Origin of the sequence: Psychrobacter sp. ASPA161_6 (assembly GCF_051970285.1) — a bacterium.
GTDB classification, from domain to species: domain Bacteria; phylum Pseudomonadota; class Gammaproteobacteria; order Pseudomonadales; family Moraxellaceae; genus Psychrobacter; species Psychrobacter glaciei.
In genome coordinates this window covers 461,371-519,041 of the sequence record NZ_JBEFNJ010000002.1, presented here as the reverse complement: position 1 = coordinate 519,041, position 57,671 = coordinate 461,371, and the positions used below count along the sequence as shown (strand labels likewise).

Below are 57,671 nucleotides of genomic sequence, written 5' to 3'. Positions count from 1 at the left end.
TCTAAGCATCGAAGATCTGCTGCGCTTTACGGTCAAACATAAGGCATCAGATCTACATATTTCAGCCGGTATGCCAGCGATGATTCGGGTGGATGGTGAGATGACGCGTATCAATATGCCAACGATGACGCATCAAGTCGTGCATCAGCTGATTTATGACATCATGAATGATAAGCAGCGTGCTGACTTTGAAGAGTTTTATGAGACGGATTTTTCTTTCGAGATTCCCAACTTAGCGCGTTTTCGGGTCAACGCTTTCAACCAAAATCGCGGTGCAGGCGCTGTCTTTCGTACCATTCCTTCCAAAGTACTGACTATGGAAGACTTGGGTATGGGTGAGGTGTTCAAGCGTGTGTCAGATCTCAAACGTGGCGTCGTCCTAGTAACAGGTCCAACAGGCTCAGGAAAATCAACCACGCTCGCTGCTATGATTGATTATATCAATGAAACCCGTAAAGAGCATATTTTAACCATCGAAGACCCGATTGAATTTGTCCACGAATCTAAAAAAAGTCTGGTTAACCAACGTGAAGTACACCGTGATACCTTAGGTTTTGAGCCAGCGCTACGTTCAGCACTGCGTGAAGATCCTGATATTATCCTTGTTGGTGAGCTACGTGACCTTGAGACCATTCGTCTGGCCTTGACTGCTGCTGAGACCGGTCACTTAGTTTTTGGCACTCTACACACCAGCTCAGCGGCTAAGACCATTGACCGCGTGATCGATGTATTCCCTGCAGCGGAGAAAGACATGATTCGTGCCATGCTGTCGGAGTCGCTACAAGCGGTAATCTCACAAACCTTGTTACGTCGTCAAACTGGCGGACGAATTGCCGCGCATGAGATTATGCTGGGTACGCCAGCGATTCGTAACTTGATTCGTGAGAATAAAATCGCCCAAATGTACTCCGCTATCCAAACAGGTGCCGGCGATGGCATGATTACTCTAGATCAAACGCTTAAAAACCTTGTGACAAAAGGCACGATCAGTAAAGACGTTGCTCGTCCTTATGCCAAGCAGCCTGATGCATTTTTATAGCAGTGCTGATTTGATCAGAGCTACTAACTACTACTAATAGCCAGTGACTTTTTTATATACCTTTTTATACACCTTATTTATTTTTAATAGTCATGATTATTGATCTTTAAAAATGGACTTTAGACAATTTTTAATCGATTTACACCGAATGTAGGTAAGATATGGATATTGATAAACTGTTACAGTTAATGATCAATAAAAACGGCTCCGACCTTTTTATTACCGCTGATGTAGCGCCTTCCATGAAGATAAACGGGAAAATTCTACCCGTTGGTAAGACGCCCCTGAGCGCTGAGCAAACCATGCTATTGGTCAAAGGGGTAATGACGCCAAGTCAACAAAAAGAGTTTAAAGAGACAAATGAATGTCAATTTGCCATTACTGATGAAGCACAGCAAGCACGCTTTCGAGTCAGTGCCTTTGTACAGCGCGATATGGCGGGCATGATTTTACGGAAAATTGAGAATAAAATTCCAACCGTTGAAGAACTACGATTGCCGCCAGCATTGAAGGAGCTGGCCATGAAAAAACGCGGTATTATTCTATTGGTTGGCGCAACCGGCACCGGTAAATCAACCACTCTGGCTTCCATGATCGGTCATCGCAACCAAAACTCTCATGGTCATATTATTACCATCGAAGACCCGATTGAATTTGTTCATAAACACCGTGGCTGTATCATCACTCAACGCGAAGTCGGCATCGATACCCACTCTTTTGAGGCGGGTCTAAAAAACACCTTGCGCCAAGCACCAGACGTTATTTTGATTGGTGAAATTCGTAACCGCGAGGTCATGAGTTATGCGATCCAATATGCAGAGACTGGTCATTTAGTATTCGCCACCTTGCACGCCAACAATGCCAACCAAGCAATTGACCGTATTATTCACTTCTTTGAAACCAGTCGCCACAATCAATTATTTATGGATTTGTCGCTTAACTTACAGGCCATTATCGCGCAGCAATTGATTCCAACCCCAGACGGTAAAGGTCGGCGGGCAGCCATTGAAATTTTGTTAAACTCACAGCTGATCAGTGACTATATTCGTAAAGGCGAAGTCCACGAAATCAAAGATGTCATGACGCGCTCCCGTGATAGCGGTATGCAAACCTTTGACCAAGCGCTCTTTGATCTATACGAACAAGGCGAAATCACTTATAAAGAAGCCATTCTCCACGCTGACTCTCCTAATGACTTACGTCTCAAAATTAAACTGAGCAGCAAAAATGGTACGGCTAATTTAGACGAAGGTGCTGATAGCTTATCGTTGGATGTCAGCTAATCTGTAGCAAGTAAGAAAGTCACACAATAAAAACAGCCCTCATGATTGAGGGCTGTTTTTATTGTGATACCGCTGCTGTCTGCAAAAAAAAATGCTCTTAAGGCTATTATTTTGCGCTGTCGCGACATTCTTGATTGTTACAAATGCCGTATAACACTAGAGAATGACCCGATAGCTTAAAGCCATGCTCGGCGGCTACCTTGAGTTGTTGTTCTTCGATAATCTCGTTATGGAATTCGATAATCTTGCCGCAAACATCACAAACCAGATGATCATGATGCTCTGCCTGAGTGATCTCAAACACGGATAGATTATTTTCAAAGTTATGGCGCTCAACAATACCTGCTTGTTCAAACTGCGTCAGTACTCGGTAGACGGTCGCCAGTCCCACATCTTCACCTTGTTCAATCAGTGCTTTGTACACCTCTTCTGCACTCATATGATGAAGCTCTGCGCACTCAAGCAACTCTAAAATTTTGATACGCGGTAACGTTACCTTTAATCCTGCTTTACGTAAATCTTGATTGGTAAAAGAAGCCATAATATCCCTTCTGACTGTTAAGTCTTAGCAAATAAAAACTAAAAAATATGAGGTAAATAATCGCCAGTGATTATTATTAATTAAATACTAAAGATCCAAATCTCAGTAGCCCAGCTTATCTTGCATAAATTTTTAGCGTGGTTGAGGCAGATAGATCTCACCGCAAGTCTATGAATTTAAAATATAAATAATCCAATGCCTTAGGTAGTGTTTGGTAAATAATGTCGTAAGTGGTAGGCAATTGCAAGTAAATGACGTATCATTTGTCCAAGATTGTCGGCAAGACCAGCACCAACACCCCTTGACCGTACCTAATCCATTTTTTATGAGTCATCTTACCATGATAAAGACATTAAATTTTCGTCCGTTAAGCCGTGCAAGTACATTACGCAAGATTGTCATGACCGGTATGCTTAGTGCCTCGGTTGTGATGTCTGGCTGCTCATTACTGAGTGTTTATAAAATTGATTTGCCTCAAGGGACAGCCATTACCCAAGTGCAAGCTCAAAAATTGCAAGTGGGCATGAATCAAAACCAAGTCCTCTATATTTTGGGTAGCCCAGCTATTAAAGACACGCTGGAGCCTAAACGTTGGGACTATATTTATGATTACAAAGCAGGCACAGAAGGCAGCCGTAAAGGCATCGCTGATGTCAAAAATGCCAGCCAGCATTTGGTTATTTACTTTGATGACAACGGCTTAGTCAGTCGCATCGAAGGCATTGAAACCCTTCCTGCTCAATAAATCTGATTATAAGTTTATGCTTAATGATTGTTAGGGCGTGTCTTCATTTCAAAATAGCAGACTTAATAATGCTTAAGCTAAATGACAGTCCGGCTAAACCATTAACCTCGAGATTTACTTTTGCGCTGAGACATAGGATCAGCGCTTAAGCTGCGATAGACTTCTATTCGGTCGAACGGCTGCAATGGATAGCTGAGCGGCTGCTTTTGGGCATATATCCCTACATGCCAACGCTTAGCCGCTGGTGTTATCACTTGTTCCACTTCCTCACACCACCTTGCTAATGCTGGAAATTGCATCAACCAGCCTGCTTGCGCGAGTGCCTCGTACAAAGTAGTCCCTTCAGCGACTGATAACGTCAAATAATGCTGACGCTTTGCCTCTTCAGCATACGCCAGATAAACCGTCATTAGCTTATCCACTGTATCACCCAACCTATCAACGCCAACAGTAGCGCCACTGGTACAACCAGACGTATCGCTATCCGCCATAGATTATAGAACGCTTCATTGCCAAAGTTTAGAGACTTGCGCAAATGACTGATCTTCATCTGCCAACCGGCGAAGATGGACAACAGCAACACCGCGATACTACTGATAATAACCAGTATACCTACCAGCCATATAGTGGGTATGGCGATGACTAGTACCAGTGCTACCACAAAAGTGATCACCAAGCTGGCCAACAGCCCAAACTTATGCGCTAACTGCTGTACGCTATAATGTAGCAAATAGCTGGCCACAAACAACACCCCTAGCCAATATACCAGCTGTCCAATCGGTGGTAATGCCATACCACTGATAAATAGTGCCACAATCCCAACCAACAATTGCACTATCCAGATGGGCAATACCAATTTGCTCGCACGATATTCTTGATTGGCACGAGTGCGTGCTGGTTTTTGTGCATTAATATTATTCACATCTACCGCTGTGACGACTTGCTTGGTTGATAAGTGTTGACCGAACCAATATAGCCCTGTACCTGCCCCCACACTGACCAACGCTAAAGCAACCGCGCGCGCCCATTCACCTAAGCTGATACCAGTCATCGCAAAATTAATATTGGGCAAACCATTTGCAACGCCTAGCACCAAACCTACTAGCATTAAACCTAAACCAATCGGTAAAGGCGTAACACCGAGTAAGCTTAATAAGATAGCAATGACCATCAATCCCGCAGCGATCGCAAAGCTGGGGACGTCAGGTGCACTATTAAGGTCAGTAAGTGCCGATACAATACCAGTGCTAGCACCTGATATAACTAGCGCAGCAATAACAATCGAAACCAGCGCTGCCAACCAACCAAAGCTGCGCCATAATGGACTGGCATCAGCCTCACGAGTGAGTTTCTGCATACCTGCGAACGGCGCATCGACACTACGATAGGCGAGCGCAATCTCGGCATATACCACGGGCAGTGATACTAGGACCATCGCCAAGAGCCAAAGCAACCAAAAGTCGATTTCACCAATGGCTGCAGGTGCAAACCAGCGAAACAATAATAGTGGTAACAGCGCTGCGATAAAATAAGAAGCATAGCGGGTCATCATAATCTAAATCCAAACGATCTAAAGTGAATAACGATAATTAATAATTATACAGACCAAGCAAAAGCATCTGTAGGTAGGCTTATAATCGTCTATATAATATAAAGGTATGTACAATATAAGGGACTGGCAGTTATAAAAAAACCCCGAAATCGGGGTTTAATAACTAAATAATGACTGACACGTAATCAGCGGCTTAATGGCAGTGTGCTATAAAGCAAACGCTGAAAATGCTTGCACTTAGTGAACAGCACTCACATAATCTGCCAAAATACGGATATCGCGATCTGATAGCTTAGAGGCTACCGTCTGCATCATACCTTTTTCGCCTTCTTTTGCCGCATCATTGGCACGTTTTTGATCATCGCTATCGATGTCATCTTCACGTCCAGCTGCACGGAACAGTTTTAGCTGAGTGGCGATATATTGAGAGTGTTGTCCACCTAAACGTGGAAACGCTGCCCATGTATTACCGGCTGCATCTGGACCATGACAACCTGCACAGCCAATAATGCCACGAGATTTATCACCACCTAAAAACAGCTTGGTCGCTTCTTGGTTGGTTGCCGGATTACCGAAGCCAACTCCCCAAGGCGCTTGGCTAGCATAATAGCCTGCCACATTGGCCAAATCTTGCTGTGATAAGTTCGCCACTTGCGACTGCATAATACCGTTCTTACGGTAACCGGCTTTAAAGTTGACCAACTGTTTATAGAGATACTTAACATTTTGGCCGCCCAAATTAGGCTGAGCAGGAACCACACTGACACCATCAACACCATGACAAGCAGCACAGACTGTTTCTGCAATTTGCTTGCCAGCGTTAACGTCATATTCGGGAACAACAATAGCAGCTTGTACGCTGAAACTTGCAACGCATAAGCTGGCAGCAGCGATTAACTTTTTCATTGATACAAATCCTACTAACTCGGCGTAAGTATTATTTAGAGTGATTGCATCGACAAGCACATTGATATACGTCGCGCTACTATATAGCGAAGTCAGCATATATTTTATGGGTTGGTCACAAACAGTCTGAAAGTACTTACTAACATCAGGGTTTATTTTGGATTATTATAGCAAGACTTTATAGTATTTGCCTACTTAATCGTAGTAACCACTGGTTTTTCTATTGGCGCTACTATAGGATGCTGCTTGAAAAACAAAAAGCGCATGAAGTGAGTGCTTCAAGCGCTTTATTTCTTTCATCTAAGATTTTGATCCGGCAGCTGTTATTTACTCATGTAGTCAATCAGTTTACGGTAATCATCATTGCTACAGTTATCACAAAGTCCGCCAGCTGGCATCTGTGTCATACCACTTTTGACTGAGTTAATCAGGGCTGGCATGCCTTTTTGTTGTATTAGCTGCTGCCACTTAGCACTGTCGCCTTTTTTGATAGCATTCAACGCGCCACTATCGTGACAAGCTGCACATGAATTGTCATAGGTGGTGGCAATATCAGCAGCACTGGCGCTGGTTGTCATGGCTGTCGTTAGGACAAGCGCTGCACCACTGCCAATTAGTAGACGGCAAGTTTTGGTAAAAAGTGTGGTGATTGCAGACATAGGGCACCTCCTTAATTTTTTCGTACGCTTAATTAGATATCAACTTAATTAAATACTATAATAAACGTTTTTCATTAAACATTGTAACAATATATATCAATTTAGTATACATGAATCGAGTTTGACTTTAGTAACGCTTTTTTATGCGAGGAAAACTTTCGCTAAGCGCTACTACACTTTAATGGTATGCTGTCATTTATATAAGACTAATCACCGTAATTTCAATAAGTAAGACGGTTAATAGTATAGAATAGTCACTGGTTTAAAACAGCGATTGTTATCAGCAAGAGCCACTCGTATTCTATCTATTTAATGCGTCGCTTTGATGATTAGCCAACCACCAATTCTCACTACCGTATCCAATTTTTTGCAGATTAATGAGCCATTTATGAGTACCCCGTTTACAGATGTCGCCGCCGAACATGCGGTGTTTAATACCAAATCGCGCCAACGAATTCAGCAAACTGAGTTTATGACGTCAGCGCCTACTTTTCGCCTTTGTCCGCCTGATGTCGGGTTAGAGGTTGCTTTTGCAGGACGCTCAAACGCGGGTAAGTCCTCGGCCATTAATGCATTGACCAATCAGCGGCAGTTGGCACGCTCGTCCAAGACCCCTGGTCGTACGCAGATGATTAACTTTTTTAGTATTGGCGACAAGCACAGACGTCTGGTTGATTTGCCAGGCTATGGTTATGCTGCCGTGCCGCTGGAAATGAAAAAAGAATGGCAGGTCGAGTTGGAAGAATATTTGGTATCGCGCTCAAGCCTAGCAGGCTTAGTGCTGATGACAGATATTCGTCATCCGCTCAAATTCTTTGATGAGCAAATGCTATTTTGGGCCAAAGAAGGTGAGCTACCCGTTCATATTTTGCTGACTAAAGCAGATAAATTGAAGTATGGTGCTTCTAAAAATGCCTTACTTAATACCCGTAAAAGACTGAAAGAGTTAGGTCTTAAATGTACCATTCAGTTATTTTCAGCCTTGAGAAAAGAAGGTCTCGATGAATTGGCTGGTGTGATGGGCAATTGGTACGATTACCAGCTTAATGACAACAAAATCATTGAATCCTCTTTTAATCTGCTCGATGATGACCCGCTCGAAGAAGAAGAATTGCTCGAAGATAACGAACAGTCTGATAGTGATCAGCCTGCTAATGAACAACTTAATGATGAATCGCCAACTGATAGGTAAATAGCAAGCCCTTAGTTAGTAGCATTTTATGAAAATTGATAAAAAAAAGGGTTTATCGCTAATAGTGATAAACCCTTTTTTCTTGTCATTTATCTGTCTGCTCTGAGTCTAGCCACACAACAGCTCAGCTAACGCTTGCGGTGTGTCTACTTGATAAGTAGGTAACTGGGCAGCCAACTCAGCGCTGGATGCTGTCCCGTAGTTAACAGCAATACTAGTCATGCCAAGTTTATTTGCCATTTGAATATCATAAATACTATCACCGATAAATACGGCGTCAGATACTGACTGCTGTGTATAATTCAAGATATCCGTCAGCATCTGCGGATCAGGCTTTGAACCTGACTCATCGGCACAGCGGGTAATATCAAAATAATCATGACTTGCCGAAGCATCCAGTACGCGATCCAGTCCACGTCGCTTTTTGCCAGTTGCCACAGCAAGCTTACGACCCTGCTGTTGTAAAGTCTTTAGCATGGTTTCTGTAGGGGCAAAGAACGGTGTGCGGTGGCTGTTTGGAATATAATAGTCAGCGTAGCTTTGTTGAATGGCAAGCTTTTGCGCGTCACTGGCCTGCGGATACAAAATCTCAATACCATTCATCAGGCTAAGACCAATGATGTCTTTGACGGCTTGATCGGTGGTTTGAAAGCCATGTGCCTCTCCTGCCACATGCATGGACTCAACAATCAGACCGATTGAATCCATCAACGTACCATCCCAATCAAAAATAACTAGCGTCTTGTCGGCTAAGCGATGATCAGACTGTTTATTCATGAGTTTGCCTTATTAAATGGTGCGCATTTATTACAGATGCTAAAACGTCACGCCGACTTATTGGTAGAAATAAATAAGTGAGCATGACGTTTAGGATCAATACTTAATCCCAGATAAAATGTAACCTGAAACACGAGAGATTCAAGCTTATTCAGGCAATTTGGTTTGCTCTGGCAGCCAGTCAACCATCTCATCGGGCAATGGTGCCGTGATAGTTTTATAACCAGGAATGTCTAAGCGCCATGCATGCAAGCACAGACGATGCACGCCAGATTTGTCATGGACGTTATACTTACTGTCCCCTAGGATAGCATGACCAATATGAGCCAAATGCACACGAATTTGATGGGTACGACCCGTCAGCGGTTTAGCTTCTATCAAGCTGACTGGTTGACCGGCAATCATAAAACGTTCATGGACAATAATATCTGTCTGGCTTTCTTTGGATTGTGCGTCCTGAGCCTCTACTTTAACGCGGCGCTCACCGCTATCAAGTGTGTAGCGTAGCAATGGCGCATCGATACGTTGCTCATTCAGGGCGGGTTGTCCTTTGGCAATACATAGATAATGTTTTTGAATAGTCTTGTCGACCAAATACTGCTGCAATGTCTTTAGCGCTGAGCGTTTCTTAGAAATCATCAGCAGACCTGAGGTATCTTTGTCGATACGATGGATCAACTCTAGATATTTTTTACCAGTCACTTCACGCATGGCTTCGATGACGCCAAAATCAAGACCGCTGCCACCATGTACTGCAATGCCAGAAGGCTTATTAAGCACCAGCAGGCCATCATCTTCGTAGACCACACGTGCTAATAGGCTTTTAGCAAACTCGGTGCTGATGATGGGTTTTTCACGGGTAGCGAGTACCACCGGTGCGATACGTACCACGTCTTCACGCTGTACTCTATCATGGGCTTTACAGCGCTTATTATTGACTCGAATCTCATCTGAGCGAATCATTTTATAGATATGCGGTTTTGGCAAACCTTTTAGGCGGTTCAGCAAAAAGTTATCCAAGCGCTGGTCGTGCTGATGGCGAGTGACTTCAAGGTAGTTAACCTTTCCAAAGTTACTAATCTCATCGTCGGCGCTTTGCGGACGGGTTTTGCTATTAAAAATAGCAGGAGCTTCATGGGTAGTTGCGTCGTCAGTCATTTTGGAGTTTGTCATTTTTAGTTAGGTATTTACACAAAGATTTGTTATAGTTTAACATGTTGAGCGCCAATTAAGCAGAGGTTGCGGCAATAATCCTTATTGTCTCAAACGACCGGTCGTCATCTTTACTACTTGCTAGTAACGAGGCATGCCTTGTCCCTTAAGCTAATTTTGCACGCATCATCTAATTTTTAGGACTAAATGCCAAGTAATACACGGCGTAGCGTCCAATAAGCGGTATTTATACCAAACATAATTGCTTCGATAATAGTGACAAACAAGTCCGTTTATCGAGCGATAGCAGTACACAACTACTCATTTAACGCACGACCACGACTTGATTTTTAATCATATTAGGCAAGCGCAGTTGAGCAAGTGACGGTAGTCCGATATTAAGAGTTTAGAGCTGCCTGAATATTGGCGGTCAAACAGATAAAATAGATGCATTATAAAAGAGATATACCCAACCGAGCTAATGAGCCGGTTACCTATTCTGTTTGCCAAGTACGCCCCGCTGAGCAACAGCGCAGTGGCACTCTTAAAATCAGATACCAAAATATATAGATGTTATAAGTTAAAATAATAGATAAAACAATTGAATTGATTTGAGCTAATATTGAGAGGTTCGCTGAATTTAACGGTTTGAAGTATAAACAGTACAGCGAATAAATTGTAATCATGTGGCAAGCGCTTCGATAGACTCTTACAAAGTATATTAAACGCCCTTCACCACTTTACATGTTAATCATCTTGGTAAAATTTATGGTGGCAAGGATGTTAATAGCCAAGCCTCTAAATCGATACAAAACGATTGGCATTCGGTGTTAATACTTTAGCGGCAATCATTGCGAGCCATTAAAATATTAACAGTAGATAACCTTACAGCCTTACACCCTGTATTAGTAGCTACTTAGAACCATCTGTCTGGTACGCTCAAACGTAGTCAATTCATTGTGAGTTAACAGGTAAGTTTTTTATGAGCGCCTCTTAATGCTCCCTTTTATTTATCCAACTTTATCTGAGCACGACGCTCCTCTCACATCTGGTATTTTTAGCTGATATCAATATTAGCGTCACTTGATACTACTACCTTCTTGCTTTGGTTATTTTTATATTGATCGCTGTCCAATTGGCAGTCTGAATACATCGTGAATGTGGCTTGCTATAAAAGCCATTTAACGTAAAAGTTTATCATTCAGAGTTTTTCAATATAATAGCCCTTCTTGTCGTTGTCCTGTGTACTCATAGGATAATAGTATGAAACGTATTCTGATCAACGCCACTCAAAACGAAGAAATTCGTGTCGCCTTATGTAAAGGCAATCATCTTTACGATTTCGATTTAGAAAACCGTACCCGCGAACAAAAAAAATCTAACATTTATAAAGGCCACGTAACCCGTGTCGAGCCATCGCTTGAAGCCGTGTTTGTCGAATATGGCTCACAGCGCCAAGGGTTTTTGCCGATTCGTGAAATTTCTGCTGAATATCTAAGCGGCAATCCTCGTGACGAAAACATCAAAAAATTGATCAAAGAAGGCGATGAGCTGATCGTCCAAGTCGAGAAAGAGGAACGCGGTAATAAAGGCGCTGCCCTATCGACTTACGTATCATTGGCTGGACGCTATCTGGTATTGATGCCCAATAACCCTCGTGGTGGCGGTATCTCTCGTCAAATCTCTGGTAAATTACGCGAAGATATGAAGCGTATGCTGGGCAGTTTGGATTTGCCAAAAGGTATGAGCGTCATCATTCGTACTGCTGGTATCGGCAAAACCCAAGAAGACTTACAACATGATTTAAACCATCTGCTCAATATCTGGCAAGCCATCCAAGAACAAAACCAAAAATATCCATCACCGCGCTTAGTCCATCAAGAAGCGGGCGTCGTCACACGTGCTGTGCGTGATTATCTGCGTGATGATATTGCTGAGATTTGGATCGATAACGAAAATGCTTATATCGAAGCGGCAGGTTTTATCGATGCAGTCATGCCAAAACAAGCAGAAAAACTGCGTAAATACACCGATTATGAGCCGATGTTTTCGCGCTTTAATATCGAAAAACAAATTGAAACTGCTTATCAGCGCGAAGTGCGTCTGCCATCAGGTGGTTCGATCGTTATTGACCAAACTGAAGCATTGGTCTCTATCGATATCAACTCTGCCAAATCTACTAAAGGCTCAGATGTCGCCGAGACCGCTTACCATACCAATTTAGAAGCAGCAGACGAGATTGCCCGTCAACTGCGCTTGCGTGATATGGGCGGCTTGATTGTCATTGACTTCATCGACATGAACGATAATAAGCACCAAAAAGAAGTTGAAAAACGTCTGGTTGATGCCACCAAATATGACCGTGCCCGCGTTCAATTTGGCGATATTTCTAAGTTTGGTTTGATGGAAATGAGCCGTCAGCGTCTGCGTCCGTCATTAGAAGAGTCGACCGGTTATATCTGCCCACGCTGTCATGGCAATGGCATGATTCGTGACTTGCGCTCGTTGTCACTATCGATTATGCGTCAGATTGAACAAATCGCACTCAAAGAGCGTCAAGGTGAAGTGCAAGCAGAAGTACCGACAGATATCGCAGCATTTTTATTGAATGAAAAACGTGATGCCTTAGTATATCTTGAACAAGACAGTGGTACGCGTATCACTATCTTGCCACACGCACATTTAGAATCGCCAAACTTTAAACTACACTTCAACCGTGACGGTTTTGCCCCTTCAAGCTACGAGCGTATCACTGATACTGCCCAAGAACACAGTGATCTTGGCTATAATGTTGATTGGCAAACGGCTGAAAAGGAACGTCCCGAACAGCAGCCTACCCGCCAGCCTCGTCAAACAAGAGATAGCAGCGCTACGAACCAAGCAACTAGCCCTGTAACTACTGCACCACAAAATACTGCTGAGCAGCAGAGCAGCACCGTCAATCATAGCAATGACCGCCGTAATAATACGAGCACTAATAACGCTTCATCGACGCACGCGCCACAAGATAATAAAGCGGCGAACGTCGCTGTTGCAGCACCTGCCGCTGCTATAACGACTCCGTCTCCTAGCGTCGCAACGACTGCCCAACCACAAGCTGTTGCTTGGTTGTCCAATCTATTTGCGCAAGCCCCGCAGGCACAAACAACCAATAGTATCAGTAGTCGTGATGCGGCTGAAGCCATCGAAGCGCTGGTGAATAATGGTGCGCAAAGCTTAGGCTCTTTTGGACAAGTGGATAGCAGTGCGCTGACCGGCAATGCTCAGAATCCATCGCAAACGACTCAGCAAGACAATAGTCAAAAAAGCGACAATCAAGCGCCGAATAATAATACTAACCGTCAACAAGCACGTCGCAACACGGACGGTGATACTGACGACAACAGTGCTGAGGATAGAAGAAGACGTAAGCCACGCAAATCGAGATCTTCTAAGCCGCATCAAAGAAAAGAGCCGCGTGACGACACGAGCAGTGATAACGTAGCCAACAGTAGTGCCGATAGCAGCGCCGCCGGTAGCACTGATGACAAATCGGCTGACACCCAAGACAAACGTCAGCAGGATAATAGACGCACGAGTGATCGCAACCGTAATAATCGTCAAGATAACAGCCGTAATAGTAATAACAACGGGCATAGCGATAGCAACCGCGACGATGCTGAGCAAAAAGACAGCAACACGGCAGATGAGCAAACCCGCTCTAAGCGTAAGTCAAACACTCAGCGTAGTTCACGCGGCAAGCTTGAGCGCGGCGAGACGTTAACAGCTGATAATGCTAAACAAAATACTCAGAGAACGACTACCAGTGCTAACAAAAACCAAGCGAGCACACGCCGTAATCAAGATCCTAACGAAGTGGTGCTACAGGTCAATGAAGCAACCAATGAGCTTAAGAAACCAGAAGTGGTTCACTTATCTCTGGATGATAGTAAGACTGCACAGGTCACTCATCAGCCTGCTGAAAAACAAAGCTCGGCGCGTGACACTACGGAAGATGAAGCTACAAAAGAACGTAGAGAAGACAGTGCAACTCAGCAGAACGCTGCTAAAGAGAGTACTAACCAGCAAAACAGTGCAGTGGAAAGTACTGACAAGCATGGCACTAATGAGCACGGTAATAGCCAGAAAAGTACTCAGGTAAAAAGCTCTGAAGAAAAAATCACTGCAGAAAAAAGTACTGATATAAAAGATAACGCTCAACAGGACAATGAGCCTGTTAGTGATACGCAAAAAAGCAGTACACAAGCAAATACTGCCGAAAGCACTGATGCAGAAGTGAGCACTACGGCAGATCCGGCGCAACAGGCTGCACCTACAGACGACCGTAAAGTCGATGACAAAACAGCGTCGGTAGATGAGCAAGCAGCGTCTAAAGGCAGTAGTGACAGTCAAGCTGATAGTCAGAAGCCAGTAACTACTGAGGCAGCTAGCGTAGCAACAGCACCAAGCGCGCAAAAAACTGACGATGACAACGCGACTACGGCCGCGACGGAGACTAGCAGCCCTAGTAACTCAGCGCTTGAGCTGACACATGACGCATTGTTTGCCAAACGCTACGTGACAGCTAAGAAGTTCGGACAAGCGAGCAATGACCCGCGTGTCGTTCGTAGTCAGCAAGCGCAATCTGCTGAGCAGCCTCAAGCAACTGAGCAAGCAGTAGCAAGCGCACCGACCATTCGTGGTTCGGTTGGTGATTTTGTTCGTAAAGCATTAACGGATGCAGAAAGTCGTTTAAAAAGTGATGGTGTCATCAGCTGCTTTATTGCTGCTATTGAAGCGCATACGCAGAAAGCTCAAACGGCTGGCAATGGCACTAACGTTGAAGGCGATTCAAGCGAGAACAAAGGCGACGACAACGACTTTGCCACTCGTCGCTTTGACTTTAGCAACTACGGCTATCAACCTTTAGCAGCGGATTACCTTGCCCGCTTTGAAGCAATGACGCAAGCGGTCAGTCAGTTTGCAGCGGCACAAGGCAAAACAGCCGTTGAGCCACGCGCTATTGGCAAACGTGCCAGCAACGATCCACGCGGTCAACATCCTGATTATCAGGAACCAGCTGTACTCACTATCCCTGATGAGCAAGCAGCGGAACCAACCGTTTCTGCTAGCGAGCCAGTCACTGAGTCTGAGCAAATCAGTAATGACGTTGACGCGCACAAAGTAGAAGCGACAGCCTTAGCCAATCAAACGCAAGCAGATGATGTTAGCGCTGATAGCGAGCAACTGCTAGAGGCAGAACAAGCGTTAAAGGAAACAAGCGTTGAAAGTCCTGACACCAAAAGCAATGATGTTGAAGAGGTTGAGGTGAAAGGTACTGAGGTGAAAAGTAGTGCTGAGGTGAAAAGTGCTGAGGTTGAACTTGAGCAAACTGAGCAGCCTATAGTAGAGCAATCAACGAAAGAGGAAATTCAGGCGGCCAAGTCAAAAACGACGATAGCCAGTTATAAAAACATGATTGAGAATGTAGCAGAGCAACTACTGCCACAAACTGGCATGTTTAATTTAACCACGCCCAAAGTACCAAAAGCACGCAGTCGTAAGCCAAAGACTGACCATAAAAAGCCGACGCAAGCTGAAAAGCTAGAGTCTGATGAGTCAGACAGCGAAAGCTAATCGTAGAGCTTCAACGTAAAAGCCCCAAAGTTGTCAGCAACTTTGGGGCTTTTTTATGTTAGATACTGCTTGGAGCAAGCTATACATCAGTATGATCAGCGAGGTTGACGCTGTAGTGATTTTATAGTGGGCAAGCTATACCATATACCAATCATATTTAATGCAACACCTTTAATGCGCAGAAGATGCGTCTTTATCCTTACCGCGTATTTTGCCAATGATCGTAATAATGGCGACCATGACCACCCCTACTACTAAGCCAACTAGGCCATTTAACAGCGTCGTTGTCACACTTTCAAACATTCCAGTCAAATGCGCCAAGTTTTCGACGCCATGATGTAAAAAGTCGATACCGTGTACCAAAATACCACCACCGACCAAGAACATAGCCAACGTCCCAGCGATAGATAAAAATTTCATCAGCTTAGGTGCCGCCGATACTAAAAATGCGCCCACCTTCTGCTTAATATTGCCCGATTGCTTCATCAGATGCAGACCAACATCATCCATTCTGACAATCCCAGCCACCAAGCCATACACCCCAACGGTAATCGCTATCGCAATAATGGAGAGTACCAAGCTTTTTTCTAGCAAGCTTGCCCCTGCGGCTGAGCCTAACGCAATGACAATAATCTCAGCAGATAGGATAAAATCCGTGCGGATAGCACCTTTGATTTTTCCTTTCTCAAAAGCGACTAGATCGACGGTTTCATCTGCATTGGCTTGCCGACGCGCATTTTGCTCCTCGTCGTGCGGTAAAATATGCGGCCAAAACTTATGGATGACTTTTTCAGCACCTTCATAAGCCAAGAATAGTCCGCCGCACATGAGTAGAAACGTGACCAAAGGGGGATAGATAGTACTGATTAATAACGCTGCGGGTACTAAAATGAGCTTATTAATGAATGAGCCTTTGGCGACCGCCCAAACCACGGGGAGCTCGCGACTGGCTTTGACACCTGTTACTTGCTCAGCGTTAAGGGCTAAGTCATCACCTAGCACACCAGCGGTTTTTTTTGCGGCCACTTTGGTCATGACCGAAACGTCATCGAGTATTACACTGATATCATCAAGTAGGGTTAATAAACTTGCACCTGCCATACGCGTTCCTTAGCGTGAATTCGCTTAAATTAGTAAATGTTGCAAAATGACGTTAATATTGTCATAAAAGTGATTATAAGCAATAGATTACCTAGACATGAGGCGATATTAAATAGTACAAATGTATTTTATTTTGCAAGGTTTAGCCGCTATCGATGCATTGTATTTACGAGTGGCATAAAAAACAGCCTTTAGAGATTATTAAAAAAAATATGTTAATATAACCTATATTATTACTTATCCTTTATGATCAATACATGCTATAAAACCAGTCAACGTTGCCCTTCTTATCATGCGACTTACTCGTCATGATGGATGGGTCAGAGAATACAAAAAATCCTTTTATTATGAACCCTTGATTAGGCGTGACTGCCTAAAGGAAACACCCTATGTCCTTCTCTCCTTTTTCTAAAGCCATGCCAACTGCTGATAAATTTTCACGCAACCCTTTGTCTCGGGTCATCATGGGTGCCTTATTAGTCATCGTCGCAGCCGGCTGCTCAAACAATAGCGCGGATGCCACCAATAGTAATGCCAGCGTGGTCAACAGTGCTCAAGCCAAAACAAGCAATCCCCCAACCGCTACCGGTAATGATGCCGCTGTGGTTACAGCGCTTCAGGCCAACTTAAACGCTTCTGGTATTGAAGAAAAAATCGTCTCAGCTGTGCCGACAGATATGGATGGTATTTATTGGGTGACTGCTGAAGGACTGCCTGCTTTCTTTACTGATAAATCTGGTAAACACATTATTCAGGGTCAGATTATCGCTGTGGGTGACGCGGCTCCAGTTGATATCAGTGCGGCACTAGTCGCTAGTACCGCGCAAGAAGCGCTAAAAGCCGTCGATAAAAAAGAGATGGTGATTTATCCAGCAAAAGGTACGACCAAAGCCGTTGTTTATGCCTTTACCGATGCAGACTGTGGCTACTGTCGCAAACTACACTCAGAGATGGACGATATCAATGCGCGCGGTATCGAAGTCCGTTATTTGGCATGGCCACGCGGTCAAGAGTCAGTGCCAAAAATGGAAGCTATTTGGTGTAGTCAGGATCGCAAAGCTGCCATGAATCAGGCAAAAATGGGCGCCAATGTACAAGCGCCTAGCTGTGCCAACCCTGTACAAGCGCATATGGCTTTAGGGTCAAGGCTTGGGGTACGTGGTACACCTGCTATCTTCACTGAAGCAGGAGAGCAAGTGGGTGGTTATCTACCAGCCGCAGAATTGGCCCAAGCAGTCGGTGCTATTTAATCGATCGCCATATGATATCTTTGATATTGTTGACCCCAGCGACATTGAGTAGACGTCACAAGCGCTTGTCGGTATGATACGATAAAGCGCGATGCAATATTAGCAATCCCATTTTTATTTGAGCATTTTTTATTCAACTATAATGAAGCAGTTAAACCGGCAGCACTAGATAATGCGCACAGACTGTACGTTTAGTACCGCAAGCTCATTTGACATTGCCACAGCGTTATACTCGCGTCATTATATTTAACCTCTTGAGGATACTGTGAGTAATTCCATCAAACTAGCGATACTTGGTCTGGGCACCGTCGGAACAGGCGTGATCAATCTAATCAACGACAATTTAGATGAGCTAAAACGCCGTAGCGGACGCGACATTATAATCACCGAAGTGGGTACGCGTCGTCAGCGTGATGATATTGATTCAAATATCATGCAAAACAGTGACTTGATGGCAATTGCGGCAAGCGACAATGTCGATATCGTTATCGAAGTGATTGGTGGCACTACCCTAGCCAAAGACGTCATCATGCATGCTATCAAAAATGGCAAGCATGTCGTGACCGCAAACAAAGCATTATTGGCTGAGCATGGCAATGAGATCTTCGCTTTCGCTGAGGCCAACAACGTCCACGTCGCTTATGAAGCGGCGGTGGCAGGCGGTATTCCGATTATTAAGGTGATGCGTGAGGCGCTTGCTGCCAATAAAATTGATTGGCTCGCAGGTATCATCAACGGTACTGGTAACTTTATCATGACCGAAATGCGTGATAAAGGTCGTCCGTTTGCCGACGTACTAAGTGAAGCGCAAGAGCTGGGTTACGCAGAAGCAGATCCCACTTTCGATGTCGAAGGTATTGATGCGGCGCACAAATTGGCGCTACTCGCCTCGATCGCCTTTGGTATTCCCCTACAGTTTGACAAAGTCTACTGTGAAGGTATCACTGGCATTACCCTGCAAGACGTCAACTATGCCGAAGAGCTTGGTTACCGTATCAAGCATTTAGGGTTTGCCGTACGCCGTGATGGTCAAGGCAATGCTGATGATGCTGGTATCGAGCTGCGCGTACACCCAACGCTGATTCCGCAAGACGCGTTGCTTGCTAACGTCAATGGCGTAAAAAATGCGGTGTTGGTCAATTCGCACCCGCTTGGGCAGACGCTATATTGTGGTGATGGCGCTGGCGCTGGTGCAACCGCTTCTGCGGTGATGGCTGACGTCATGGATTTGGTCCGTGTCCTAGGCAATACTGACTGTGACGATCAAGGCAACAGCAATCAAAACAACCACGGCCACCATGTGCCGCATCTTGCGTTTATTCCTGAACAGCTGTCAGACACGCCGATATTACGTGCTGAACAGATGATTACTGGCTATTATTTACGCGTCCATGCTTATGACAGTCCGGGCGTGTTAGCAGATATTACTCGCATCCTAAGCGATGCTGGTATCAACATTGACGCGATTTTGCAAAAGCCTGCTCATAAATTGGGTCAAGTACCTGTCATTATATTGACGCTGCCAGTGGTTGAGAGTCAAATGAATCTGGCCATCGAAAAAATCGAAAAGCTAGATACGATTACCGATAAAGTCGTTCGTATTCGTTTGGATGAGCTTGCTTAGGTCAGAAGTTTGGAACCGATGATTAATGGTTAATAATGGGTGCTTTCATAACTAGGATATGTTCTCATTTTGAATGCTAGAGCCTTCAATCATTGAGGCCTTTAAGTGATTAGCACCTTAGAAATATTGATATAGAGAAAAATAACGATACTTCTAAGCATGGGCTATAACCTTGAATAAAATCTAGAAGTACTCATATTATTAATTAATCACAGTAATTTTATTAAAATATTTTTGTCAAAACAAATGGAAAGGAAGAATAACAATGTCAAATGATGCAATTGTAATTTTAAACGGCGCACGTACCCCAATGGGTGGATTCCAAGGCGCTCTAAAAGACGTGAGTGCGACTGACTTAGGTGCAACAGCGATTAAAGCCGCTGTTGAGCGCTCTGGTGTTAGTCCGGATAATATTGATGAAGTAATTATGGGCTGTATCTTGACCGCTGGTTTGGGTCAAGGCCCTGCCCGTCAGGCCATGCGTAAAGCAGGTCTGTCTGATGCCACAGGTGCTGTCACCATCAATAAGCTTTGCGGCTCAGGTCTAAAAGCAGTCATGCAAGCGCATGATGGTATCAAAGCTGGTAGCTTCAATGTTGCAGTTGCTGGTGGCATGGAATCAATGACCAACGCACCCTACCTCATGCCAGGATCACGTGGCGGCTACCGTATGGGTCACAAAGAAGTCAAAGATCACATGTTCTTAGACGGTCTAGAAGACGCCGAAACTGGTAAGCTAATGGGTATGTTTGCTCAAGAAATGGCCATTGAAAAAGGCTATACCCGTGAGCAGATGGATGCGTTTGCTATCGAATCTCTAAATCGTGCCCTAACAGCTATCAAAGATGGTCACTTCTCAGATGAGATCACGCCTGTTACCTTTGAAACCCGCAAAGGCGAGCAAACGGTCGATACTGATGAGCAACCAGCACTTGCAAACGCTGATCGTATCCCAACCTTGCGTCCAGCATTTGCGAAAGACGGCACGATCACTGCTGCTAATGCCAGCTCAATCTCAGATGGTGCTGCTGCTGTCGTAGTCATGAAAGAGTCACAAGCGCAGGCCGAAGGTCTTGATTATCAAGCTCGTATCGTGGCGACTGCTTCAAACTCGCGTCATCCAAGTGAATTCACCATCGCACCGATCGGTGCAATCGAAAAAGTATTGACGGGTGCTGGCTGGTCAGTGGCAGATGTCGACCTATGGGAAATCAACGAAGCCTTTGCGATGGTCACTATGGCCGCTATGGACGAGCTAAACATCGATCATGCTAAAGTAAACGTCGAAGGTGGCGCTTGTGCCCTTGGTCACCCAGTGGGCTGTTCAGGTGCGCGCATCCTAATAACGCTTATCAACTCCCTAAAACGTACTGGCGGTAAAAAAGGCGTTGCTACGCTATGTATCGGTGGCGGTGAAGCGGTAGCGGTTGCTATTGAATTGCCGTAAGCATCAACCGTACTGGAACGTCGTTTTTTAAATAGAACGCACGATCTGATCTTGTATGTATGTCTTACTTAAAAACCGCATTGCTAATTGCTATGCGGTTTTTTTATGCATAAAAACCTCTCAATAGATGAATAATGTTCTTTACAGTAAGAAATCCTTAACTCAAAAATATATATTTATCCTGTCTTTTACAGCCTATTACACGCGATTACTTCAAGCGCACACTTTGCTACCTTGCTCATGTATCTCATCTAAAATCATGATGTTATGATAATTACAAGTTGATGTAGAAGCTATTTAACACCGCTAGCTACAGTGCTTGATTTTAGTAAAGCAATAAAAGCTCCATAAAAATAATGATTGTTTTAAAAAAATTTGGCTTTATGACAGAACCGTTAATCATTTACTCATATAAAAGGAAGATAATAATGAGCCAACTAATTCGTTTAAAAGATATTCAAGCTACCCACCGTGATCTTATTGGTGACGACTATTATGACCCAACAGGCAAAGTAGCTTATGGCGTCAATGAAGAAAAAATCGGTAAAATTGAAGGCGCTCTAGTAGAAGATACGACTGGCCGCATTCGTTATTTAATCGTCGATGCAGGTGGTTGGTTTAGCTCAAAAGAAGTATTAGTGCCAGCAGGTTTAGCACGTATCGTTGGTGATGACGTATTCTTTGATAGCCTAACGCAAGCGCAAGTAGAAGCAATGGACGTATACGATCACGACTATCAGTACAGTTATAAAGAGCAATATGAAAAAGATCGTCAATCATTCGTTGCTGACAGCGTACCAACAGAAGAGCGTATGGAAATTGCTGATCATAACTACGAAGCGCCAAACACGCTAGAGCTGCTAGAAGAGCGTTTGACCGTTAATAAAGACCGTATCGTCGCTGGTCTGGTAAAAGTTGGTAAGCATGTCGTTACTGAAGAACGCAACGTCGATGTCGAGTTAGAAGAAGAACACGCTAATATCGAACGTACCAATGTCGACCGCCCTACTGATCGTCATATCGGTGACGTGAACGGTAATGAAAGTATCGAAGTAGAGCTATCAGCAGAACGCGCTCGCGTCGGCAAAGAAACCTATGTTTCAGAAGAAGTAAACGTTGGTAAGACGACTGAACGTCATACTGAAACCATCGTTGATACCATTCAACGTGAAGAATTAGACATTGATCGTGATGGTAATGTGGTTGACCGTGAAGGCAATATTGTCGACCGCGACGGTATCACCGCTGAAGATGTACGCCGCGCTCGTGGCATGTAATATGCTAAAAACAGTCGCTGGTTGTTGCAAATTAGATAAGCAAACAAGCAGCAAGTGACCGTTACTAGCAGCTGAGTATTTTACTTAGCTTAGAAAGGCCAGAGCCCATCTCTGGTCTTTTTTTTATATTAGATACTATCTTTTCTAACTTGGTGTAATTTATAAGTTAGTATAAATTTTCTCGCTTGCTGTGTTCTTTACATTCCAAAGACTTCGAAAAATTATCCCGCCAGCGCTGTTTTTTGAAATAAATCGACTATATGATGACGTTAACCGTCATTGGTAAAATTGATGTTCTATAATAAAAAATCTTCAACAATGTATTTTTGGAATCTATTTACTAATAACAAGGAAGACTAAAATGACAGCTAATAATGATAATAACCGTTTAAACCAAGCAGTGAATACTGAGGAAACGCTAGCAACTGACACAAATACGCCTATTGCTGATCATGGTGTTGAGACTAAACAAAGTGGTGAAAATGAACTTACTGCGCCCAATCATGACAAAGATCCACTTACTGCTTTGAACCAAAGAGGAAATGGCGGGCGTTTAGAATTATTAGAAGAACGCCCTGTCATCAATAAAGAACGCTTAGATGTAGGCAAGGTAACTGTCACTAAGCACTCTCGAACCAAGACGATTCAAGTGCCGATTGAGTTAGTAGAAGAATATATTACCGTCCGTACTGAGTATCATGATGCTGAAAGTCAGGATTTACTGTCGGGTAATTACGATGATAAAGACATACTGCGCCATGTTGAGCCAGCACTTGATAGCAGAGCAGTTATCACTATCAATGATAAGCAGGTTGAAATCGGTGATGAGCCCGTAGAAATCATCTTATCGCGTCAAGTGGCGACCATCACCAAAGATACCTATGTCATTCAAGAAGTTGACGTCAACAAAAGCACGCATACGCATACTGACCGTATTGAAGTCGAGCTCAAGCATGAAGAGCTAGAGGTAACAGAGGAAGGATTTTTGGAGCATGAGCGCACACCTACTCATAAAAAATAGATGGCCTTTGTGAATAACTCAAAAATCAGAGATAAAAAAAGCAACGACAACGTTGCTTTTTTCTTGAGAGCTTACTGATAGCATTCACAAAAATGAGAGTAGCAAGGAAAACGAATGAAATTACTACCTACTGTAGACTAAACGAGTTTGACGAAGCTAGGGCGTGTCCTCATTTTGCTTTTTGGATTTGGTATTATTATGATGTTTTCTTACATTCATAAGTGCTCACAGTAGCGGCATCTGCACCTGCTGTTCGCATCACACCGGTTTCGCGCGCTTCATGTGCCACACGCCACTGAACAAAACCTGCTTTCCCATCCATACCAGTCGCGGCCTCAAATACTTCAGGATTGCTGGCATCATTGGTTTTCATCAAGGTTGCTGTTCCTTGAGCGGTAGCAAGGACCACTTGATTATCAGCATCTTTATAAGTCGCTTCGACTTGTAGTTCAGGGGCACACAAATAATTTATTTGTGTCACACCACCATTCACTGAGGCAACCGTATCGTTCTCGACCTGACTGGCTGACGCATCTGTAGGAGCGACGATCACATCATTAGGTTCGGCAGGTTCAGCAGACATAGGCACAGATTGCTCCGCACTTATATCGTCTTCTAAGCTTTGTTCAGGCTCTTGCTTTTGCTGACAGGCACCAACGGTTAACGCGCCAGCCAATAAAGCTGTCATCGCAACAGAGGTACGCAACTGTTTTAATCGTTCTAAACTCATAATACTCTCCCAAATAGATATGTTAAACACTATAGCGTGTCCATAAATTCACGCCTATGCTGAATTTGTAAGTAATCAATACAAAGTGTTTGGGCATTTCATAAGAGCATGCTCTGACCATAAAATATAGTTTAACCATAAAAAGACGGTCTAACGAATATAAGAAAGCCCCTATCTAAATTAGATAAGGGCTTTCTTATTGGTTTATCAGTCTATAAACGTGAGCTTATGGCAACTAATGACTAGGGCGTGTCATCAATTAGCACATGAATACATTTAGTGGTCTTAAAATGGCTAAATTTAGCCAAACATCGTCAGAAATCTTGTCAATATGTTCATATTTACGGCAATTTCTTCCTTGTTTGGCTGCAATTTTCCTCATTTTAAGTCTCACAATCTAAATGATGACACGCCCTAGATTTTGCCATGGCACTGTTTATACTTAAGTCCTGAACCACAAGGACAAGGTGCATTACGGCTGATGTTCATACCAGCGTAAGGGTTAGGCTCATTAGCATGACCACCATTACCAGCCACAGCAGCACTCATGCCAGCTGCCGCAACACCGCCACCAGTGCTGCGGTTCTGTGATTGCGGTTGACCAGCTGGACTGTTCGAGCTACTATCCAAATTATCCACATCATCATGCTCGAATTGCATGCGCATATGCGCAGCATTCTCACGCTGCTGAATCTCTAATGCTTCTAACTCTTCTTTGGTTGGAATATGCACACGTGATAAATCTTGTACGGTCTCTGATTTAATCGCCCCTAGCATCATTTGGAACAACTCAAATGATTCACGCTTATATTCTTGCTCAGGGTTTTTTTGCGCATAACCACGCAGATGAATGCCTTTACGCAGCTGATCCATTTGCGTCAGATGTTCTTTCCAATGTTTGTCTAGGCTCTGAAGCATAAAGTGACGCTCAAGCTGGGCAGCATCTTTTTCACCCATCTGCTCACGGCGACCATGATAATGATCCAGTGCTGTCTGAATGATTTTGGCGCGTAGCCCTTCTTCATCCAGGCGGCGATCTTCATCTAGCCAATCATTAATAGGCATTGATATCTTAAATTCATCTTCAAGCTCATCTTCTAGACTGTCAACATTCCATTGGTCATCGATAGATCCTGGCGGAATAAATTGGCTGATCATGGCGTTATAGACTTCATGATGCATGATTTCAATGGCTTCTAACAAATCCATATCTGCTAACAAATCATCGCGCTGACCGTAGATGACTTTACGCTGCTCATTGGCAACATCATCATATTTGAGCAAGTTTTTACGCGCATCAAAATCGCGGCTTTCTACTTTGCCTTGGGCGTTTTCAATCGATTTTGAGACCATTTTATGCTCAATGGCTTCATCTTCTTTGAGACCCATGGCACGCATCATATTTACGACACGATCGCCTGCGAAGATACGCATCAAGTCATCTTCGAGCGATAAAAAGAAACGTGACATACCAGGGTCACCTTGACGACCAGCACGACCACGTAGCTGATTATCAATACGGCGCGATTCATGACGCTCAGAACCAATGATATGCAAACCACCCGCGGCAACGACTTGGTCATGCCTGACTTGCCATTCCGCTTTGAGGCGCTTCATCTCTTCTGGGCTGACAGAGTCAATGTCTTCGATAAACGATTGCCAGTTACCACCAAGAATAATATCTGTACCACGACCAGCCATGTTGGTGGCAATCGTGACAGATTTTGGGCTACCCGCTTGCGCGATAATTTCTGCTTCACGCTCATGCTGCTTGGCGTTTAGAACGTTGTGCTTGACGCCTTCTTCATCGAGCAAATAAGACAATTCTTCACTGGCTTCAATCGTCGCGGTACCCACCAAGACTGGCGCACCTTTGGCTTGAATCTCTTTGATTTCGCGGATAATGCCTTTGTATTTGCCTAACTTGGTTAAGAAAATCTGGTCATCCATATCGATACGCGCAATCGGCTCGTGCGTTGGGATAACGATGACATCTAAGTCATAGGTTGACTTAAATTCTGCCGCTTCAGTATCAGCCGTACCCGTCATACCGGATAGCTTTTCATACAGACGGAAGTAATTCTGGAATGTCGTTGTTGCCAGCGTTTGGTTTTCTGCTTGAATCTCAGCATTTTCTTTGGCTTCTACCGCTTGATGCAGACCTTCTGACCAGCGACGACCCGGCATGGTACGACCGGTATTTTCATCAACGATGACCACTTCGCCTTCATCGACAATGTAATGAACGTTTTTGACAAACACATGATGAGCACGAATGGCAGCTTGTACGTGAGCCAACAATGGCAAACGGCTTGGGCTATATAAACTTTCGTTTTCGCCAAGCTCGCCCACTTCAATTAAGAAGCGCTCAATTTTTTCATAGCCTTTTTCGCTAATCTCAATCTGACGGTTCTTTTCATCAATCCAAAAATCTTCTTCTTCGTTGTTCTTGTTGGCTTCTTCATCTTTTGAACGGATTAGCACAGGAATAATGGTATTAATCAACGCATACATACGTGAAGAATCTTCGGCTTGACCCGAGATAATCAACGGCGTACGAGCTTCATCAATTAAGATAGAGTCAATTTCATCAATAATACAGAAGTTTAATGAGCGCTGCTTTTTCTCGCCTAAACTAAACACCATGTTATCGCGTAGATAATCAAAGCCATATTCATTATTGGTACCGTAAGTGATATCGGCTTGATAAGCATCAATCTTTTCTTGTGGCGGTTGCTGCGAATAAATGACCCCAACCGTCATGCCCAAAAAGCTAAATAATGGACGGTTCAATTCAGCATCACGCGCTGCCAAATAATCGTTGACCGTGACCAGATGCACACCTTTACCGCTGATGCCATTTAGATACATGGCTAAGGTACCCATTAAGGTTTTACCCTCACCGGTTTTCATCTCAGCGATTTTGCCTTCGTGCAAGGTGATACCACCGATCAGCTGCACATCGTAGTGACGCATGCCATTGACCCGTAGTGACGCTTCACGGCAGACGGCAAACGCTTCTGGTAACAATGCATCTAAGCTCTCACCTTTTTGATGGCGGGCTTTAAACTCTTCGGTTTTTTGCTGTAATTGCTCATCAGACAGGGCTTGTATTTCAGCTTCTCGTGCGTTGATCTTGCTGACCACTTTGCGCATGCGCTTTAGTTCGCGGTCATTTTTGGTGCCAACGACACTGCCTATAATCTTTGATAACATAATTTTTTGACCTATGGAAATATTCGATAATTAGTGCGCATTAGCTAAGGTTTAGTGTGCTGCCTTGTCATCCTTGTCATCACCCGACTAAGTAACGCTTAACAAAGCACTGATTAACAAAGCACTCATGAATAAGATACTGCCTGATAACATGTCGCCTAATGAAGTATCGCCCAACTAAGTGTGCCGTCATTATATATGGTTATGGCGCTGATGGATACAAGGGCAGCGAGCAGATATTTGCCAACGTAAAAGTGGCGCAGGACGTGTTAAAATAGCGCTTATACCTTTAAGGTACTTAGCTTTTGAACGCCTCGTTCAAAGCCATAGTTTGATGACTATTCATTCTTATAACCACATCATTTCACCCATCGTAAACTTATCTAAGAACCACAAGAGACCGTGCATGACTGTCAAACCAATCGCTCAAAGCCCTCATTCACCTGAACCGTTAGTCATAGGTGACGCCGTTTATCATTTAGCAGACCATACGCCAATGATGGTGCAATATCTAACCATGAAAGCCAATTATCCACAAGCGCTACTGCTGTACCGCATGGGTGATTTTTATGAGTTATTTTTCGATGATGCCAAGCGCGCGGCACAAATACTTGATATCACGCTCACTCGCCGTGGTACGGACAAAGCAGGCAACACGATTGCGATGGCAGGCGTACCGTTTCATGCGGCTGACAGCTATATGGCACGGCTGATTGCGGCTGGGCAGACAGTCGTCGTCTGCGAGCAAATCGACGAATCAACCACTGGCAATGCGAGTAATAAGTCCAATACGCCTACGATGGGCGATAAGCAGAAAAAAGATAAAAGCAAATCGACTGCTGGCAGTATTATGCGTCGTGAAGTGGTCAAAACTCTGACGGCAGGTACAATTACCGATGATGCATTAATTGCGCCAAACCATACCCCTACTGTGGTCGCCATTGATATTGCTATGCCTAAATTGAATAGCAATCAGCCACTACAAGCTGCCATTAGCCAAATGGATTTAGCTGCTGGCACGTTGACCACCCAAAGCCTAACAGCGGATAAAAATGATATTGAAGGCTTACAAACCCAAATGCTCACGGTGCTCGCACGCTTCGCGCCCAGTGAATGTATCATTAGCGAAGTACTCAGCAATAGTATTAATGGTACTGATGCAGAATGGCTGCTGTGGCTACGTCAAAATCTTGACTGTCCTATTATCGAAGTCGCTGCCAATGATTTTCACCGTGAGCATGCCAGCACAACCCTCTGTCAGCAGTTTGGCGTGCAACGTCTCGATGGTCTAGGGATTAACGACGCCCCATTAGCTCAATCTAGCTGTGCAGCATTGATACATTATGCGCGGCAAACCCAGCAGCGTCATGTACCACAAGTCAATCAACTCATCGTTGAGTATAATGATGATTACTTAATCATCGATGCCAATAGTCAGCAAAACCTTGAGTTATTTACGCCTGTCAGCAACAGCGGCACTTCATTGATATCGGTGCTGAACCAGTGTCAGACCCCAATGGGTAGACGATTGCTGGTACAGCAGATGAAGCGCCCTCTACGTCAGCATTCACGTATCAATATGCGCCTAAATGCGATAACCAGTCTGTTGCAGACAGACAATCAAACTGACGAAAATAAAGAGCTTAAGCAAAATTTAGAAAGTAATTCATTAGTCAGTAACTTACGTGAGACCCTAAATGCCATCGGCGATATTGAGCGAATCAGTAGCCGAATCGGTCTGATGAGTGCCAAACCTCGTGACTTACGTAAGCTTGCCGACGGTATCGCCAGTAGCGCGCAGATTACTACTCTACTGATAAATTCAGGCATTAGCCATGAGCAGTCAGGACTGTTGCCGATGCTGATGCAGCAATTACCCGACCAGTTACCTGCGGTACAGTCCGTCGCCGAGCTGATTGAGCGTGCCATTATCGCAGAACCGCCCGCCCATATTCGTGATGGTGGTATGCTTGCAGCTGGCTATGATGAAGAGTTTGATCGTTTGACTCATCTGCATGACAATATCCAAGTGACCTTAGATGAGATGGTAGAGCGTGCGCGTCAAGAGAGCCAATTACCCAGCCTAAAAGTGGGCTTTAATAAAGTCAGCGGTTTTTATTTTGAACTCCCAAAAATGCAGGCAAAAAGTGCACCGGCGCACTTTATCCGTCGGCAAACGCTGAAAAGCAGCGAACGCTTTATTACTGATGAGCTAAAACAGGTCGAGACCGAGTATCTGAGTGCACAGACATTAGCATTGACTCGTGAAAAGCAGCTATATAATGAACTGTTAACCATTTTAAGCAGCCACTTAGCCGAACTACAACAGCTGAGCGCTGCGATCGCCCAGTTAGATGTGCTTAGCAATTGGGCACAGCTCGCAACCATTTATGACTGGCAACGTCCAGCCATGAGCAATGACTCAAAAGATGATAGTGGCTTAAACAACAATCACTCGAAGAATGGCTTGAATAATAACAGTCAAACCCGTATCGATATAAAAGCAGGTCGTCATGTCGTCGTCGAAGCCGTACTAAATCCAACTAACCTTGGGAATAGCACCAGTTCAAACAGTCATGCAAAACATACTAGCCAGTTCGTTGCCAATGATTGCGCACTTGGTAGCGCTGAAAACTCTGAGCGTCTATTGATGATTACTGGTCCTAATATGGGTGGAAAATCGACCTATATGCGCCAAACAGCGCTAATCGTCCTACTGGCGCATTGCGGTAGCTTCGTCCCAGCAGCTAGTGCTCATATCGGTGATATCGACCGTATCTTTACCCGTATTGGCTCGGCTGATGATTTAGCAGGTGGTAAATCAACCTTTATGGTGGAGATGATTGAAACTGCTAACATCCTGAATCAAGCAACGAGTAAATCACTTGTATTGATGGATGAAGTTGGGCGCGGTACAGCTACTACTGATGGTCTGGCAATTGCTCATGCCTGTGTCAATCGCTTGGTCGAGATTGGCTGCCTGACCTTATTTGCCACTCATTATTTTGAGCTGACGCAATTGTCAAAGGATGGTGAAGCCAATCATGCTAACATTCGTAATGTCCATGTCGCTGCCAGTGAAGTCGATGGTCAGTTGCTGCTACTACATCAAATTCGCGAAGGTGCCGCCAGCTCTAGCTTTGGATTGCACGTCGCAAAGATGGCTGGCATTCCTATTCAGGTATTAAATGATGCCAAGCGTTATTTAGTAGATAACTTGAAAATAAATAGCGTAAAAACAGAAAATGAAAAAGTTGTTGTTGATAAAGTTGATGACAAAAATGACTTAGCTAATTCAGTAAAGGATAAACGCCAGCAGGCTTATGATGGTCATCCTCTAGACCAAGAGGCGATTCATATTACTCAAACATCAAACACACTCAACAATACACAGCAAAATCAGCTGTTTAGCTTACAAGATGAACTAAGCACCATTAACCCTGACAACCTAACACCGAAGCAAGCACATGACCTTCTCTATCATCTTAAGAAATTCATTAGTCATTAAAGGGAATTGTCAAATAGCCTTAAAGGCGCTAAAATATGTCCTATCCTAATATAAGAATTTTCATCTATTTATTAGCTCAACCAATAACAGGTAGACATCACTATGACCTTTGTCGTTACAGATAACTGCATTCTTTGCAAATACACCGACTGTGTGGAAGTCTGTCCTGTGGACTGCTTTTATGAAGGCCCAAACTTCCTCGTCATCGATCCTGATGAGTGCATCGACTGCGCGCTATGCGAGCCTGAATGTCCGGCCAATGCCATCTTCTCAGAAGACGAAGTACCAAAAGATCAAGAAATGTTTACTCAACTAAACGAAGAGCTGGCACAAAAATGGCCAAACATCACTGAGATGAAAGGTCAAATGCCAGAAGCTGAAAAGTGGGATGGCGTACAAGGTAAGATTCAATATTTAGAGAAGTAGGTTTTAAAGTTGTATTACCGAAGTAGGCTGGGCACACTGTCCAGCCTTTTTGTTTATCTAAATCCTGCTCTAATGCCTATCTCGTAGGCTGTGGCTTTAGCCCAGCATTATGATATTACAAAGTTTGGGCTGGGCTAAAGCCACAGCCTACGCTTACTATCTAACGTAACCTTTGTCTACACAGACGCCGCTATAATTCCAAATTAGGCTACCAGCCGCTCCTACTAACGGAGATAGCTTGCAAGTTTCTGGTACAGTAGTTCCCACACCTTTAATGCCTCTATAAGTATTAGGTATGGCAGTAATTACTGCCGTATTTTCTGTAATAGTCACTGTGTTAAGCACTTTTTCTGTAACACCTGAAGGCAGCGATTCGTCGATCTTGCCTACCGTATCACACTTAGTTAGAGTCTTCTTCACGGCATAGCAATTATCAATTGCTGTCTTAGCAGCTGTCATGCCTACAATAACTTCTGTGTAAGCAGCTTTCTTAATATAGTTTTGGTAAATCGGTATGGAAATCGCAACCAAAATACCTATGATGACGATCACAATCATTAACTCTATTAAAGTAAAGCCAGATTGCATTCTATTATAGTGAGTTGTCATTGATTTCATAGTGACCCATAATGGCTAAAATATCGTAAGCATTCATTTATTAATACATACATCGTACCAGCAGTGTTAATAGTTATAAAAAAAGCCAAACATTACGTTTGGCTTTTGATATTAAAGGAGATGCTTTGTAGGCTTGGCATTTTGCCCAGCATCACAACCTTGCGTGATTTGAGCTGGGCTAAAAGCCCAGCCTACGCTTGCTATTATTAAATAGCAAGATTACGAATTACGACATTCAGCTGGTACATATTTATAGCTATCCGAGCCTGTAGAACATACCCAAGAGATACCAGGATTATTGCTAGCGACTACTTCTGCTGTTCCACCAGCATCAATATCTCCAACTGCATCTTCTCCAAGTACATCAGCAGTTGGAGTTAGCTTTAACGCTACCCCTTTACCTTTATCATTCATTTTTGTAGTAATAGCACCAGTATTTGGATCACATTTAAGACTGACAACATTACCTACACCTTTATCAGCTGCATCTGTGCCATCTTCTTTGGATTCAAATTGACTCACTCCTGCGCAAGCTTCGCCTTTAGGGATTACACCACCGTTAACAGTAATATTTTCTGCTACCGTGGTTTTAGCACCGCCAGCAACGACAAGTGCTTCAGATACACGAGCACGAACCGTATAATCTTGATACGCAGGTAGCGCAATCGCAGCCAAGATACCGATAATCGCGATAACGATCATTAGCTCGATTAGGGTAAAACCTTTTTGTGCAGTGTTCATAAGAATTCCTTTTGGGGTATATAAAGATAAAGTGGCTAATTGTTGATATTGGCGCATCTTATCTTTAGGGATATGATAAATTTCTTTCTTACTATAACTGCTGCAGGTAGCGTGCCAAAACATCGCTATTATTGTTTTTATAGCTAAAATACGGCTATAACTCCTAGTTTCGGCATCACTCAGACATTTATTGTTTATTTATCCTTACCTACCGTTACCAATGTTACTACCAACCTACTGAAAATTGTCAACTGATATACTTTTAAGAGCAAATAGTAATTTTGGCTGACGTTTTTTGTCATGACACATGTATATGACAATTATTTCCATTCGCTACATGGATCGCTATAGGTCTTTCTACATTTCTTTCCAGTGCTATCTAACGTTAAGCTACCATCATTTACCATGCGCTGACCTGCAACTGGTATAGCTCTAATCGTCCAGTCACGCCCTCCTAATGTACCCGTACTTGTCGTCCAGCTTGTCTCTCCCCATGTTCCTGTACCGACTATGACGGTATAGAGCCTCGTTCCCGAACTGGGGAAATTTACACTACCATCACTTGCAGGAGTGCCTGACAATACAGAAGATAAAGGTATTCTGTCATAGCGTTTGTAGTTTATTTTATTAGACTCGATGCGACTGGCGATTTGCTGCATCTCGCTCATCATTTCCGCACGATTGGTTCGCTCGATGTAACCTTGATAGCTGGGATAGGCAATGGCTGCTAAGATACCGATGATGGCCACGACGATCATCAGCTCTATCAGCGTAAAGCCTCCTTGCTGCATTGTCTGAGTAGATGAGTGTCGATCTAGGGTGAGCTTTTTTGTCTCTAGTGACAACGTTACCATGTCGTCGCTCCTGCACCGCAGTTGAGATCGGATACCGCTATGCTCGTCGTACTACCACAGCGGAGTCCTCGGCTATTGAATAAGAAGTTATCCGCCCCTGTTATATTGACAGGCGTGGCGAGCATCACCCAATTGTTAGCGAGCTGACCTGCGCCTTGTAGCGTGCTAAAAGCACCTCCATTGATGGTACCTAGAGTGATAGTATAGCGCGGATCGGCTGCAGGCAAATTGATCACCCCCGCATTGCTGATGGTGTCGGTTCTAGGCTCGAAGCCTCTATAGGTCAGTGCTTTCGCACGCCACTGCTCCAGCTCGACACTTAGCGTCATCATCTTGCGCTGTGCGTCGGACTCAGCATTACGAATGATAAAAGCGCGATAGCTCGGTAGCGCAATCGCTGCCAAGATAGCAACGATTGCGACTGTGACCATCAGCTCTATTAACGTAAAACCCATCTGCCGAGTGATAGAGCTATTTGCTTTTATACACATGTCAATGTTCCAGCCAGCTTAATGGATTGATACGTTTGTCGGTATTGATACCACTTCCCACGCCGCAGCTTGGCCCGACACATTCAATGAATTTATTACTTCCATCCTTGTTTTTGTTATCATTACAATCGCCACTTGGACAAATGAGATCAGGTTTACAGTCATCGCCTTCACAGCGATTGACGAGGCTTGAGAACACAGCAGTATCATTATATTGACTGATAATATTATCGACGATACCTGAGCCTGCAACAAAGGTTGAGCGTGATGTATCTACATCTTCTGAGCAGCTACCATAAGGTAGGCAGGTACGTTCGCGTTGGGTTAAGCCTTTGACACCCGCACTACAAGCTTGGATATCTTGCCCTTCATCAGGGTTGTATGTCGAGGATATCAGTACACCAGCGATAGCATCCGGCTCATTAAACATTTTGAGCTTGTATTTGCTAGTAGATACTTCGCCATCATCCCAATAGGTAAAGGGCATATACCAGCCTTGTACCTCATTATTAATCATGTTCTGCCTGATACCCGTGTTACCTCTGTCTGCATCAGTAAACATGAGCTGCTGGAGCTTGTTGCTTTTTTTGTCGGTCGGAATGCTAACCTTTATGACTGGAGTACGCAAACTGATCGTAGATGCTGCATCACTATCATAATCAAATAAATCTCTACGGCTGACGTCTTTATCTATGACGGTATACAGCGCATCAGGTTTATTTCTCTCAGCTGATACTGGGCTACTGCGATCGCCTGTCCCTACGGTTATCATCGCTTGTACGCCTGAGTAAGTGCCCTTTTCATCAGCAGCGTTATTATAGTCATATTTACCATTGTAGAAGGTAATCAAAGGGCGCTCGTATATACGTGGCGGAGCGTCGGTGTCGGTGGTGCCGGTCGCTTGATCGCTGACATCTAGCACTTTTACCACACGGTCTACTTTGAAAGTATCCGTATCTGCATTATTATTAATATCAGCGCGCCATACTTGCCCGCCTAGATCAGCGAAGTAAATATGATCGGTCAGACCATCGTAATTACGATCTATCGCTCTCACTTGGGTGACGATGCTGTGCTTTAAGTCATCATCTCTAGAGTATTGCAACGAGGTACTACGAGAAGTGTTGTTTGCTGAACTGCCTTGATTACTTGCCCACCATAGCAGATCACCATTACCATCAGAGGTATCTACTGTCTCTTCGCCATTAAATACTGGTGTTCCATCATTATCATCAGTCGCATCTTCAACTTTTCCCATCTGCACCATATACATGGCATTACCTTGAGCTTTTGATTTATCTGCACAACTTTCACTACTTGCATTATTGCCTAGTTTAAATTGTGGATCTTCATAACAGTCATCATAGCCACCTGGTAAGAAGCTAACCATCACTCGCTCGCCACCGCTCTTTACATAGCCAAGGGTCGGTTTGCCCCATGTCTGGCCCATGCGTGCATAGGCTTGTTGTTCAGGTGTTGTGTTATTGGTTGTACCGTTTTTAGTGCCACTCAACGCTACTGTCGTAGCACTCTTTCGACGATTGGCATAGTTGGAGCCTACGCTATAGATCATTTTAGGTTCATTAACCTTAGTAACATCTAAAGCATAATACATTGACCCGCCCATACGTAAACCGCCTAAAGCAAAGCTTTGCGCCGCTTCATAAGTATTGATCGTTGTCTTTTCTTCCTCGTCAATCTTTGACTTGGTCGTATATGCCACATAAGTCAACCAAGGGGCATCGACACCATAAGGATAGCTACCGTTTACAGCAGTGCCATTACCATTGCCCGCTAGCGCATCTGGCTGCAAATCAAGGATTTGTTTGGGAACAAAAGTAAAGGTTTCTTGACCAGTGCTGTCATCTAGCATATGTAATGCACCGTCCATAGAGCCGTAGATGATATAGTCTTTACGTTTACTGGTGTCAAATTGTCCAGAGGCGTCGACTGCTACAGATTGAGTAATAAGCTGCGGTGTAGAGTGCAGCACGCCACCGATATTTTTTAGATCTTTATTTTGTGGTTCGCTTAGCTCTGTACCATCTGTAACAGTGTCTGTTACGCTATAACCCATGAATTTCAGCAATGCAAGTTTTTTAGCGTTATTGTTTTCAGTTCCATTAGTTAAGGAGACAAAATTTTCTGGCTTTTTATTAGTAACTTTGAGATTGGTCAAACTATTGCCTGTATCGACAAATAAATTCCTATCACCCAATATAGGCGCATTGGCATTTTCGAATATCTGTTGATACGCACCACCAACTTGCGGTAGACCGCCATCAGGCCTTGTGGTATCAGGACGTTCGATACCAATCGTATTCCAGATATCATGAGTATTTTTGGCAAACAGACCCGTACTGTCCGCGAATACAAAATTATTATCATCACCCTTTAATGTACCATTGACAACATTATACTTTTTGAGGTTACCGTTCCATAGCTTCGGTGATCCCGGTACTGGATCGAGAATGGGCAGATAAGCAAATTTACGTGACTTTAGACCGCCTAGACTATCAAGCGGTACAGACATCGTGCCTGTGGAGATAGACTCAATCTCTGTACTGCCCACTTCTTCGATAAAGGATTTGACACTATCGGCAATATCCGTAGAAGAGTCAGTATAATAAAACCCGCCTTCGCCATAGCCTTGACCTTTTTCACCTAACTTACATAAGTTTTTGGCATCTTGGCCGATACCTGATGCATCACATTGATAGACGTCTACCGTTTCAGGAGGCTTACCCGGTCTAGTGATTACCTTCGAGGTTTTTCCTTTCTCTTTAAGCTCCTTATAGACGTTACCAAAGCCTACGGTTGCAGTCGCAATACTATCTTTTTTGGCATTGTCTTTGCTATACAGTGCTTGGGCATACTCACCAATACATTCCCATGCTGGCTTACCGTACGTTGTACTATTCCGACCAGTTTCAAATGCTGTTCCGTCAGATGTAATCGGAGGTATGACTGTAGATTCACATGAATTACCAATAGTTACTCCCCCCTCTAGGCTAGTATTCATCAAACTTCGAGTATCTGCTTTTGAATAAACGCTATTGGGCTCACCATCTGTCAAAAAGTATACCCCATAGCCATCACACTGGTTATTAGTCTTATTAGGTACAGGGGTAGGCATGGGAGACGAATAGGACGAATTACTTGTTTTAGTTTTTGTTCCTAACATATAGGCACCAGCTTCCGCATAGGCATTCGCTATTGGTGTATATGTTGATGGCTGAAGGCCAGCTATTTTATAAATTAATGAGATTCTGTTTTCTTGCGTTAAATCTGCTATAGGTGCATCAATCTGACCGCCGCCGCCGCGAGACCCTCCGAAAAAACTTCCTAATCCGATCTTATATTTGGTCAGAGCAACTTCTTCGCCAAACCCAGTTTTAGGATCGGCAAACATAGGAATAAGTGCCATTTTTAGTCGTGATATTCGACTGTAGTATTTATCGCCATTGCTTGATGGTCTATAGTACTCTACTGTGTATGGAATATATCCGATATCCATACCATCATCATTAAAAAAACGCTCTCTTATTTCATCACTACCACTATACCTAAACCTAATATTTGGGTAGTCTTCTACAATACTATTGTTATTCATACTGATCGAATTATCTAACATCATCATAATAGAGGCATTACCATTACTCGCTGCTTGGTAAATCTCACGATCAGAGGTGTGCCCTGCGCTTGTTGCCATACAGCCTACAACAACGGTCGATAGTAATTTTACAGACCAGCCTCTAGCAATAGCATGGGCTTTATCATTTTTGATTCTTTGTAAGACTTTCATAATAGTTACCCATGTAAGTTTGGTATTGCAAAGAGCAAAATACTATTGTTAGCTGCCAGAAATACACTCAACACCGACAGGCTGATTTAGATAGGTTTGCTGTTGAGTCTGAAACGGAACGCTAAGTGCCGTTAGGCAACTGTCTACGGTATCTGACCCTGTACGTGGTTTCTTAAGACAACTTGCTATAGCAGACATCGGTTCTTGAGACAGTGCCGGTATGACTGAGGTGACGTAGCCAACAAAGGTGGTACACTCTATCGTCGTATTGCCGCCATTTTCTGGTTTATCAAAGTTATTAGAAAATGTCCCTTCAACTTCTCTACTAAGGATACCTTCGTCATCAGTAGCTATGGGTCTGACGAAGGTCATCTGTGTCATTACTCTGCCTTCACTGACATAGTCGTCACTCTTATCAGGGTCGCAATAACCGTTATTTCTGTTGGCCAATGAGCCACCGTCTTCGTTACGTTCACTGATCTCAAGAATACTAAATAACTTGCTACTGCGAGGCCGTACGCAAAAGCTAACTTCATGTCCCTCTCTTTGTGTCGCTGACATATAGCCTTTGAGCGTATCGACATTACCACGGCGCTCGCTTAGGATACGATCTTCTTTTTCCACTTTCATTAACGCGGCATCGTTGGCTTGAAACAAGAGTTTATTTACTTGATCTGCCGTTGCCACTTTTAAGTCCGTTGTACTTTGCCTTACTGCAATCGTACCCACTATCATAATTAATATAAGAACAAACAGTACAACGATCAGTACTGCACCTGACTGACTGTGAGCAATAGGAAGTGTTTTAGGATACTTTGTAGACAGCCGTTTTATCATAATCCACCTCTTGCATTACGTAATAGTATCGTACTCTCGTAGACGCTACGTAGATAAGTAGGGCCTGCGATAGCATCTGAACTGAGCTTTGCCCCTGTTTTATCAAGTATATTAAAACTCAAGTCATTATTAGACTGCTGAGTTGCTGTTGGGTTATCAGAACGTGACAGTATGCCTATCTGCAAGCTCACAATACGCTGGTCTGTTGCTAAACTCCCAGACGCAGGAATTGGCATATAAGCGATATTTGCTCGCTCAGGAAAAGTGGCAAACGCGGTACTATCTGATACCCCTAGTAGCACTCTAAAATAATCGACATTGGGTATGATAATAGTGCCAGCGCCTGCAAGATTATTATCTTTTACACTTGCTGCTACCGCTGGTGCTTTTGATGTTGCAGGTACGACTGGAACGGTGTAACTGGCTATATCAAGCCCCGTTGGACTTCCAGCAGTATCCTCATCATATTCATAGATTGCAGAAGCACAGGCCAGTCCTGCATCTCGCACGAAATAGCGCTCAATCACATAGAAGTCTTTTGGTATACGAGACCCTTCACAGTCAAACAAGCCGTCTAGACCAGATTGATATTGAATGGTTAGCTGATCGCTATTATCGATGCCGTCTAAGTTACTGATACTACTATTATCGGATGCGCTATTAGACAGTAAGTCTTCTAAAATTGCAGCACTATCTAAGACCAAACCTGATAGATTACCTTCTAACCAGTTATCATCAGTACCACTTGGCGCCGTGAGTACCACTCCGCCCTGCGGGGTCAAATGATTCATAAAAAACTCATCATGATCGCTTGTAGATTTAGCACCATAATTGGTTCGTCTTAGATGTTGCTGTATTTGAGAAAAGCCAAAAATAGCATTATCTTGAATTTGTGAGCTGGCTTCTTGACGACGGCTATTCACCGAGCTGGTGTAAAAAACCTGTAATGCAGCAGCTGAGATCAACAGACCAAGTACCAAAGCAATCATCAGCTCGACTAAGGTAAAACCGTTATCTCTTTTGAATGCTTGTACATTTCTGGGCGGTGTAACAGTAGTATGCGATGAGATTGATTGACAATACTGTGAACTCATATCATATCTCCATCATCATACAAGTGGATTTGGGATGGTAACTACCACCAGCGGCTGCAGCATTATTTTCATCAGCGATCACTCGTTCGGTCAAACAGTCAGTTTCATCATCTCTGCCGATAGTAGGGGTCGTATCGTCCCATGCTGATATCAAGCAATACGAATACATAATGTTAGTGGCAGCATCCGTACCATTCCCGCCAGTATTAGGACAAGGATGCATCTGTATTTGGAAGTCATAGTTCTGTAATTCAGCTTTGAGACTATAGCTTTCAGCTTCTGCTAGTTCTTTTGGATCGCATAAATCTGCAACTACCCCATCCAAACCGCACTGACTAGTAGGTGCACTTGACGACGAATACGACTCATTAAGCCCAGTTGCATAATCTGTAATAGCAGCAGGATTGGCATGAATTTTTTCTGCTATGTTGCGCATCATTACTAATGACTGAGAGCGCTCAAAGGACTCATTGGTTGCCTTAATAGCTTGTCCTTGCAAGGCACTATAGCCAAGTACTGCCACGCTCAATAGCAATAGTGCTACCATCACCTCGATTAGTCCTACGCCTGTCTGTGTGGATCTGCAACTCATTAACAACTCCCAGTATTCGTAGTATTAATATTAGCAATCTTATTAAGACGAATTTGTCTAGGCGTCTCGTTGGTAGAGCCACTATCACAGATGGAATATAAAATATCGTCATCACCTGCAATTACTTTGTTAGGCTGAAAAGTAACCGTAGTTATAGCGGTGGGAGGAGTATTTATAGTAGCGATGGTCACAGTATTTTGGTCACTTATATTGTAAGTAGACAATATGTCACCATCGTTTTGTAAAATAATCGTTTTAGGGTTGCTAGCGCTGTTATAGATAACATCAATGTCTTGACGACGGACAATACTCTCAGCCTTTGCTTCTTTTAATGCATTCTCCAATGTCGAAGCTGTCGATTTAACACGTTGATTGGCCAACTGGGTACTGATACTAGGCGCTGCAATACTGACAATAATGGCAAGCACAGCTATCGTTACCAGCAGCTCAATCAGGGTAAATCCTGAGCTGGTCATTCGTAATGGGTGCGGTAGATTTTTCGCAGATGCGTTCACATCAAATCCTATTTATGGCTGTATGCAGCCCTATTTTCTTAATGGTGCTGAGCACCTAGTTTTTATGATGGTAAAGCCTGTGCCGCTCATCTAATATCTTTAATAATTTGTACAGTTTTCCTGCAATTTTTATTCCATTTTCATTCATAAATAGCGTTGTAGTAACAGCTATAGAGCAATGCACAGAGAAACAACAAATTTAGCTAGAGTATATTCATAATATAGCGGTAAGGTAACACATTAGCAACATAATAGTAGCCATCAATCGAATGAGAATACTTCTATGACTGACTACCATGCGCTAGAGCATAAGCAATAAGAGGATGTTTATGAGAGATTGAAGCGTTATTGAGGGAGGTAATGCCAGACAAGCTATGTAATGCACGCCCTAGCGCTTGCAGACTAGCACCGGTGGTGGCGACATCATCAAATAATATCAAGCGTTTAGCAGGTGGACTTTCAATTAATGCAAAAGCGTTGTCTAAATTACTCAAACGTTCAGCACGCGTCAGTCCTTGCTGACTGATAGTGTCATCTATACGCTGCACCCCATGCCATAGCGGTATTTGCCAATGTTTGGATAGGTGCGCTGATAAAATACTAACGGGGTCAAAGCCACGTTTAATCAGGCGTTGAGCGGTGGTCGGCATGGCGACGATCATACTGTTGTCGTGATGACAGCCGTGCGGGCGTGGGAGTTGACGCAAAGCGTGTAGCAATAATGGCAGCTTGGTCATATCTTCGTGATGCTTAAAGGCACGAATCGCTTGGCGTATCGGATAATCGTAATAGGTCGCTGCTTGGATAGATAATGTACTGCCAGCAGACATGTCTACCTGAAAGGGTTTAGGTAACCAGCTTATACTATGATGGCAATGCGGACAGAGCAGACCGCTATTTAAACGCTTATCAAAGAAATGGCGCAGATTGGCAATAGAGGAATGATTGTTAGGCAAAGAACCAGATGCAGAATTAGCGGTATTTGATGAGTACTGTGACTCTACTATTTGGGATTTTGTTGGCTGAGATTGTATCAGCTGAGACTGTGACACGCTTTGGTGAACACGGCATAACTGGCAGCGTATACTCAGATACTCTGCCAGCCATAGTCCGGTTTGGTAAGGCGCTAAGCGGTACATGCTTTAGGTTTAGGATGAGTATTGATACTAAAAACCCTTCCAGTCATTAAGCACAATACCAAAGCCAATAGATGTGTTTTCGTGATTATAATCGATGATAGACTCGCCATAACCTTGGAACAACTGCACCATACCATTGACGTTTTCTGACAACGGATAGATATAGTCGATTTGTGCAGCGCCCTTGTTCGTGCTTGGATTATAACGCAGGGTACCACTAAGGCTCTGTTGATCAGGCAAATCATACAAGAACTTGATATCGCCATAACCCATATAGTCTTCGATATCTGGATTGTCATCATCGCTGCTATTATCGCTGTTCACGCGAGCCCATAGACGCGGTATGACTGAAAGCTTACCCCACTCCGCTCCGGCCATCAAATAAGCACGATTCCATGAGCGTGATAACGGATCGTCTTGTCCATTAGAATGGTGAACAGCACCGACACCTAACATACGTAGACGGCCACCAAAAGGTAGGTCAGCTGCTACTGGTTGGGTCAAAAATATTTCAGGCTGATAATCAGTCGCACGGAATGGGCGCGAGTTATCTTCGTTATAAACTTGCCAATGCGACTCTTGGGTATAACCAAACCACAAATCTGCACTGGTATCGAATAAATCTTGAGCAACTTTAGTCTTTAAAGACAACTGAAACTTCAGCTCAGTCTCACGTATGTCATTTGCAGACAAAGACTCTGTTTCTTGAGACGGTGTCCCTGGATTTAAATTGGGATCAGACGTATAAAATAGTGGTAACACGTAGGTTGGTCGATAAGGTCTGACCGTCCAAGTACCACGCTCGCTGTTCTTATCAAGGTCATAAGACAAACTAAGCGGCGTATACTTTTCGATATCGCCTTGCGTGACGCCCACATTTTCTAAGACTTCTGCTTCTCTTTGCGTCAGTCCAACGGTATCTAAGCTCTCAGTAGAATCTGACTGATTGACCAGTAAACCTGTATCGGTATTATTGGCCTGCACAATGCTCGTGGTATTCTCTTCAGCAAAGACGACTTGCGGGTTACCTGAAATGGTCGATTTGAAGGTTTTTGCCAAATCTAGCGGTTGTTTGGTACTCGTGTAGCTTGGCGTTTCGCCTTGCTCAGCTACCTTATCGAAGCAGGCCAGACGGGCAGAACTGGTCTGTACTTGCGTACATTCAAAAAACAACTTCGCCTGTTTGGCGACAAAGTCATTACTCGGCAGCTTACTACGATCAATAGGCGTATTAGGGTTTTTTAGACGTTCGTAAACCACTTGTGGAGAGTTGTCATTATCATATTCAAGCATAGCTTCTGCAACAGGTATCTCATTATAAACCTGACCGTCATTCGCCGCTTGTGCTTGCAAAGCCGTACAGCTTAAAGCGATACCCATAGCGATGCTCAGCTGAGTCTTTGACCCAAACCCTAAAGCCATAAGGCTTCGAGTCTGATGCTGGGGTGTAAGAGGAGCAAACATAAGTGTCCTTTGTCATGATTGGCATTGAAGCCAGTAGATTGTCTAATGCAGGTAGCATCAATAATAGCTAAGCTAAAGTTGGTCGTCAGTGATATAGATATGTGATTGAAAATTATTGGGGCGTGTCGCTCATAGCCAGTTTTGGTAGCCATCGGCCATAGCATTGCTGCTTGAACATTGTTGCGTTATTGTAATAAAATTACTGCCATTATACTAGCGTTATCAAGACTTAATCTAGCATAGACTCAATTAATAATGACTTAACAGCCATAATGACAAATCCTTCTCTTTAAATAGTAAATGCGATCATTGTTAAGAAATAAGACACTGAACATATATTAAGAAATCGGTACAAAAAAACCAGCGTCTCCCTCAGCTTATTCGGCTGAGGGAGACGCTGGCTCATCGATGTGGGCTTTGAATGGATTTTTTAGTTAAATTGATCGTTCTTTAGAGCATCACATTTACTGTGTCTTATTCAATTCCGTCAATGTTTGCTCAAACTCTTGACGACCAATTTCACCGACTTGCTTATTCACCAATTGACCGTCTTGATAATACAATAGCGTTGGTGGACCAAACAATTGGTAACGTGCCAAGATAGCTTTTGAAGCATCTGTGGTTTCCGTGATATCTAAGCGCACCAATTGCCAATCCTGCATCTGCATAGGACGATTGTGGAATAAGTTTTTGTCCATAATACGGCACTCAATACACCATTCGGCAGTGACGTCGACAATCACTTTAGGATTAGCCGCGGTAATCACATCCAGCTCCGCAAGTGTGGTAATGCGCACATCATTAGCATTGCTACTGGCATTACTCACTCCAGTCGTCTGGCCAGTCGTTTGCGCCATCATAGGGGAAGTTAGTGAAGCCAGTGGATGCAGACTATCGTCGTTACCCAACGCTGCACCTATAACCAGTGTCGTCGCCCAAATACCTGCAATCAAACCCAATGCTTGGGTCAGCATACGACCCTTGCCTATCCAGCTCCATGCCCATGTCGCTACGACCATAAACCATAGCGCCCAGACCAATAGCATGACTGGTGAGATAAAGACGCGCTCAATCATTAACAATGCCACGGCGAATAACAATAAAGAAAAGCCCAGCTTGACCCAATTCATCCACTCGCCAGCTTTTGGCATGATTTTGCCTTGCGTTGCCCCAATTAGGATCAGCGGTGCGGACAACCCAAAGCCCAGCATAAATAATGCGGCAAATCCTAATAGCGGACTACCGATGGTCGAGACGGCCAGTAATGCCCCGAATAATGGTGCAGACACACAAGGCGATACCACTAAGGCTGATAAGAAACCAGCAACCAAGCTGCCACCCGTACTGCCCAACTTGCTATCACCGGCTTGACTTAAACCTTGCATTTTACTGGTAATGGCACGCGGTAAACGAATCGTAAAGACACCAAGCATATAGAGTGCTAGCAAAACGAATACAATGGCAAAGCTGATTAAGATAATGGGGTTTTGTAGCCAACCGATGATACCTAATGACTCACCAAAGACAGCAATCACCGCGCCCAAAATACCGTAGGCAATAGAGACCCCTATTGCATAGCTGGTCGTTAAAATCACACCTTTTTTGACTGTTGGATTTTTCTGACGGGCAACGATATTAGCAACGATAGGCAACATTGGCAGCACGCAAGGCGTCAATGCCAAGCCCAAACCTGCTAAGAATAGCAAGCCAAATGCTAGCCAAGGATGGCTCGCCAAACCAAAAGGATCGTTGTCGATAAAGTTATTAGATAATACGTTGTCGCGGTTGGTCGCCTCACCCGATACGTTGCTATTTGCTCCAGAGAGCGTATTCGCCGCAGCACTACCACCCAAAGAATCATACTCTACAGCGCTGTCATCTATTAGATCATAATCAATAGCACCATTGTCTGTCAGTGCTTGCTCTTTATCAGGCAAAGCATTGTCAAGATCAGTTGCAGCAGTCCCTCCTGATGTCGTGTTAGAGTTTATAGTTGAATCGGTTGTACTCGCAGAACTGTTGTTTGCAGTAGAGCCATTAGACGCAGCCTCTTTGTTCGCAGCACTAGCATTATCTACCGTTATTTGTGCCGATGTGGCTACGATATCGACAGTCGTATTAATCTTTTCAGGTGGGTAGCATAGTCCAGCTTTCGCACAGCCCTGCCAGCCGACGACAATAGCGGCGTTATCTATATTCTTGCCACTATTATTCGTCAATGTGGTGGTAGCGATCATGTTTGCCTGATCAAATACCAACACCTTGCCAAAAGTTGGATCATCCATTGAATAGGGTGTTTGGCTAAAGGTGAAAGGCGCGGCCGTCACACCCGCAGGTAGCGTGAGCTTAATTTGCTTCTTGTAGACGTAATGCTCAGGAGTGATATCAAAATTAATTGATAAACGCGTACCAGATTTGGTAGGTGTACTATCCGTACTGACTTGAAACGCCTGATTGACTGGCAAAAATTTCGACTGCCCAGCACTTTTATCGCTACTAAAGAGGTCGCTAAGCCCAGCCGCTTGCACCGTCATCGAGGTCGCTGTCAGACCGGTAAGTAATGAACCACTAGCGATAGCAAGCGCTAAGACATATGATTTTCTTTGACGAGTGGTGGCGCTGAATGATGAGGATTTTCGTAATGTCTTGATGGACATGAATGGCTACCTATTATTACCGATACTTGAATCAACCTGCTTGCTGTTTGTCTGCGTGTTATCTGCGTGTCGCAGCAATATTTATCTTCGTTTTAACTTTTTCTGGCGGATAGCATAATCCTGCTGTTGCACACCCTTGCCAACCGATAATAACGGGCACATTCTTGGCGCCTTTGCCATTGCTGGTAATCAGAGTCGTGGTTGCGATCACACTCCTTTGCGTAAATACAGGTACCTTGCCAAAAGTTGGATCATCGATTGAGACAGGTGACTGATTAAACGTAAATGGCGCGGCGCTCACTCCCTTAGGAAAACGTAAAGTGAGCTTATCTTTATAGACATAATGACCCGGAGTAATCTCGAAAGCGATCGATAAACGCGTGCCTTTAGAGGTTGCTTTGGTGCTGCTGACAACTTGAAAAGCTTGATCGACTGGCAAAAACTTCGACTGCGAGGCACTGTTATTATTACTAAACAAGTCACTCAATCCTGCTGCTTGTGCTGTCATGGAAGTCGCTGTCAGTCCAGTCAGTAGCGTACTACCCAACAAAACGAAAGACAACAAGTAAGGTTTTTTGGCAGTAGCTTTGATTGTTATTGCTTTGATTGTTATTGCTTTGATTGTTATTGCTTTACTTGTTAGCATTTTGGAGAATGGCGTATTAATTGGCATGGTTGTCTACCTTTGATTGCTGCTTTCAATGTTTAGAAGTTGGCTGGGTTAGCACTCAAAACCCAGCGCTACGATTAGCGCTGAACCTATCGACTTATAGTGGAATTACTTTAAAAAAATACAGTGCGACTGGGATGAATTTTTCGTAGCCTCTGTGATAGCAGCAAGCAAGCGAAATTTATACCAGTCGCACATAACTATTAGGGCGTGTTGAACATTCAAATGTGGTGCTGGCAGTGACTATTTTTTAGACAATATGCAGTGAAATTTTTGATGCCTAGTCATTCTAGGTTAAACAATTTCGCCATATATTGGCAAAAAATAGTCCTGCCCTGAAAGGCTGATGCCAAAATCACCCCAAACGTTGTTGCAAGCCTAGCTAAGGTCTCGACATTATCGTCGGTTTGCGCCTGATTTGATAAAGTGTTTGGTGCAATTTTAGCAATCAGCAGCCCTAATAGTTGAATGTTCAACACGCCCTAACCTATCGATTCTATTTTAAGTTGACTATATATCGAAATAACGTCGGATTTTTTTGACCAATGCATAAAAAATATCAACCAATAATGCCTTATTGATTGATATACATCGATCATTAACCGTGAGGTCGTAGATCCTGTTTTTTAAAACCGCTACCATTTATTCTCTATTGTCAGTGGCGCTAAATAGTTTATAACTTGGCATAAATATCAGCATCTTGACCTTCACCACCCTGCTGACCATCTGCCCCTAACGAGAATAAGTCATAAGGGCGACCTTCGTTACCCGGTGCCACATATTGCATCTCACTCTCCCAACCATCGGTTGGATAGCCACCTTTGATATAGCCACCATCAGGATAGTTTTTGGCATCCGCAGGCGGTGTCGTCAGAGCATCGAGACCTTGCGCAGTGGTCGGATAGCGTGAGTTGTCCACCTTATACATATCAAGGGCATTCGATACGGTCGCTAGTGCGGTTTCAGTGGTTTTGACACGCGCTTTATCGCTTTGCCCAACCACTTTTGGCACTACTAAACCAGCAAGAATCGCCAAGATCACGATGACGACCATAATCTCAATAAGGGTAAATCCTGACTGGTAATGCGCTTTTGCTGGACGGCGCTGCACCGATAATGGCGTTTGCTCACCCATGGTATCCGAAGGAGCTTGGTTTATCTCACGTTGCGGCACCGTCTTTCCTTGAAGGTTGTCAATCATAGTCATCGCTTTTATCATCGCTTTTGGGATCAGAGTAATTTAAATCGTAAAATGGCAGTCAAGTTGTATTGATTAGTCTTGAGACGATTATCACTATAAACCATGGTTTTATTTTTATCCAGCGCTGCGCTCATATTGTCATCACAGCCAGTATTCAGTAACGGCTGACATTGATGAGAGTAATTTTGACCCGCTTTCACTATAGCGTGGTGCTTGAGTTTGCCATAGTAAAAATGCGACTCAGTCAACAATATACAACAGTAAGCAAATCTTAAGAAAGCTGGCGCAAGGTTTAGAAAGATATTAGGGTCTGTTGAACATTCAAATGTGGAACTGGCAGGGTCTATTTTTTAGACAATACGCAGTGAAATTTTTGACGCCTAGTCGTTCTAGGGTAGATAATTTCGCCATGTATTGGCAAAAAATAGTCCTGCCCTGAAAGGCTGATGCTAAAATCACCCCAAACGTTGTTGCAAACCTAGCTAAGGTCTCGACAGTATCGTCGGTTTACGCCTAGTTTGGGGCAATTTTAGCGATCAGCAGTCCTAATATTTGAATGTTCAACAGACCCTAGCTATCCTGCCAAATCATTCATATTCACAATCGGTAGCATCACTGCCATCACAATAATCATGACCACCACACCCATCAACACTAACATCAAAGGCTCAAGTAATGACAGCAAAGTACTAATAAAGTTGGTGGCTTCCGCTTCTTGCATATTGGCCGCGCGGCTGAGCATGTTTTCAAGCTCGCCTGAGTTCTCGCCACTTTTGATCATCTGTACCATCATCGGCGGAAAGTATGAGGATTTTTCTAACTGACTGGATAAGCTTGAGCCTTCTGTCACCCTATCGGCAGCAGTGATAATGGTTTTTTGAATATGCAAGTTGGTCGCAACGGCAGCGCCAATGTGTAGTGCCTCAATCAGCGGTACGCCTGAGCGCACCAATATCGCAAGGGTGCTGGCAAAGCGCGCGGCATTCAGACCTTTTGATAATCGTGCCAATATCGGCAGTCTCAGCACGACACTATCTATCGTCAGCTTACCTGCTTGTGTCTGGGCAAAGCGATAAAACAAAAACGCCGTCCCTGACAGTACTAGCAGCATCAGCCACCACCACTGGGTAATGATGTTCGATAGGCTAAGCACGATTTGGGTAATCAAAGGTAGTGCTTGCTCAGACTGCTCAAAAACCTTGACGATTTTGGGCACCACGAAGCTCATCAAACCCATGATTACCCCGACTGCCATTACCATTAGCACAATCGGATAAACCATCGCACCTTGGATTTTCTTTTGCAGCGCAAAACGGTTTTCGGTGTAGTCTGCCAGCTGATTCAGGATCAAATCCAAATGACCGGATTTTTCCCCAGCAGCAATGGTAGCGATATATAACGGTGGAAAACTGGCCGCTTGCTGCAACGCACGGGCGAGGCTCAAGCCCTCTAAAACATGCGAACGCACGGCAAGCATTAAGGATTTGATATGGGTTTTTGGCGATTGCTTGGCGACGGCGGCCAGCGTTTCTTCAAGCGGAATACCAGCCGCGAGTAGTACTGACAATTGACGGGTGAGCAGCGCCAACTCATAAGCCGATGGTTTTTTATAACGACTTTTATGTTGATTTTGTCTGTCATTGACTGCACTAACCTCAACGGGCGTCCACTGCTTATCACGCAGCTGCTGGCGTACTTGTCGCGCAGAATCCCCTTCAAGTAAGCCTTTTTGGACACCGCCGTGGTCGTCGAGCGCTTTATAATGATAAGCGGGCATAGCAGCGGATATCCTAAAGTAGTCAAAAAAGGGTTGGATTAGTGCGTAAATATCAATGCTTAAATAACGGCTGGCTTAGATAAAAAACCACTTAAAACAGGGGCGTTGAGTCGTTATTATCAGGCATCAAGCCTTGTAATAATAAAACATCCAGATGCTGCTGTTGCAATTTTTTATCAAAATCATTCACTTCAGCGATCAACATTCTCTCAATGCGTTTGTCACTGGCGAAAACACTAAGTCGCGCACAGATGACTGCCAGCTGATAGATACGTTTTTTACAATAACTGTCCAAGCCCTGTAGCAATCGCACCATATGCGGGGTTTCAAGACTGGCATACTCATAATCGGCAACGACCTGCTGCCCAAGCGACGTCACGCTATAGCTAACAGACAAATGGGCGCAAAAATAACAACTGAATAAATAGCCGACGACATGACCGATGTAATAGCCACGGTCATAGGTAAAACTGCTGACGCCAAAGTGACTGAGTACATAACTGTTGAGGCTGGCTTGCTCTAAGATAGGCTTGCCGTGTTTAAGCTTGCCAACCGTCGCGAAACGCAATGGATTGTGACCATCCTGCATGGTTAGCTGCCAGCCCGCTGGCTGCTGTGCGGGCATATGGCGCACGATATCTGCGATAATATCATCAACCACATGCAGCTGCTGCCAAAGCCTTTCAAGCGCATCAGTATCCATTAGACCGCGCTTATCAAGCTGCTGGGCGAGTAGATACTGTTGATATTCGGCGAACTGTGCTTTTAGCGTTTGCACCAAATAAGTGGGTCGCGTGGCGGCAGAAGCCATATAAAGTAGACGCGTACGTTCGTGCTGGGCACGATACAGCGCCACACGCTGCTCGGCAATATTGGTTTCGTTGACAGCAGTTCTGTTAGTCTCTGAGTTTTCGATACCTGTGCTGTCAATCCTTGCGCTTTCACTCCCTACATTTTCAGAAGTGGGCAAGGTAAATAATGCCAACAACGCTGCTTTATCAGGCAAAATCGCTACCTTATTTTTTAGCTTATCTTCTGACAGAGGCTGATTGTGTCCGATATCATTTTTATCGATACTGCTGCTATTTTTGGCAAACGTAGAAGCGCCTTTTTGGTCATACAATTTTGCAGTTGGTTTTGCGGTCGGTTCAGTCATAACACACCATCAGCTTCAAAAATAAACATCGCTTGAGTCACCAGATATCACTGCCAGACAGCAAAATATAAAGCGCTAAAAACAAGTGGTCGCACCTAAGCGACTCATCACTCCATAGTACCTGAACCTAAACGCATTGTCAGCTTTACAACAGCAAAAGACTCTTAATCAAATGACGCCATCTAGGTTTCGTTATCGAGTGAGAATATTCAGTATTCAAGCATATATAAAACAAAAAAGCGTTAAGGTCGAATATTCAACCTTAACGCTTTACGAGGGTATTTTTGCGATGGTGTTTTTGCGAGGAGATTAAAGACGCTGTCAGACACTAAGCCAGCAGCTGTCTTTGGTACTGCTGGCGATAGGCTTTTGGCGACACCCCGTAGACGCGCTTAAAGGCTTGGCTAAAGGTCGAGTCCGACGCATAACCGACCAGCTCACTGATACGGCTGATACTGTTTTGCTGCAAACGTAAATAACGGGCGGCCAAACGCAAGCGATAATCGATTAAGTAGGTCAGTGGCGGCATACCGACAGTATCTTTAAAGCGCTGAGCAAAGCTGGAGCGTGACATGCCAGCGACCTCAGCAAGCGTCAGAATCGTCCAATTTTGGCTGGGTGCATTATGCATCGCGGCTAGTGCTTTGGTTAAAAATGGATCTTTCATCGCCTTTAACCAATTGTCTGTTGCCTCAGGTATGCTTTCGATATAAACGCGCAAACACTCAATCATCATGATACTTGCCCAATGATTGATCACTGCCGTTTTGCCCATGCGCTCATGCTGAGACTCTAGGGTTAAAAGTTTAATCTCTACATCAATGACCTCAAACCGACCATCGGTGTCATTATTGATCTCAGGCAATATCGATGGCAACACCGACAATAAAGGATTAACCATCTCTTTGTCGTATTTGCACTCAATCAGTATCAACGACGACTTCTCATCGCCGTCACTTATCATATCAAGCGTATTGTCTTTGCAATTAGTGAGCAGCTCATCCAACGGCTTTGCAGCATCCCCATGATGACTCAGCGCATAACTGACATGTTGATAAGCATTGGGAACCATGATGATGTCGCCGGCATGTGCTTCTCGTAAGCCATTGCCCACATCGATACAAAAGCTACCTGACATCACCAAATAAAATAGAATGGTGTCTTTTCTGGTCAGTGAATACGACCAATTACCAGAACCATTTAAACGATAATATTTTGTTTCAAACAAATGCACATTTTGTAGCAATACACTCAGTGCGTCCATCAATGACTTCCTCAATAATCTATGGCAGTTGATCTTAACCCTGCAAAATAAACCACCTAAGAGATATTACACAAGAGAAATCACTTATCGTGGACTGCGCTTAAAGTTATACGTACGCTACACACATATCGAACCCGAATTTGTAGAAAGACCGTCCTTTATTGCCTCTGTAGAAATATTTAATATTAGCAATATTAATAAGGCTCAGTACTCTAAATTAGCCAGCCTCACCCATACCATCAAATCATTATTCTAAATTTTTAATCAATAGTTTATATTTACTTAATAATGAGCAGTTTACCCTAAAATAAGTAGGGATATATGACTAAATAAAAGCCAAGCCCTATCAAAATTAAGCCCTATCAAAATTAAGCCCTGTCAAAATTAAGCCTTGTTAAAACTAAGCTTTGTCAAAATCAATTGTGGCCATAAAATATTGGTGACAAAATACTGATGAGAAAATTAGCGACTAATAAATCCGCTGGTCATTTAAAAACCAACACGGCATGAGTGAAAAGTAAGGGACGACACGCGATCGTCTAACCAGAAGAAAATAGTCAGAGAATTGAAAAAATCAAGAAGTAAAAAATGCAGACGAAAAAAAATGCCAACGAGGGCAATCAGTATTTATAAATAAGATAAGTATAAAATAGTACTAAATAAAATGGGGCGACTGATGGGACTCGAACCCACGACAACCGAGATCACAACCCGGGGCTCTACCAACTGAGCTACAACCGCCATAACTATTTGCCAAGGAAGGCAAGATTTGCAGGCTAAATGGTGCGCCTGGCAGGATTCGAACCTGCGGCCACCTCCTTAGAAGGGAGATGCTCTATCCAGCTGAGCTACAGGCGCTCTTAAAGGACTTTTACAAATTTTGATCTGCTTATAATATTAGAAACTTATAACATCAAAAACAATATCATTATACATAAAAAAAAGCCTGTAAGGCTCTTAAAATAGATGGTCGGAGTGATAGGATTCGAACCTACGACCCTCTGGTCCCAAACCAGATGCGCTACCAAACTGCGCCACACTCCGAAATTCTCTATTATCACGATAGTTAAGTTGATTAATTCGTTATCGGCAATACCGCTAACTGCTTAATGTTCCTCGCTATCGAGGTGCACATATTAAGGGGAAAAGACGATGCTGTCAACACCTATTTTCAATTAATTTATAAATTAACCAAATTTTATTGAAATTGTTTTGAATAGCCGTTTTTCGTTGCGAGTCATGGTTAGTGAAACACAGCAATGATAGCGTCTATCATTCTTGCAGGAGCTTACCGTTCAACGTGCCACTCAAGACATCAAAGGGCACAAGCCAAAGCTTTGCCACGTTTGAGGGATTGCTGTCTCTATCGCTGCTTCCTTGAACTTGTTGTCTGAGTGCTACCGGTTGCCTGATGTTACCTTGCACCGGATAGACCAACCACACCTGTCCTGCTTGATACGCTTGTGCATAACTGGTCAACTGATAGGCATCACTGGCACTGATCGCCCCTGAATAGCTCAGATGCTTCCACTTTATGTCGATCACATGGCTGTAGTTACGCGTTTTTTTTGCGCTAGCCGTGCCATGGCTATTTTTATAGGGAGTTTTTCTACCACTTTTATCCTCACGAATATCATTATTCGGCATCTGATAAATAAGTAAATCCGGACGGATAGATAAGCAGGCCTGCCCTTCTGCATCATTCAACCACACACTTTGTGCTTGATGCAGTGCATTATAATTTAAATTTAATTGCTCAAACATCGACGCGATACGTAGGCTTGTCCACTGCTCAAAAGCTTGATTCATATCAATCAACAGACACAAACGTGGTCGTGATGAAGATTGATTAGAGGATAAGTTGGTATCAAGACCGCTGCCTGTCTCTATATTTGACTGCTGCAATAGCCAATAAGCCAAATCTAGCAATTGCTGGGCGGCGTTTGTTTGTAGCTGACTCAGGGGTTGCAGCGCTAGCTGCCGCTTTGCTTGCTGATATACCGACTCTAGTTGCTGCCGCTCATGGTAGTTAAGCGCATGCACTGATTGCCAGAGCTGTATGGATTTTGGCGGCATAGCTGTTTGTAGGAGTGGTGCCAGCCATACCAATGCACTCTTGATCACACGATTGCTCAGCATATCTTGGCTCAACACACTGCGCTCACAAACGAACTTGTGCGGTTGTACGCTATTGCGGCGCAGTTGCTCTTTGATTAACAGCCGGCCTTGTAGCGTTGCATGGTTATCCACCTGAGCCTGATAATGCTGGGTCGGTTGATAATGCGCCAAACGCTGTAAAAACTGGTGTGCGAGCCAATACGACAACGATGGTGCGCTTAGCGGCAGCGGCGTCACCTGCGCGTTAAATTGACCTAAGTTTTTTGTATTGGGCAGTTTGCTATGGTATTGGTTACTAGGATTAATCAAGTCGGACAGCATATTTTGCACCCATTGACGGGCTTGTCTGATATCGCTAGCGCTATTTTGATGAGATTCATAAAACTGCTGCTGTGGCGTGCGACTGGTAGACGCTGAGGCAATCATCTTGGGCAAAATCTCAAGCTTCATACCACTGGGCAATAACACTATGCCAATATAATGCCCGACCTTTAGCTGCCATTGTCTCTGCTTGCGTTTGATAGTAAATACGGCAAACTCTTGCGCCATCAACCACTGAAAATCAGACGCTTGCAAAAAATCATGAACCGTCAAACGCTGATGCTCAAATACCGTCATGATATTGGTATCAAGCGCCTTCATAGTAGTGCTATTAACATTACTGGCGATACTGTTATTGACAGTACCATTCGTAGGGGCATATGCGACGCTATTGATGAACACTTGGTAACCTTATTAATATAAACGCTGGTAGACGGATGAATTGGTAAACTCGCCTGTCCTTGCGAGAAAATATTCATTAATCTTATAGCTACCAGTATGCATCGACTGTCCTAAAAAGGCATTGTGGCCGCTAAATAACTGACTTGGTGTCATAGTATTCGTCTGGTCATTTATTTCGTCATCCAAATGCTGACTAATTGCTGCTTGGCTATTTTGTATAAACTGCGCCTTCATCGGCTGCTGCTCATCTCTGAACACGTACTGCAAGATAGCGACTTGTCCGCCCGCCGCTTGTGCCAACTGTGGAATGATTTGTTCAATCAATGCGGTCTGTAGCTGCGCCAAACTCTGTACACCAAACAGAAATGCATGACCCAATTGTGCCTCCATCCCCAACGTTTGGCTAATGCGATTGTTTAGACCCATTAGCAATTTGGTCAAATCTATGGATGCTGCTGACTGAGTGCTTTCTAAACTTTGATTGGCGTTGCCAAAAGCTGTGATAATAGATAACAGTTCTGGCTTTGGCGGACAGTGAATAAAGCGAAAGCGACGCCGCAAAGCCATGTCTAATGGCGCTAAAGAATGGTCTTGGGTATTCATCGTGGCGTAGATATCGACATTCGCTGGCACACTAAAAGCGCGCCCAGAGTAGGCCAAATTAACGCTCATAGCGTTTGCCGTGCCAGCTCGCTTATCTGCTTCAATTAGGCTGAGTAGCTCACCGAATACCCGTGAGACGTTGGCACGGTTAATCTCATCGATCAGCATGGCATAGCGCCGTTTAGGGTCACGCGCTGCACGCTGACAGAGCTTGAGGAACGCGCCATCTTGAATAGCGTAGCTCATCTGTGCTTGGTTACTGACCGTCTGATGAGGACTCGTCTGACCAGATGCCGCCATGACGGGACGAATACCTTCAACAAATTCTTCATAACCATAGGCCTGATGAAAACTGACCATACTAAAACGCTGGTCACTAAAAGCATGGTGTTGGCTTGCGGTATTATCATGCTGCGCCTGCTGAAACTCTGCTAGTTTCTGCGATAAATCCTTTAGTAACAGCATGCTCTCAGGGAGCAAATACCATGCCCCGCTATTGTCTTTATCAAAGTAGGCCTGGCTAGCACGGTTCTTGTACGTGACCGTTTTTGAGCTGGTGGGACTGTGCATTTGCAGCACTGACCATGCCGTATTACTTAAATTTTTCTCACGTGCATTCTGTGCGGCTTTGGCGACAAAAAATTCATGATTGACGATTTCAGGTACTTTTACGAGGTCTTGTTTTTCGGAGTGAAAATCTAAAAACACCAAACATACCACATCACGCCAGCTTAGCGTTTGTAATAACTGTGCCAGCAAATCAGCCTCGTTTGCTCTCGGCAAATCGTCAGTGTATTGCTGAGCGATTTGTAGCAACTGGTAGGTTTTACCAGTACCAGCGACGCCAGTATAAATAATATTGGTCGGCTCATGAATCTCTCTCTCAGGCATAACATCGTCCAGCATCCAAAATGGGTATCAAAAAAATAATAAAATCGTGCTAAAATACCACTATTACAGCATGGTTATTTTTACAGCTAGCAGCTGAATCTAACAGATAGCTTCGTCTAAAAGTATTTCACAAGCTCTCATCACTTCTAATTACCCCTGATTACCCTTAATTATATGGCTACGTTACTGGTATTTTATAAGCGCAGTAGTTCATGCTAATAATAGTAGTGACACTTAGGTTAAGGTAATATGGTCGCAATAGCGGTGACGATAACCTCTACCTCACTTGCCACTATCATGAAAATTTATCATGCTAAAATCTCATCTAACTGACCTAAATAAGGAATTTTGTATGTCAGGATTATTAAAAAGACTCCCTAGTAAGCTGACCAATAAATTGCCAGCCAACAACACTGACAGCACAAGATCGCCAGTCGAAAAACCCAATAGCACCCTTAAGCCAGTGAACAATCAATTCACCAAACTCTTATCGGTGACTAAATATTTACCCGCTGGCGCGCGCTCTACTATTTTATCCAAAGCTTTTGGCAAAGTGGTGCCGTATGTGGGCACGACGGGCGTCTATTATGAAACAGTCGACCCCAATCAAGTCGTGGTCAGCTTGAATAATAACAAAGCCGTGCAAAACCATATTGGCTCTATCCACGCTGTTGCCATCACTTTACTGGCTGAGACCGCAACGGGCTTTATTTTGGGTTTAAACCTACCTTCTGACCGTGTATTACTGATTAAATCTTACTCGATTAATTTTTATCGCCCGATTAAAAAAGGTCAAGTGGCCGCAGTGGCGACCTTGTCTGATGAGCAACGCTTGGACATTTTAAACACCCCAAAAGGCGAGATGGTTATTCCTTGCGTGATCCATGACCGCGAGTCTGACAGTGATCGCGACCCTATCGTGGTTGAAATGCTATGGGCTTGGGTGCCGAAATCAGAGTTAGAAGCACGTCGCCAAGGACAAAACAATAAGTCCAAAACTGAGACTGAGCAATCTAGTGACTCTGCTGCTAATACAGCCACAGACAGCACGTCAGCTAAAAGTGATGATAAAATTAAATGATAACGTAACAACAAGCGCGCTACTTAATACTCTGCTTATAGCGCATTTTTGATCCATAAGCTTATACCATTCACAAAAATAAGCGTAGCCAGAAAGACAAGTGAACGTACTACTTATTGTAGACTAAACGAGTTTGACGCCGCTAATCGTACTTTTTGGGTTTGGTATTATAATAAGGAGACAACGATGTCCACACATAACTATAAATTTACTACCAACCTGTCCAAGGCGCTTTTAGTAGCTGCGTGCTCGTTAGGATTTGCCGTTAGCGCCAATGCAGCGCCCGCAACTAATAGCGCAAGCATGACTAAATCTAGC

At 43.9% G+C, this 57,671-nt stretch carries 43 protein-coding genes and 3 tRNA genes (2 of these 46 only partly in view); 14 read left to right on the top strand and 32 right to left on the bottom strand.

The window, feature by feature from the left end; all coding sequences use genetic code 11:
* Both ACTQ9T_RS08250 and ACTQ9T_RS08245 read left to right on the top strand, forming a co-directional pair.
* Window positions 1-1,039, top strand: partial view of a type IV pilus twitching motility protein PilT gene (locus ACTQ9T_RS08250; protein ID WP_010195743.1) — the 3' portion only. The gene continues 17 nt to the left of window position 1, outside the view; only the last 1,039 of its 1,056 coding nucleotides appear in the window; the start codon falls outside the window, past its left edge; it ends in the stop codon at window positions 1,037-1,039.
* 161 nt (window positions 1,040-1,200) lie between these two features.
* Complete coding sequence (locus ACTQ9T_RS08245) at window positions 1,201-2,322, top strand: PilT/PilU family type 4a pilus ATPase (protein WP_189582949.1); 1,122 nt, start codon at window positions 1,201-1,203, stop codon at window positions 2,320-2,322.
* 106 nt (window positions 2,323-2,428) lie between these two features.
* Here ACTQ9T_RS08245 and fur read toward each other — a convergent pair whose 3' ends face one another.
* Complete coding sequence (gene fur, locus ACTQ9T_RS08240) at window positions 2,429-2,863, bottom strand: ferric iron uptake transcriptional regulator (RefSeq protein ID WP_189582952.1); 435 nt, start codon at window positions 2,861-2,863, stop codon at window positions 2,429-2,431.
* Window positions 2,864-3,188: 325 nt separating this feature from the next.
* On the opposite strand from fur, the gene ACTQ9T_RS08235 reads away from it, so the two are divergent.
* The gene (locus tag ACTQ9T_RS08235; protein ID WP_051000695.1) at window positions 3,189-3,608 is read left to right on the top strand and encodes an outer membrane protein assembly factor BamE; all 420 of its coding nucleotides are present in this window, start codon (window positions 3,189-3,191) and stop codon (window positions 3,606-3,608) included.
* Between the two features lie 101 nt (window positions 3,609-3,709).
* Here the strand turns inward: ACTQ9T_RS08235 and ACTQ9T_RS08230 are convergent, their stop codons facing one another.
* The 4 genes from ACTQ9T_RS08230 to ACTQ9T_RS08215 all read right to left on the bottom strand — a co-directional run bounded on the left by ACTQ9T_RS08230 (window position 3,710) and on the right by ACTQ9T_RS08215 (window position 6,725).
* A complete protein-coding gene (locus ACTQ9T_RS08230) occupies window positions 3,710-4,018 on the bottom strand; it encodes an RnfH family protein (protein WP_210541189.1) in 309 nt (102 codons plus the stop codon).
* The gene (locus tag ACTQ9T_RS08225; protein ID WP_440464739.1) at window positions 4,018-5,160 is read right to left on the bottom strand and encodes a hypothetical protein; all 1,143 of its coding nucleotides are present in this window, start codon (window positions 5,158-5,160) and stop codon (window positions 4,018-4,020) included. The genes ACTQ9T_RS08230 and ACTQ9T_RS08225 overlap by 1 nt, the downstream gene beginning before the upstream one ends.
* A gap of 237 nt (window positions 5,161-5,397) precedes the next feature.
* Window positions 5,398-6,066 (bottom strand): c-type cytochrome, encoded by a 669-nt coding sequence (locus ACTQ9T_RS08220; protein ID WP_010195758.1) that lies wholly within the window; start codon window positions 6,064-6,066, stop codon window positions 5,398-5,400.
* A gap of 323 nt (window positions 6,067-6,389) precedes the next feature.
* The gene (locus ACTQ9T_RS08215; protein ID WP_010195760.1) at window positions 6,390-6,725 is read right to left on the bottom strand and encodes a c-type cytochrome; all 336 of its coding nucleotides are present in this window, start codon (window positions 6,723-6,725) and stop codon (window positions 6,390-6,392) included.
* A gap of 388 nt (window positions 6,726-7,113) precedes the next feature.
* Between ACTQ9T_RS08215 and yihA the strand changes: the two genes are divergently transcribed.
* Window positions 7,114-7,917 (top strand): ribosome biogenesis GTP-binding protein YihA/YsxC, encoded by an 804-nt coding sequence (gene yihA, locus ACTQ9T_RS08210; RefSeq protein WP_440464738.1) that lies wholly within the window; start codon window positions 7,114-7,116, stop codon window positions 7,915-7,917.
* Between the two features lie 108 nt (window positions 7,918-8,025).
* Here yihA and ACTQ9T_RS08205 read toward each other — a convergent pair whose 3' ends face one another.
* On the bottom strand, window positions 8,026-8,694 hold the full coding sequence (locus ACTQ9T_RS08205) for an HAD-IA family hydrolase (RefSeq protein WP_440464737.1): 669 nt from the start codon (window positions 8,692-8,694) through the stop codon (window positions 8,026-8,028).
* Window positions 8,695-8,841: 147 nt separating this feature from the next.
* A complete protein-coding gene (locus ACTQ9T_RS08200; RefSeq protein ID WP_010195770.1) occupies window positions 8,842-9,852 on the bottom strand; it encodes an RluA family pseudouridine synthase in 1,011 nt (336 codons plus the stop codon).
* Window positions 9,853-11,109: 1,257 nt separating this feature from the next.
* Between ACTQ9T_RS08200 and ACTQ9T_RS08195 the strand changes: the two genes are divergently transcribed.
* Window positions 11,110-15,462 (top strand): Rne/Rng family ribonuclease, encoded by a 4,353-nt coding sequence (locus tag ACTQ9T_RS08195; protein WP_440464736.1) that lies wholly within the window; start codon window positions 11,110-11,112, stop codon window positions 15,460-15,462.
* Between the two features lie 171 nt (window positions 15,463-15,633).
* Here ACTQ9T_RS08195 and ACTQ9T_RS08190 read toward each other — a convergent pair whose 3' ends face one another.
* On the bottom strand, window positions 15,634-16,563 hold the full coding sequence (locus ACTQ9T_RS08190; RefSeq protein WP_201592642.1) for a DUF808 domain-containing protein: 930 nt from the start codon (window positions 16,561-16,563) through the stop codon (window positions 15,634-15,636).
* Window positions 16,564-16,952: 389 nt separating this feature from the next.
* On the opposite strand from ACTQ9T_RS08190, the gene ACTQ9T_RS08185 reads away from it, so the two are divergent.
* The 5 genes from ACTQ9T_RS08185 to ACTQ9T_RS08165 all read left to right on the top strand — a co-directional run bounded on the left by ACTQ9T_RS08185 (window position 16,953) and on the right by ACTQ9T_RS08165 (window position 23,182).
* Window positions 16,953-17,813 carry a DsbC family protein gene (locus ACTQ9T_RS08185; protein ID WP_440464735.1) on the top strand — a complete coding sequence of 287 codons (861 nt, stop codon included), beginning with the start codon at window positions 16,953-16,955 and terminating at the stop codon, window positions 17,811-17,813.
* 265 nt (window positions 17,814-18,078) lie between these two features.
* Window positions 18,079-19,437 (top strand): homoserine dehydrogenase, encoded by a 1,359-nt coding sequence (locus ACTQ9T_RS08180; protein WP_439292708.1) that lies wholly within the window; start codon window positions 18,079-18,081, stop codon window positions 19,435-19,437.
* Between the two features lie 265 nt (window positions 19,438-19,702).
* Window positions 19,703-20,884: a thiolase family protein gene (locus ACTQ9T_RS08175; protein WP_440464734.1), complete on the top strand. Its 1,182-nt coding sequence runs from the start codon at window positions 19,703-19,705 to the stop codon at window positions 20,882-20,884.
* 428 nt (window positions 20,885-21,312) lie between these two features.
* Window positions 21,313-22,161: a DUF2382 domain-containing protein gene (locus ACTQ9T_RS08170; protein ID WP_440464733.1), complete on the top strand. Its 849-nt coding sequence runs from the start codon at window positions 21,313-21,315 to the stop codon at window positions 22,159-22,161.
* Between the two features lie 361 nt (window positions 22,162-22,522).
* Window positions 22,523-23,182: a YsnF/AvaK domain-containing protein gene (locus tag ACTQ9T_RS08165; RefSeq protein ID WP_440464732.1), complete on the top strand. Its 660-nt coding sequence runs from the start codon at window positions 22,523-22,525 to the stop codon at window positions 23,180-23,182.
* 196 nt (window positions 23,183-23,378) lie between these two features.
* Here ACTQ9T_RS08165 and ACTQ9T_RS08160 read toward each other — a convergent pair whose 3' ends face one another.
* Both ACTQ9T_RS08160 and secA read right to left on the bottom strand, forming a co-directional pair.
* On the bottom strand, window positions 23,379-23,912 hold the full coding sequence (locus ACTQ9T_RS08160) for a hypothetical protein (RefSeq protein ID WP_440464731.1): 534 nt from the start codon (window positions 23,910-23,912) through the stop codon (window positions 23,379-23,381).
* 414 nt (window positions 23,913-24,326) lie between these two features.
* Complete coding sequence (gene secA / locus ACTQ9T_RS08155) at window positions 24,327-27,128, bottom strand: preprotein translocase subunit SecA (RefSeq protein ID WP_440464730.1); 2,802 nt, start codon at window positions 27,126-27,128, stop codon at window positions 24,327-24,329.
* A gap of 406 nt (window positions 27,129-27,534) precedes the next feature.
* Here secA and mutS point away from each other — a divergent pair, with 406 nt between their 5' ends.
* Both mutS and fdxA read left to right on the top strand, forming a co-directional pair.
* Complete coding sequence (gene mutS, locus ACTQ9T_RS08150; protein WP_440464729.1) at window positions 27,535-30,636, top strand: DNA mismatch repair protein MutS; 3,102 nt, start codon at window positions 27,535-27,537, stop codon at window positions 30,634-30,636.
* A gap of 102 nt (window positions 30,637-30,738) precedes the next feature.
* The gene (gene fdxA / locus ACTQ9T_RS08145) at window positions 30,739-31,062 is read left to right on the top strand and encodes a ferredoxin FdxA (RefSeq protein WP_194620754.1); all 324 of its coding nucleotides are present in this window, start codon (window positions 30,739-30,741) and stop codon (window positions 31,060-31,062) included.
* 156 nt (window positions 31,063-31,218) lie between these two features.
* On the opposite strand, the gene ACTQ9T_RS08140 is transcribed toward fdxA, so the two are convergent.
* The 22 genes from ACTQ9T_RS08140 to ACTQ9T_RS08035 form a co-directional block, all read right to left on the bottom strand.
* Window positions 31,219-31,680, bottom strand: a complete 462-nt coding sequence (locus tag ACTQ9T_RS08140) for a pilin (protein WP_440464728.1) — start codon at window positions 31,678-31,680, stop codon at window positions 31,219-31,221.
* 219 nt (window positions 31,681-31,899) lie between these two features.
* Window positions 31,900-32,421 carry a pilin gene (locus ACTQ9T_RS08135; protein ID WP_440464727.1) on the bottom strand — a complete coding sequence of 174 codons (522 nt, stop codon included), beginning with the start codon at window positions 32,419-32,421 and terminating at the stop codon, window positions 31,900-31,902.
* 320 nt (window positions 32,422-32,741) lie between these two features.
* Complete coding sequence (locus ACTQ9T_RS08130; protein ID WP_440464868.1) at window positions 32,742-33,212, bottom strand: type IV pilin protein; 471 nt, start codon at window positions 33,210-33,212, stop codon at window positions 32,742-32,744.
* A 56-nt stretch (window positions 33,213-33,268) separates the two neighbouring features.
* Entirely contained in the window at window positions 33,269-33,766 is a 498-nt protein-coding gene (locus ACTQ9T_RS08125; protein ID WP_440464726.1) for a type IV pilin protein, read from the bottom strand.
* A 1-nt stretch (window position 33,767) separates the two neighbouring features.
* A complete protein-coding gene (locus ACTQ9T_RS08120; protein WP_440464725.1) occupies window positions 33,768-37,571 on the bottom strand; it encodes a hypothetical protein in 3,804 nt (1,267 codons plus the stop codon).
* A 48-nt stretch (window positions 37,572-37,619) separates the two neighbouring features.
* Window positions 37,620-38,408, bottom strand: a complete 789-nt coding sequence (locus ACTQ9T_RS08115; protein WP_440464724.1) for a pilus assembly PilX family protein — start codon at window positions 38,406-38,408, stop codon at window positions 37,620-37,622.
* Window positions 38,405-39,502, bottom strand: a complete 1,098-nt coding sequence (locus tag ACTQ9T_RS08110; protein ID WP_440464723.1) for a PilW family protein — start codon at window positions 39,500-39,502, stop codon at window positions 38,405-38,407. The genes ACTQ9T_RS08115 and ACTQ9T_RS08110 overlap by 4 nt, the downstream gene beginning before the upstream one ends.
* Window position 39,503: 1 nt before the next feature.
* Window positions 39,504-40,094, bottom strand: coding sequence for a type IV pilus modification protein PilV (pilV, locus tag ACTQ9T_RS08105; RefSeq protein WP_440464722.1), 591 nt, complete (start codon window positions 40,092-40,094; stop codon window positions 39,504-39,506).
* A complete protein-coding gene (locus tag ACTQ9T_RS08100) occupies window positions 40,094-40,609 on the bottom strand; it encodes a pilus assembly FimT family protein (protein ID WP_440464721.1) in 516 nt (171 codons plus the stop codon). Before ACTQ9T_RS08100 ends, pilV begins: the two co-directional genes overlap by 1 nt.
* Window positions 40,610-40,890: 281 nt before the next feature.
* Window positions 40,891-41,748, bottom strand: a complete 858-nt coding sequence (locus ACTQ9T_RS08095; protein ID WP_440464720.1) for a ComF family protein — start codon at window positions 41,746-41,748, stop codon at window positions 40,891-40,893.
* 27 nt (window positions 41,749-41,775) lie between these two features.
* Window positions 41,776-43,212 carry a phospholipase A gene (locus ACTQ9T_RS08090; protein ID WP_440464719.1) on the bottom strand — a complete coding sequence of 479 codons (1,437 nt, stop codon included), beginning with the start codon at window positions 43,210-43,212 and terminating at the stop codon, window positions 41,776-41,778.
* A gap of 464 nt (window positions 43,213-43,676) precedes the next feature.
* A complete protein-coding gene (locus ACTQ9T_RS08085; RefSeq protein ID WP_440464718.1) occupies window positions 43,677-45,869 on the bottom strand; it encodes a cytochrome c biogenesis protein CcdA in 2,193 nt (730 codons plus the stop codon).
* A 58-nt stretch (window positions 45,870-45,927) separates the two neighbouring features.
* Window positions 45,928-46,542, bottom strand: coding sequence for a protein-disulfide reductase DsbD N-terminal domain-containing protein (locus tag ACTQ9T_RS08080; RefSeq protein ID WP_440464717.1), 615 nt, complete (start codon window positions 46,540-46,542; stop codon window positions 45,928-45,930).
* Between the two features lie 670 nt (window positions 46,543-47,212).
* Window positions 47,213-47,674, bottom strand: coding sequence for a type II secretion system major pseudopilin GspG (gene gspG, locus ACTQ9T_RS08075; RefSeq protein WP_189584089.1), 462 nt, complete (start codon window positions 47,672-47,674; stop codon window positions 47,213-47,215).
* A 640-nt stretch (window positions 47,675-48,314) separates the two neighbouring features.
* Window positions 48,315-49,517 (bottom strand): type II secretion system inner membrane protein GspF, encoded by a 1,203-nt coding sequence (gene gspF / locus ACTQ9T_RS08070; protein WP_010195833.1) that lies wholly within the window; start codon window positions 49,515-49,517, stop codon window positions 48,315-48,317.
* Between the two features lie 91 nt (window positions 49,518-49,608).
* Complete coding sequence (locus ACTQ9T_RS08065; protein ID WP_440464716.1) at window positions 49,609-50,673, bottom strand: hypothetical protein; 1,065 nt, start codon at window positions 50,671-50,673, stop codon at window positions 49,609-49,611.
* Window positions 50,674-51,001: 328 nt separating this feature from the next.
* On the bottom strand, window positions 51,002-51,937 hold the full coding sequence (locus ACTQ9T_RS08060; protein ID WP_440464715.1) for a helix-turn-helix domain-containing protein: 936 nt from the start codon (window positions 51,935-51,937) through the stop codon (window positions 51,002-51,004).
* Window positions 51,938-52,602: 665 nt separating this feature from the next.
* A tRNA-His gene (locus tag ACTQ9T_RS08055) sits at window positions 52,603-52,678 on the bottom strand.
* 40 nt (window positions 52,679-52,718) lie between these two features.
* Window positions 52,719-52,795, bottom strand: a tRNA-Arg gene (locus ACTQ9T_RS08050).
* Window positions 52,796-52,904: 109 nt separating this feature from the next.
* Window positions 52,905-52,981 (bottom strand) — tRNA-Pro (locus tag ACTQ9T_RS08045).
* A gap of 228 nt (window positions 52,982-53,209) precedes the next feature.
* The gene (locus tag ACTQ9T_RS08040; RefSeq protein ID WP_440464714.1) at window positions 53,210-54,778 is read right to left on the bottom strand and encodes an McrC family protein; all 1,569 of its coding nucleotides are present in this window, start codon (window positions 54,776-54,778) and stop codon (window positions 53,210-53,212) included.
* Window positions 54,779-54,790: 12 nt separating this feature from the next.
* Window positions 54,791-56,272, bottom strand: a complete 1,482-nt coding sequence (locus ACTQ9T_RS08035; RefSeq protein ID WP_440464713.1) for an McrB family protein — start codon at window positions 56,270-56,272, stop codon at window positions 54,791-54,793.
* A gap of 352 nt (window positions 56,273-56,624) precedes the next feature.
* On the opposite strand from ACTQ9T_RS08035, the gene ACTQ9T_RS08030 reads away from it, so the two are divergent.
* Both ACTQ9T_RS08030 and ACTQ9T_RS08025 read left to right on the top strand, forming a co-directional pair.
* The gene (locus ACTQ9T_RS08030) at window positions 56,625-57,353 is read left to right on the top strand and encodes a DUF4442 domain-containing protein (RefSeq protein WP_240216580.1); all 729 of its coding nucleotides are present in this window, start codon (window positions 56,625-56,627) and stop codon (window positions 57,351-57,353) included.
* Window positions 57,354-57,539: 186 nt separating this feature from the next.
* On the top strand, window positions 57,540-57,671 hold the beginning of the coding sequence (locus ACTQ9T_RS08025; RefSeq protein ID WP_440464712.1) for a RidA family protein. Its footprint extends 357 nt past the window's final position; 132 of the gene's 489 nt are visible here — the first part of the coding sequence; it begins with the start codon at window positions 57,540-57,542; its stop codon lies beyond the right edge, outside the window.

Bases quoted from the DNA above. Each gene is read 5' to 3' on its own strand.
- ACTQ9T_RS08085 (WP_440464718.1), bottom strand. From the start codon at position 45,869: ATGTCCATCAAGACATTACGAAAATCCTCATCATTCAGCGCCACCACT.
- ACTQ9T_RS08125 (WP_440464726.1), bottom strand. From the start codon at position 33,766: ATGTGTATAAAAGCAAATAGCTCTATCACTCGGCAGATGGGTTTTACG.
- ACTQ9T_RS08175 (WP_440464734.1), top strand. From the start codon at position 19,703: ATGTCAAATGATGCAATTGTAATTTTAAACGGCGCACGTACCCCAATG.
- yihA (WP_440464738.1), top strand. From the start codon at position 7,114: ATGAGTACCCCGTTTACAGATGTCGCCGCCGAACATGCGGTGTTTAAT.
- ACTQ9T_RS08135 (WP_440464727.1), bottom strand. From the start codon at position 32,421: ATGAACACTGCACAAAAAGGTTTTACCCTAATCGAGCTAATGATCGTT.
- mutS (WP_440464729.1), top strand. From the start codon at position 27,535: ATGACTGTCAAACCAATCGCTCAAAGCCCTCATTCACCTGAACCGTTA.
- ACTQ9T_RS08115 (WP_440464724.1), bottom strand. From the start codon at position 38,408: ATGATAAAACGGCTGTCTACAAAGTATCCTAAAACACTTCCTATTGCT.
- ACTQ9T_RS08225 (WP_440464739.1), bottom strand. From the start codon at position 5,160: ATGATGACCCGCTATGCTTCTTATTTTATCGCAGCGCTGTTACCACTA.
- gspG (WP_189584089.1), bottom strand. From the start codon at position 47,674: ATGGGTGAGCAAACGCCATTATCGGTGCAGCGCCGTCCAGCAAAAGCG.
- ACTQ9T_RS08170 (WP_440464733.1), top strand. From the start codon at position 21,313: ATGAGCCAACTAATTCGTTTAAAAGATATTCAAGCTACCCACCGTGAT.
- ACTQ9T_RS08130 (WP_440464868.1), bottom strand. From the start codon at position 33,212: ATGCAGCAAGGAGGCTTTACGCTGATAGAGCTGATGATCGTCGTGGCC.
- ACTQ9T_RS08190 (WP_201592642.1), bottom strand. From the start codon at position 16,563: ATGGCAGGTGCAAGTTTATTAACCCTACTTGATGATATCAGTGTAATA.
- ACTQ9T_RS08235 (WP_051000695.1), top strand. From the start codon at position 3,189: ATGAGTCATCTTACCATGATAAAGACATTAAATTTTCGTCCGTTAAGC.
- fdxA (WP_194620754.1), top strand. From the start codon at position 30,739: ATGACCTTTGTCGTTACAGATAACTGCATTCTTTGCAAATACACCGAC.
- ACTQ9T_RS08110 (WP_440464723.1), bottom strand. From the start codon at position 39,502: ATGAGTTCACAGTATTGTCAATCAATCTCATCGCATACTACTGTTACA.
- ACTQ9T_RS08220 (WP_010195758.1), bottom strand. From the start codon at position 6,066: ATGAAAAAGTTAATCGCTGCTGCCAGCTTATGCGTTGCAAGTTTCAGC.
- ACTQ9T_RS08195 (WP_440464736.1), top strand. From the start codon at position 11,110: ATGAAACGTATTCTGATCAACGCCACTCAAAACGAAGAAATTCGTGTC.
- ACTQ9T_RS08065 (WP_440464716.1), bottom strand. From the start codon at position 50,673: ATGACTGAACCGACCGCAAAACCAACTGCAAAATTGTATGACCAAAAA.
- ACTQ9T_RS08095 (WP_440464720.1), bottom strand. From the start codon at position 41,748: ATGTACCGCTTAGCGCCTTACCAAACCGGACTATGGCTGGCAGAGTAT.
- ACTQ9T_RS08140 (WP_440464728.1), bottom strand. From the start codon at position 31,680: ATGAAATCAATGACAACTCACTATAATAGAATGCAATCTGGCTTTACT.
- pilV (WP_440464722.1), bottom strand. From the start codon at position 40,094: ATGAGTTGCAGATCCACACAGACAGGCGTAGGACTAATCGAGGTGATG.
- ACTQ9T_RS08160 (WP_440464731.1), bottom strand. From the start codon at position 23,912: ATGAGTTTAGAACGATTAAAACAGTTGCGTACCTCTGTTGCGATGACA.
- ACTQ9T_RS08030 (WP_240216580.1), top strand. From the start codon at position 56,625: ATGTCAGGATTATTAAAAAGACTCCCTAGTAAGCTGACCAATAAATTG.
- ACTQ9T_RS08165 (WP_440464732.1), top strand. From the start codon at position 22,523: ATGACAGCTAATAATGATAATAACCGTTTAAACCAAGCAGTGAATACT.
- ACTQ9T_RS08245 (WP_189582949.1), top strand. From the start codon at position 1,201: ATGGATATTGATAAACTGTTACAGTTAATGATCAATAAAAACGGCTCC.
- fur (WP_189582952.1), bottom strand. From the start codon at position 2,863: ATGGCTTCTTTTACCAATCAAGATTTACGTAAAGCAGGATTAAAGGTA.
- ACTQ9T_RS08035 (WP_440464713.1), bottom strand. From the start codon at position 56,272: ATGCCTGAGAGAGAGATTCATGAGCCGACCAATATTATTTATACTGGC.
- ACTQ9T_RS08080 (WP_440464717.1), bottom strand. From the start codon at position 46,542: ATGCCAATTAATACGCCATTCTCCAAAATGCTAACAAGTAAAGCAATA.
- ACTQ9T_RS08060 (WP_440464715.1), bottom strand. From the start codon at position 51,937: ATGGACGCACTGAGTGTATTGCTACAAAATGTGCATTTGTTTGAAACA.
- ACTQ9T_RS08185 (WP_440464735.1), top strand. From the start codon at position 16,953: ATGTCCTTCTCTCCTTTTTCTAAAGCCATGCCAACTGCTGATAAATTT.
- gspF (WP_010195833.1), bottom strand. From the start codon at position 49,517: ATGCCCGCTTATCATTATAAAGCGCTCGACGACCACGGCGGTGTCCAA.
- ACTQ9T_RS08200 (WP_010195770.1), bottom strand. From the start codon at position 9,852: ATGACTGACGACGCAACTACCCATGAAGCTCCTGCTATTTTTAATAGC.
- ACTQ9T_RS08205 (WP_440464737.1), bottom strand. From the start codon at position 8,694: ATGAATAAACAGTCTGATCATCGCTTAGCCGACAAGACGCTAGTTATT.
- secA (WP_440464730.1), bottom strand. From the start codon at position 27,128: ATGTTATCAAAGATTATAGGCAGTGTCGTTGGCACCAAAAATGACCGC.
- ACTQ9T_RS08120 (WP_440464725.1), bottom strand. From the start codon at position 37,571: ATGAAAGTCTTACAAAGAATCAAAAATGATAAAGCCCATGCTATTGCT.
- ACTQ9T_RS08230 (WP_210541189.1), bottom strand. From the start codon at position 4,018: ATGACGGTTTATCTGGCGTATGCTGAAGAGGCAAAGCGTCAGCATTAT.
- ACTQ9T_RS08215 (WP_010195760.1), bottom strand. From the start codon at position 6,725: ATGTCTGCAATCACCACACTTTTTACCAAAACTTGCCGTCTACTAATT.
- ACTQ9T_RS08090 (WP_440464719.1), bottom strand. From the start codon at position 43,212: ATGTTTGCTCCTCTTACACCCCAGCATCAGACTCGAAGCCTTATGGCT.